This is a genomic window from Mesorhizobium sp. WSM4849 (assembly GCF_055811385.1).
Window position 1 is genome coordinate 1 of record NZ_JBVVPW010000023.1, and the last position, 55,529, is coordinate 55,529.

Sequence of the window (55,529 nt, forward strand, 5' to 3'; positions counted from 1 at the left end):
AAATGCACTTGAAATCAGCACCATACCGGTGCCGGCGAGGAGATGATGGATGGTTTTCATTGTGTTGCTCCCTAAGACTTTCACCTTGGGTTAACGATTGAAACTCAGAGCTTGTTAAATCGGTTCCCTGCCATGTCGTTCTTAGGCGGGCCGTGCCGGAAACTGGCCGTTTGGCAAGCGCCTGGGGTTGATTTTGAAACGCAGGCGAGCCGCTGGACGCGATCTCGCCCTTGACTGGTCTTATGGACCGGGATGCGGCTCCCGCGCGTCCTGACGCGCCGTAGGACTCGCCAATCGCCCATCCTGCGCCAGTCTGGTCAGCCGGGCATCGTCTTCGATCCACTCGGCATGCGTCGGGTAGCACAACACCGCCCATGTTGGCGCGCCGTACCTCCGCTCAAGCTCATCGTCGCTCACGCTAAGATTGCCCCAGTACCTCGCACGCCATACTCGATCCGCCTCGGGCTCGGGCTCCGGATCGACCTGCACCCGCTTCGGTTTCGCGCCCTTGAGCTCCAGCAGCATTGCATCGAGACTGGTTTTCGTCCGCGTAACTGGGATCGCGTCAGCGACAGACGGCGCTGCGGTCGCGTCGATGATCGTTGAAGCGGGAGCCAAGGCCGCCGCAGCGGCAGCGGCGGTTGATCAATGACCTCTATGTTTTTCCCCTCCGTGCCGCCTCTCCATTGTCCGTCGATGAAAAGACCGGTGGGCAGCGAAGCGATACCTAGACTGAGAGGCGAAGAGAGTTTTGTAGCAACGTTCACGTCAGCTAGCCTTTCCTTGATCGTTGATCGGCGAAAGTAGATCCGGGAAGTTCCGCGAGATCCACCAGTCCCGTTGGATCGGCGCCGCCAAGCAGACGCTTTACATTCTGCACGGTCGTTAACGCCGCGCTATCCGCTTGCGTGCTTGTCGCGATATGCGGTGTGATGACGACGCGCTGATGCGCCCAGAGAGGATGCTCTGGCGGCAGCGGCTCCGGATCGGTCACGTCGAGGAATGCTCCGGACAGCCTGCCGCTATCCAAGGACGACAGCAGCGCGTCGGCGTCGAGCTGACGTCCCTTGCCGGCGTGGACGAGGCAGGCGCCGCGCGGAAGGGCGCCGAACAGGTAGTCGTTCAGAATTCCGGTCGTATTCCCGGTTAGCGGCAGTAGGCAGACGAGTATGTCCGTCCGTGCAAGCATCTCCCGCAACCCAGCTTCGCCCTTATGACAAGTCACGCCGTCGATGGATCGCTTTGATCGGCTCCATCCCGAGAGCCGGAAACCGAAGGTCTGTAGCCCGTGAAGTGCGGCCTCACCCAGCACGCCCATGCCCAGCACGGAAACGCTGCGGTCGGCGGCCTGCGGGTGTTGCTCGAATTCCTTCCAGAGCCGACGGCGCTGCTGATCGATGTAGAGATGCAGATTTCGATGAAGCGAAAGGACAGCCATAGCGACATATTCGACGACCATCCTGGTAATACCCTCGTCTACCATGCGAACGAGCTTCACACCTGGAGGAATCGAGGCCCTGGCAAACTGGTCGACTCCCGCGCCGATGCAGAACACAGACTGGAGGTTGGGATACCGCCGAAGGTTTGCTGGCACGTCCCACGTCATGATGAAGCGGATGTCGTCGCGTCCGGGTCCATGCAGAACCGAACGTCCGGCAGGTGCTTCGAGAACACCTCGGCGAACACGGCCCCTCGCGTCGCATCACAGAGGAACAGGAATACCATGCCGCCTCACGCATCCTTGCGACGGCGCAGCGTCTTCCGGTCATGGCGCTCATACATCCAGTACACGAGCGGAATGAACCATGGACGGCCGCGGTAAAACGGCACGGCCTTGGGCGACTGATCGAAATCGAATGCGGACCGCGGCTGCTCCGCGTCTTCGAGGACCTTGAGCGCCGCCTTCTTGCCGAGCCACCGCGCCCAGACGATGCCGGAACCGCAATAGCCAGTCGCGTAAATGGTGTTGCCGCGCGAAAAGATGCGCGGGATCATATCCCGGTGCATGGCGACATTGCCGAACCAGCTATGCGTGATGCCGATATTGTCCAGTTCCGGGAAAAGCCTGGCGAGCTCCGTCCGCAGATTGACGGTCGGCGTGAGCGGATCGCCTGCGGTCGTGCCGTCGCGTCCGCCGAACAAGATACGGGACCCGTCGGGCGACGGGCGGTAGTAGTAGCTCAGCCTGCGCATGTCGCCATGCATCATGTGCGCGGGCATCAGCCGGTCCATAAACTCCTTGCCGACGGGCTCGGTCGCGATAATCCGGCTGCGGACCGGCACGAGCCGACGCCGTAACCAGGGATCGAACCCGTCGGTGTATCCGTCGGTGCATACGAGGAGTTTCTTCGCTAGGACGTCGCCGCGATCGGTAGTAACCCGCACGCCAGCGGTATCGCTGGTGGAACCTAGGACCGCAGTGTTCTCGTGCAGAATGGCGTCGGTCGCGCACGCGACGCGGATCATGCCGGCGAGCAGCTTCGCGGGCTGAAGACCGCCGATATCCATACGGACCATGCCACCGACATAGAGGTCGGTTCCGATATATTTCCGGACGTCCGATCCGTTGACGGGGAAGGCTTCGATGCCAAGGCTGTCGCCAAGAAAGCCAGCATGACGGCGAAGCTCTTCCGTCTCCCCGGCGGTCATCGCGCCCTGGAACGATCCGGTCAGCACGAACTCAGCATCAATATTCTCCGCCTCGAGAAACCGCCAAAGGTCCTGCCGCGCGGCCTGCCCCTCCAGGAGGATGCCGTTCGCCCTGTCCAGACCGAAGCGCCTGATCAACTCCTTGCGGCTGGGCCGGATGCTGCCGCTTGCCATTCCACCGTTGCGGCTGGAGGCCGCCTGACCGAGCGACTGGCGGTCAAAAAGCTGGACGTGCTTGCCCGCACGCGTCAACTCGATCGCCGCCGACAGGCCCGTATAGCCGCCGCCAACGATCGCCACGTCGCAGCTCCGATCGAGCTTGCGGATCGGCAAAGGCGGAAAGGCGCAATCCTCCCACCAGTATGGCGTCGATTTGATCGATGTGGAAAGCGTCTGTGTCATGAACCGATACTGCTGCTGCGTTTCAAGGAAGGCTGGGGCGCCGACTAGTCTCGACTAACCCAGAGCTTGCGCGTGGTTTCGATGACCTTCCAGACGCCGGAGAAGCCCGGATGCATGACAAAGGCGTCGCCGGCCATAATGCGACGCGGCTCCTTGCCGTCCTCGGTCAGCTCGGATACGCCTGATAAGATGACGCAGACCTCGAAAGTCTTGCCTTTTATCGAGCGATAGGCGCCCGGCGTCGCCTCCCATAAGCCGGACTGGACCACTCCGTCGGCGGTCTGTGCGATGTCCCAGCTCAGAAAGCGCGGATCGCCTTCGATGAGCCTGTCCGGCGCAGGCTTGCCTTCGCGGGGCCGGGGCAAATCGTTCTGGTCGATAAAGGTGAGGTTGGACATGTTGTTGGCCTTTCAGGACTGGCTTCAGCCGGGGATCGACAATCGTTTTTCGAGGAGCTTCATCACCATCAGTGCAACGACGCTGATTGTGAGATAGATGGCGGCGGTTATGATGAAGATGTCCATCACCGCGAACGTCTCGCTCATCAGGCGCTTGGCGTAGCCGGTGACCTCCAGAACGGTAATCGTGGAGGCGAGGCTAGACTCCTTGATGATGATGGCGACTTCGCTGCTGTAGGCGGGCAGCGCCTGTCGCACCGCCAGCGGGAACTTGACGCGCGCGAAAATATGCCAAGGCGACATTCCGCAGGCTTGCGCGGCTTCGATCACGCCCTTGGGCAAGGAGAGAAAAGCCGTGCGGAATGTCTCGGCGGTGTAGGCGCCGGAGTTCAGCACCACGGCAAGAATGGCCGCGTTTAGGCCGTCGCCTATCATCCACCACAGGATCGGGTTGTGGCGTATGAAGCTCACTTGAGCCAATCCGAAATAGATTACGAAGATCTGGACCAACATCGGCGTGCCGCGAAATATCGCGCAATAGGCGTCGCAAAAACCGCGAAGCACCCGGTTTCTCGATCCGCGCGCAAGGCCGACGAGGACTCCTAGCGGCAGACCCAGAACAACGCCGAAGACTGCGATGAGAAGCGTGATCTTGACGCCTTCCAGCAGAAACGGGAACGCATACGTCACGATGCCCAAGTCCATATCACATCCCTCCGAAGCCGCGGTTGAGGACCCGTTCGATCCTCGAGAATGCGGTTTGGCTCGCGAGCGTCATGGCGAAGAACAAGGCTGCGGCAATGCAGTAGAAGAGCAGCGGCGACCGGGTGATGCCGGCGGCGATCGCAGCGGTCCGCATCAGTTCCTGGAGGCCAACGACCGAGATCAGCGACGTATCCTTGATCGTCATCTGCCACACATTGTTGATGCCGCCGAGCGCGAGCCGCAAGGCGAGCGGAAAGGTGATGCGAAAGAATGTCACCATTGGCGGGAGCGCCAAGGACCGGGCGGCTTCCAGCATCCCGGGGGGCACGGCTTGGAGAGCGCCGCGGATGACCTCGATTGAGTACGCACAGGAGATCGAGGCAATCGCTATGACGCCGACGATCATCGGATAGGCATTCTCGGCAACCTGCTCATAGCCGAACGTCCCCGCGACCGTTCTCACCCAGTCCAAGGAACCGTAGAACAGCAGGTAGATCACCAGCAGTCCCGGAATGCCGCGGATCAAGATGCTGTAGGCGTCCACCATCTGTGAGACGACCATGACCTTCTGCCAGCGCACGATGGCCAGTGGCGTCGCCACCACGAAACCAAGCAGCATGCCGAGCAGCCCGATCGCAATTGTCACTGCACTTCCGCGCAGGAGAGCCAGCGCCCAGCCATGCTCCACCATCAGAACCGCGAAATCCTGCATAAACTCCATCCCATCCGCATGCCTTGGGCGACGCCAAGGCAGGCCGCTACCATCGAAGGATCACTGCTTGCAGGGAATGGTGTAGTCGTCCTGGAACCATTGCATGGAAGCTTTCTTGACCGTGCCGTCGTTGATCATCTTGCACAGGGCCGCGTCGACCTTTGCCTTGAGATCGGTGTTGCCTTTGCGCATCCCGACGCCCATGCCTCGGCCGAGGACTTCCGGATCGTCCATGGAAATTATCCTGACATCGATTTTCGCGAAGTTCGCGCCGTCCGGCGTTGCCAGGAAGTCGACCCAGGTCGGTGAATCTCCGAAAGCTACGTCGATGCGGCCGCTAGCGAGGTCTGCAGTCAACTGGGTAACAGCATCGTAGGTTTTCAGATCGGCGCCCGTCATCCGCTTCTCGATGAACCTAGCGTAGGTAGTGCCTGTGACGACACCGACGGTCTTGCCGGCGATCGCCTCCTTGATTTCATTAAGGCTTTTCAAGGCGGCCAGCGGCGAATCCTTTGCGACCACGAAGTAAAGAGGCGTCGTTGCATAAGGGATTGAATAATCGATCTTCTTTTCCCGCTCGGCTGTAATGCCAAGACCTGAGATGATGACGTCAAATCGGTCGGTGTCCATTGACGGGACAAGCGAACTGAACGTCTGGACGACGAACTTACATTGGACCTTCAGTTCGGCGCAGATGCCATTGGCGATGTCCGCGTCGAAGCCGGTGACGTTGCCGCTCGGGTCGGCCATGCTGAACTTCGGCGCATCGCCTTCGGTGCCGATTCGCAAAACACCTTCCTCGGCCGAGGCCATAGTCGCCGCCGTGGCGACGAGCAGCCCGGATGCGAATGCGTACCTGATAAACTTGCTGACGTTCATCTCTGTTACCCCTTTGTTTGGTTTCTAAGTTTTGGCTTCTAATTATCTGGTGGCCTGCGATCAGGCATTGGCCGGCATGACGCTCGAAAGAAACCGCTTCACCGCTTCGCTCGCGGGGTTTCGAAACAGCTCTCCCGGCGTATCATCCTGCTCGAGGCGGCCCTTTTGCAGGAATATCATTCGGTTCGACACGTCTCTCGCGAACCTCATTTCGTGCGTCACGAGGAGGATTGTCGCACCATCCTCCGCAAGTTTGCGTATGATCTTCAAGACCTCTCCGACCAGTTCGGGATCGAGCGCGGAGGTCGGCTCGTCGCACAGCATCAATTTCGGGCGCATCGCCAGGACGCGCGCGAAGGCGACGCGCTGCTGCTGGCCGCCCGAAAGCTGCTGCGGGTAGCGGTCGCGGAAGGTTTCCATGCCGACCCTCGACAGCGCCCAGAGCGCGATCTCTTCTGCCTCCTTCCGAGAAAGCTTAAGAACGTAAACGAGTGCCTCCGTCACGTTGCCGAGGACGGTGCGATGCGGCCAGAGATTGAAGTTCTGGAACACCATTCCGATCTGGCGTCGAAATGCTCTGACGGCGGCCGCGTTGACAATCTTCGGCTCTCCGCGCGTGTCGGAGGTCACAGAGATGGCCTCTCCCATGAATTCGATCTGTCCCGAGGTTGGCGTCTCCAAAAAATTGGTGCAGCGAAGCGCGGTGCTTTTCCCGCATCCCGACGATCCGATCATCGAGACGACCTCGCCCTCCTTCATGCTGAAGCTGACGCCGCTCAGCACCTTCGTGGAACCGAATACCTTAACGAGATCTTTGACCTTCAGGACTTCGCCCATGCGTGAGGCCTTACGACAGAGCATAGCTAACTGGCCACCGCGCCTTGCGCGTCCAGATCTTCGAGCACGCCATCTACAGCCGCCTTGGCGATACCGACCATCTCGTCGTCGAACACGACGAACGGTGCGTTCCCGCCGAGTTCCATGGAGCAGCTGACGACTTGGTCGGCCGCCTCCTTGCAAGGCTCGGCGGCAGCAGCGGCAGCATATACCGCGGCGATCGCATCCGCGACGTCGCCGGCTAGTGTTGCAATGACTTGGGCCGTCGAAGGCTCGACCACGTCGAGTGCGTTTTTCGCATTCAGCCACCGCCCGGCGATGAAGAGTTGCGTCCGCGCTTTGCCAGCGACGGCGGCCACGTCATTCTGGGATTCCGCGTAAGTCTTCTGTACTGGATTTGGCTTCACGTAGGACACCATTCGCAACCAAATTGGGTTAAAACATGCGACCAACTTAACATTGGTCTTGATATTGGTGTCAACATGGATCAAATTGGTTGCGAAAAAAAGTTTCAAGGGAGGAGGATGATGAGCGTCGTACTGAAGGATTTCATCGAGGCGGAGGGATTGGAGCCAGGCGACCGCTTGCCACCCGAGCGCGATTTGGCGCTAAAGCTTGGCCTGCCTCGCACCGCGTTGCGGAGGATGCTCGCTTCGCTCGAGAACGAGGGGCGCCTGACAAGGCACGTGGGAAGGGGCACTTTCATCGCAGGCAGCGGAGTCACGTCAACGGCACTACGCCGTCCGCCAGGCAGCGCGGGCGACGCGGTCCGCACCTATCCAGCAGAAGTGTTCGAGACGCGTTTGATCATCGAGCCAAAAGTCGCCGGATTGGCCGCGCTCAGAGCGACGCCGCAGGAGATCGATGAACTACAAAAATCGATCGACAAGGGGAGCGCCGCCGAGACGCTTGTCGAGTTCGAAAAGTGGGATGCCGTCTTTCACCGCATCGTCGTTGAGGCGGCAAGAAACGGTCTTCTTTCGTCACTGTACGAAGTAATCCATGAGGTGCGGGCGGGAAACCTTTGGGGTCGGATGAAAGAGCAATCACTCACACCGGACAGAATGAGGGGATACATCACCAAGCATCGAGAAATTCTAGCGGCCATCAGGGACCGGGACAGCGTAGGGGCGGAGCTAAGTATGTACAACCATATTATGGAAGCGAGGGCGAACATCCTTGGTCCGCATGCATGAAACCATGGACCGAACGTATTTTTAAAGTCGAATACATTCACTGGCTTCGACAAGACAGTCTAGGACGACGAGCGCTGAAAATGCGCCTCTCAAAGGCGCCGATGCAACCTCGGTGCCGACCCCGCTATCGCACGCTCGAAGCCGTGGCAAAGATCAAGACGGTCGTGAAATCAGAAACCCAAGGACAATACGATAGCTTCACTCAGTGAGCGTGGTCGCCAAGTCCCTTATCGAGACTGGAATACCGCGAACCAGGAGGCCGCATGAATCAGAGAGAGGAAAGGTTGGACAAACTCCAACGGGACACATTCGAATATTTCCTGAAAGAGAGCAATCGCGCCAATGGAATGGTTCCTGACAACACGCGCACTGGCTCGCATGCGAGCATCGCCCCGATAGGGTTTGCATTGACGGCCTACACCATCGGCGTCGAGCGCGGCTTTATCACACGAGCCGAAGCTATCGAGCGCACACTCACGACACTTCGATTCTTTAGAAACAGTGAGCAGAGCGAGGAGGCGGATGCGACCGGTTACAAAGGCTTCTATTACCACTTTCTTTACATGGACACTGGCCGTCGCGCCTGGGAGTCGGAGTTGTCGACGATTGATTCGACATTTCTGCTCGCTGGCATGTTGGCCGCCGCTGCGTACTTTGATGGGGACGCGCCCGAAGAGCGCGAAATACGTTCGCTCGCTGAAGAGCTCTACGCCCGGGCCGATTGGCAGTGGGCGCTTAACGCCGGAGAAACCGTATCGATGGGTTGGAAGCCGGAGTGCGGGTTTCTGCCGGATCGGTGGGAGGGCTATAACGAAGCCCTGATCCTTTACGTGTTGGCAATGGCTTCGCCGGCCCATCCAATTCCAGCCGAGAGCTACAAGGCCCAAACCGGGACTTACTGCTGGAAGAATCTCTATGGGGTGGAGTTTCTCTATGCCGGCCCATTATTCATTCATCAGCTCTCCCATATGTGGATCGACTTTCGCGGCATTCAGGACGAATTCATGCGCGAAAAGGGGATCGATTATTTCGAGAACAGCCGCCGTGCAACTTACGCACAACAGCAATACGCGATCCGTAATCCATTGGACTACAAAGGGTACAGCGAGCATTGCTGGGGCATTACCGCGAGTGATGGTCCGGGTCCGACCTGTGTGAAGATCGAGGGCGTTGAGCGTCACTTTTTCGACTACACGGCGCGCGGCATCCCATTTGGTCCGGACGATGGCACCATCGCGCCCTGGGCCGCGATTGCATCGCTACCTTTCGCCCCCGAGATCGTCTTGCCAGCGCTGCGGCACTTTAATGAAGTATACCCCGAAGTGACCAGTGAGTACGGCTTCAAGTGCAGCTTTAATCCAACCTTCGAATCAGGGCATCAAAGCAAGCCGGGTTGGATCTCAAAAGGTTATTACGGACTCGATCAAGGGCCGATCGTGTTGATGATCGAGAACCACCGCACGGGATTTCTTTGGGAGTTGATGAAGAAATGCCCGTTCATTGTCGAGGGTCTGCACAAGGCGGGATTCACCGGGGGTTGGCTGCAATTGTCGTAGCCGTTGGCGGAGCGATTGGGACTAACCGGGTCAAGTGACCGCCAACCTAAGTCCCCTTTGTCGCAACCGTATTCGAAGACGGGCCGACTGCAAACCACCTTCACGTTGCCGCCGTGCAGCAGCAATGACTAGTTCGGGTCATGAGCGCTAGGCTGCTTCTGGACTCTTGTTGTCTTTGGTGTGGGCGGTGGTCAGTCTCCCCGCCCTCCGATTGCGTATGTCCTCGATCCAGCGAGCGCGTTTCTTCTCATCCGCAAAATGAGAGGCCAAAGAAACTTTCGCGAATTGGCTTGATTCCGGCGAAGCTCAAGATGCTACGCTCCGCGAACACCGTAGGCGCCGAAGTACCAGCGATAAAGAAACACCGGCATTCCCATGGTGACGACGAGGCGAGCGGAGCGCCCGGCGAGTAGCCGCTTTGGAAAGCCGCCCTCTTTGTATTCCATAGCAAATCCGGGCCTGAAAATATGTTCGAGAAAGTCTTGAACAAAGCTGGCATGGTTCCGTGCCAAAGCGGAAACAGAAACACCCAATGCTCTGCCCAGCGCAGATCCTCCCGGGATTGCTCCAGGGCGGGCGGCAACGCCCCGGTCTCGAAATCCTCGATCGTACGCAGCAGCGGAAAGTCGAGCTTGGCCACTTCGATGCGGCGTACCTGGTGCCCCGCTGCAGTCGCGCCTTCGGCATAAGCGCCGGACATAGCGTGAAGCAGGTGTTGGCCAGCCGGGTCTGGATGGCCCTGGACAATAGCGATGCGCCTGGTCATCTGATGTGTTCCTCCATAGTCCGGGAAGGTCGCGACCGTTTCAAAGCGGGGGCTATGGCCGGGCTGACGCGGCCAACGGCCTCGCGGCGAAGTATGTTTTGCGTGCTCATTGTTAGCTCCTGAGACTTTGTTAGGTCTGATTGCACAGGTTAAAACGTTTTTTCGCGGAAACCGGGTCCCGAGAAAGTTAAGCGAAGCCCTGAATAAAAAAAGGGTGCCTGGCAGGTTCCTGCCAAGCACCATAAGAAAAATAGAAATTTGCGGAAGTATTGATCGCCTTATGTCGTTATCTCCTGCGCTCTCGGCATATCCGTTCGCTTTTCGAGCAATCAGAAAGCAAAAAAATATTCTTGGGTGCAAGGAATAGTTGTCGCTACATGCCGCCAGGCTCCTTGAGCAAGGCGTCCACAGCGGAATGCTTTCTTATATCAGGCCTGCGCCCTGATGGGCGTCACGTTGTCCGCCGCCGTCGGCTTCACCGCGGCGCAGAATTCAGCCCAGTCGGCCATCAGACGGCGTCTCTTTTCGAACATATCCCCACGCCGATAGGCGGCTTCCGTCTTATCGCTGACCGTGTGTGCCAGCGCCATTTCAAGCATTTCGTTCGGGTATGCCGTCTGCTCTGTCGCCCAATCGCGGAACGTACTGCGGAAGCCGTGGACCACGGGCTGGTGCCCCGGCGTGTCAGATGGCAGGTCGAAGCCCTTTAGCAGTTCCGCCATTGCGGCGGTGCTCAGTCCCTTGCCGGGCTTGCCGCCAGTGAACAGGTGCGGGTTGTCCTTCTCGCGTGGCGTCGTGCGCAATATCTCAATCGCCCGGTCGCAGAGCGGAACGCGATGCTCGCGATTGTCGTCATTGAGCTTCGTTCCTTGGCGTGAGCCGGGAACGGTCCAGAGCTTTGCCTCAAAGTCGACCTCCTCCAGCGTCGCGCCAGTGATGGCTTGAGTGCGAGCGGCGGTCAGGATCGTGAACTCCAAAGCCCTGGCCGATATGCTGCTCATGCCGAGAAGCTTCTCCATGAAGCCGGGAAGCGCGGTGTAGGGCAACGCGGGCTGGGGCCTGACCTTCTTCACCTTTGACGGCTTCGGCAGCAGCTTGTCTAGATGGCCCTTCCACCGCGCGGGATTGTCGCTGTGCTTCGGGCGGAAGCCCTTCACGCGCGCCCAATCAAGAATGCTTTCGATCCTACCCCGGAGACGGCTGGCGGTCTCGTTTTTCGTGGCCCAGATAGGGTCAAGTATCTGGCTTATGTGGCCGTCCTCAACTTCCGCAACATGCAGAGCGCCGACGACAGGCCACGCGTAGGTTTCGAGTGTGCTCTTCCACTGGTCGCCGTGCTTGGCATTCTTCCAGCCGGCGGCATGGGCTTTGATGTAGCGCTCCGACGCTTCCTTGAAGGTCAGGACGGTTGCGGATGCCGCCAGCTTCTCCAGCCGTTCGGCCTTGCGTTTCTCTATCGGGTCGTCGGCATCGAGGAGCTTGAGGCGTTGCTCCCCAGCGCGTTCCCGTGCCAGCTTCAGCGGCACCGTATGCACCGAGCCCAAGCCCATCTTGCGGGGCTTGCCGGCCAGCATGTAGCGGAAAATCCAGGACTTCGAACCGCCCTTGGCGACCTGTAGATAAAGGCCGAGCCCATCGGCATAGAGGCCGGGCTTGTTCTGTGCGTTGACGCCGGCGACGGTGAGGCGGTTGATTTGCATTCGAACTCTCCCTGCGAACAAGTTTACGTACAACTTACTCCTGGACTTGGCAAGACCCCCTTGGACGCTATCGGAACTCAACTCCTTGTGGCACAAGGATTTCAGGGGGTAAGTTAGACGCCCTTGGACCCCCTTGGATTAGGCGGAGACGGACATCCTCTCCGCCATCCTGCTTCGCGCTTCGCAGGACTGTGGTGAATGTCCGCGTCCCTCGCAAAAAATTCACTTTGCGGCGAAGCGTTGCTCGGCCATATCAAGAAAGTTGGCGATGGCGCCGGGCAGGCCGCCGGTCTCGAGGAAAGGCGCATGGCCCTGGCCCTCGACCATGATCGTCTCGACACAAGGGTGACGCTTTCGCATCTGTTCGAGCGTCTCAGTGGATAGCAGCTTCGAATTGGCGCCGCGTATGGCGAGCAACGGTACCGCCGCCAGCGCCTCGAACTGCTGCCACAGATCAGGCAGTGGCTGGGTGAGATCGAGACCCGCCAGCGTGCCGATCAGCTTCGGGTCGAAATCCGGCACCAGACCCTCATCCGTCTCTCGGTAGAGGGCCGATACCATCCGCTCCCAATCCGCCTCGGTCAGAGCAGGAAAGTCGCTGCCATGCGCGCCGCGCTGGGCGCCGACCGCCTCGGCATGGGTTTTCGGCTTCGGCGTGCGCTCGAGATAGGAGCGGATATGGGCGAAGCCGCCGGCCTCGACCACCGGGCCGATATCGTTGAGTACGACAGCCCTCAGGACGGCCGGGCGCATCGCGCCGAGCACATGGATGATCAGCCCGCCGCGTGACGTGCCGATGAAGCCCGCCCCCTCGATGCCCAGCGCCGCCAACCCGGCGAGGATGTCACCGGCTTCGACGCCGACATTGTAGTGGCCGATGTCGGGGTCGTAGGCGGATTGCCCGCGCCCGCGATAGTCGAAAGCGACGATTTTTCGTGGACTTGCCGCCCGTCGGGACAGGTGCAGCGCCAGCTCATGAAAATCGCGGCTATTGCGGGTCAGGCCGGGCAGGCAGACGACCGGCCAGTGTCCGGAGTTCGCTTCGCCGTAGATGCGGGCGTGGAGTTCAAGCCCGTCCGGCGAGGCGTAGAAAAAATCGGAAAAACCGCTCGACATTTGGACTCGATTCCTCGCCGTTGCCGGATCGTCGAGACTGCTACAGGCGAGGGCGGGTACGGTCAAATCGGAAGGCAGAGCGGTCCAACGGAATGGGCAAGGGCATTACTAAGTCCAAGCGCTGCGGGCACCGAGATTTTCTCGACACGTCGGCGGGACAGCGCCCCCCTCTGCCCTGCCGGGCATCTCCCCCTCAAGGGGGGAGATTGGCAGTTTCACTGGCCGCGCCTTCTTTACAGCGTTGGAGATTGGCGAAAGCAAACCGGACGGCCGATCTCCCCCCTTGAGGGGGAGATGCCCGGCAGGGCAGAGGGGGGCGCTTCGCCAAGCCAGCGTTCGCCCGAACGCCGACGGATCAACTCCGCCCATTCACCAAATCCCCCACAATGTCGTACTTACCGGAAATGCGCATCTTGTAGACTTCGTAATTCTCCATCACGCGCTGGACGTAACTTCTTGTTTCCGTGTAGGGAATCCGCTCGATCCAGTCGACGACGGCGTCGATGTCCTTGCCGCGCGGGTCGCCATATCTGGCCACCCATTGGGCGGCGCGGCTGGGGCCGGCATTATAGCCGGCGAAGGTCAGCACATAGGAGCCGTCGAAGCGGCCGAGCTGCTCACCGAGGAAGGCGGCGCCCAAGGTCGCGTTGTAGCCGGCGTCGGTGGTCAGCCGCGCCTGCGAGAAGGTCATTCCGGCCTTCTTCGCCAATTGCCTGGCTGTCCCCGGCATCAGCTGCAGCAGCCCGCGTGCGCCGGCGCTGGAGACGGCGCCGATGTTGAACTCGCTTTCCTGGCGGGCGATCGCATAGGCCAGCGCCTTGCCCGAGCCGGAAATATCGGCGGTCTCGGGAATGACGCCGAGCGGATGCGACAGCGCCCCGACATCGATGCCGCGCGCGCCGGCGATCTTGCCGACTTTCAGCGCCAGGAAGTGATTGCCCTGCTTTTCCGCCATCGCGGCCAGCAGTGCCAGCTCTCCGGGGCTGGTCAACTGTCCGGCGAGGTCGCGATAAAGCGTGTCGGCATAACGCTCATAGCCCGCCTCCTGCAGCCGCCTGATGGCGCTGACCGCCTCGCGGTTGGCGAAATTCCGGTGATCGGCGGCGCTCGGCTGCGGATCGGCGATGTTGAGGACCTGCCGGCCGACGCGCTCGCCGGCGAGCTGGCCGTAGAAGGTCGTACCATAGGCGGCGGCACGGGTGAAATGATCCTTTGCATTGCCGGGACCGCCGGCTTCGGCCGCACGGCCGAGCCAGTAATAGGCGCGCGACAGCGATATCGGCCCCTGGGTGAGACCGGCGATCCGCGTAAAATGCCTGGCAGCGGTGTTGGGGGCGTTGAGACCGCGCAGCGCGTACCAGCCGGCATGGAACTCGGCATCCGCCGCGTTGGCAGCACTTTCGGCGGCGTGCACGGCGACTATTCTGTAGGCGGTCTTCATATCGCCCTGGTCGACCAGTTCGCGCGACAGCACCCGGCGCTCGGCCCACCAGGCATCCGGGTCGACAAGCGCGATGCGATCGCTCGGCGCCTTCATCACCATAGCGGCGGCGTCGGAAAACTTCTCCTGCTTGCGCAGATATTGAGCTTGCGCGAAGAGATAGCCGGCCGAACGCTGCGCGGCGGGCACCGCCTTCAGCAGTTTGGCCGCATTCTTGTCGCCCCTGTCCGCTGCCGCCCAGGCGTCGGCCAGTTGCTGGGCGCCGGCAAGGCCGGCAACGCGCAGCGCGGAATTGATCCGATCGGCATAGAACATGCGCTCCATGCGGAAACGATGGTCGGCTGCGGGGATCAGCTTGCCGAATTCCCGGATGATCGCCGCTTCGTCCCTGGCTTCCAGTTTCTCGGTGCGCCAGAATGGCGACAGCACCGAGCGCGCCGCCTCGACGTGGCCCTGCGAGACATAGGAGCGGGCGAGGATGACCACGCCCTCGACTGTCTGCGGCTGGCTGCCGCCAAAAGCCTGCACCACGATCTCCGGCGCGGGGTTTTCGCGGTAGAGCGCGCGCTCGCTGTTCTTGCGCAAGGCGATCATGCCCGGCCAGTTCGGCAGCATCTTCGCAGCATCGGCGATCTCGCCGCTTGGCACCTTGTCGCCGCCATAGAGCGCGATTGACCAGGCAAGGATATGCTGGTCGAGCGAATTGACCGGCAGGGCATCGCGCACTCGACGCGCGCCGGCAATGTCGTTTGCCGCCAGCGCATCGAGGCCGCTCTTCAGCCTGGCGACACTGGCGGGAGGGGATTCCGGACCCTGCGGGCCTGTATCCTGCAGGTTTGGCATCGGAATGGCCGAAGTGACCTGCACATCGACTTTGCCGGCGGCCACAAGGCTCGGCGTCAACAGGAGAATTGCGCCAAGCAGCGCGAAAAAATGAGGCTGCCTGGTCGGCATGGCTTTCATCATTCCTGCCTTGCACATTACCAACAGGCACAGATCAACTGAAGCCTAGTTGGCTGTGATGAAGAGCCCGTAAACAAAGGCTGTCGAGGTCTTTCAAATTGCGCTTGCTGGCACTACCGCCACGCTTGCCGCGCAACAGTGTCGAGACTATGGTGCGCCGCTTCGCTTTCGGCTAGAAGGCGCGCACGACAAAACACCTACATTGCCGCGCGTCTTCTCAGACGCGCAAAGGACGCTGTAGCACTTTAAATTTGGCGCATGATCTTTCCGTAAATCGACACCGATTTTCGGGTCATGCGCTAGTCCCAAGGAGTTGGACGACATGCTGAGAGGCTCGCTTACCGCGCTCGTGACACCGTTCGAAAAGAGCGGCCGTTTCGACGAGAAAGCCTTTCGCGCCTTCATCGCCTGGCAGATCGCTGAAGGCACGACGGGCGTGGTTCCAGTCGGCACCACCGGCGAGTCGCCGACGCTGTCGCATGACGAGCACCGCCAAGTCGTCAAGGTCTGTATCGAGGTAGCCAAGGGCCGCGTTCCGGTCGTCGCCGGCGCCGGCTCCAACAACACCGAAGAGGCGGTCGGCCTGGTGCAGTATGCCGAGAAGGCAGGCGCCGACGCGGCACTCGTCGTCACGCCTTACTACAACAGGCCGACGCAGCGCGGCCTCTACGCGCATTTCGCCGCGGTCGCCAAGGCGACCAGCCTGCCGATCATCATCTACAATATTCCGCCGCGCTCGGTGATCGACATGATGCCCGAGACGATGGGCCAGCTGGTGCACGACTTCAAGAACATCATCGGCGTCAAGGACGCCACCGGCAAGGTCGAGCGGGTTTCCGAGCAGCGTGCCACCTGCGGCAAGGATTTCATCCAGCTTTCCGGCGAGGATGCCTCGGCGCTCGGTTTCAACGCCCATGGCGGCGTCGGCTGCATCTCGGTGACGGCGAATGTCGCGCCGCGGCTGTGCGCCGAATTCCAGGAGGCGACGCTTTCCGGCGAGAACGCCAAGGCGCTGGACTTGCAGGACCGCCTGCTGCCGCTGCACAAGGCGATTTTCCTGGAACCCGGCGTGTCCGGCGCGAAATATGCGCTGTCGAAGCTGGGCAAGGTCGAGAACGTGCTGCGTTCGCCACTGGTCACCGTCGAGCAGTCGACCGCCGAGAAGATCGATGCGGCGATGAAGCACGCCGGCTTGATTAATTAGGGATGAGGCGCCACCTCTCCGCATCATGAATCAAGTCAGAAAAGCCGATCCCAACAACAAGACCGTTGCGGAAAACCGCAAGGCGCGGTTTTCCTATGAGGTGCTCGACACGATCGAGGCCGGCTTGGTGCTGACCGGCACCGAGGTGAAGTCGCTGCGCCAGGGCCAAGCCAACATCCAGGACAGTTACGCCTCGGTCGAGGGCGGCGAAATCTGGCTGATCAACTCCTATCTGCCGGAATATCTGCAAGCCAATCGCTTCAACCATGAGCCGCGCCGGCGCCGCAAACTCCTGCTCAACAAGCGCGAGATGGCCAGGCTGGCGCAGAGCGTCGATCGCGAAGGCATGACGCTGGTGCCGCTAAAGATCTATTTCAACGACCAGGGCCGGGCGAAGCTTTTACTCGCCGTCGGCCGGGGCAAGAAATTGCACGACAAGCGCGAAACCGAAAAGCAGCGCGACTGGTCGCGCGAGAAGGGCCGGCTGCTGAAGGAGCGTGGGTAGACTGGGAGCCGCTCTTTTGAAGAACCGGATCGTCTTTTGGGGTGCGGCCAGCCTGATCCTGGCGTGCCTCGTCGCGGTCGGCGGCTATTTCTATTTCCATCCGTTTTCTCCGGACCGCGGCAAATATCCGGTCAGGGGCATCGACGTTTCCCATCATCAGCGGCAGATCGACTGGCGGCGTGTTGCCGCCGATGACGTCGCCTTCGCCGTCATCAAGGCAACCGAAGGCGGCGACCATGTCGATGATGCATTCGCCGCCAATCTGCGTGAGGCCCGTGCGGCCGGTCTGGCGGTCGGTGCCTATCATTTCTTCACCTTCTGCAGGCCTGGCGCCGATCAGGCGAAGAATTTCATCTCCGTCGTACCGCGCGGTCAACCGCTGCTGCCGCCGGTGGTGGATATTGAATTCGTCGGCAATTGTCCGCGGCGGCCATCGCCCGAAGAATTGAATGTCGAACTCTCGGCTTTCCTCGGCCCTGTCGAGGCAGCCTTCGGCAAGACGGCGATCCTCTATGTGACCGACGACGCGGCGCGGGCCTACGCCGGGCAGATCGTCGGCCGCCCACACTGGGTCCGTTCGCTGGCGCTGCAGCCAGGTCATGACGAGTGGATCTATTGGCAGTACCACGACAAGGGTCGCGTCGACGGCATCAGCGGCGATGTCGATTTGAATGTCCTTCAGGGCAGGCAGGAGAAATTGGCCGAGCTGGTTGCGCCACCGCCCGAATCTATCTCTCGAGAAACGCCGCTATCTCCCTGAACACGTTGACGAACATCGCTTCCGTCAGCACGCCGGTGTTGGTGTTATAGCGCGAGCAGTGATAGCTGGAAAACAGCGTCACGCCATTGGTTTGCTGCTGTCCGCCGTGGCGGAAGGGATAAGCCGCAACACGCTGGCCGAGCGCCCGCACCGTCGACTGGTGCGCGATCGAGCCCAGCGCCAGCACGGCGCGCAGGTTTTTAAACCGCGCGATTGTCGGCACCAGGAATCTCCGGCAGGTGGCAATCTCGGCGCCGACCGGCTTGTTGTCCGGTGGCGCGCAGCGCACCGCATTGGTGATCGCCGTGCCGACAAGCTCCAGCCCGTCATCGGGCCGTGCCTTGAATTGGCCGCGCGCAAAGCCGTGTGCGATCAGTGTGTTGTAGAGCAGGTCGCCGGCATAGTCGCCGGTGAAGGGACGACCCGTCCGGTTCGCCCCACGCAGGCCCGGCGCCAGCCCGACGATCAGCAGCCGCACCGCATCCTCGCCCTCGGGCGGCAGGAAGGTCGGCACCGGCGCATTGAACCAGGACGGCTCGCGCTGCCGCCATTGCGCGATAAAATCATGCAGCCGCGGGCAGAGCGGGCAGTCGCGATCGGGCTCTGGGGACGCGACCGAAGGAGCGGTCAAGACCGCCGCCGTCAATAATCGTCCTCGTCGACTTCGGCCGGCTCGGGCCGGCGCACCGGCCGCTCGGATGGATCGCGGCCGACCTCGCTCTTCAGCGTCATCAGATCGATGAAATGGTCTGCCTGGCGGCGCAGATCGTCGGAAATCATCGGCGGCTGCGAAGCCATGGTGGAGACGATCGAAACCTTGCGCCCGCGCCGCTGCAACGCCTCGACCAGCGTGCGGAAATCGCCATCGCCGGAAAAGATGACATAATGGTCGACGACATCGGCGAGTTCCAGCGCATCGACGGTCAACTCGATGTCCATATTGCCCTTGATCTTGCGGCGGCCGGTCGAGTCGGTGAACTCCTTGGCCGGCTTGGTCACCACCTTGAAGCCGTTATAGTCGAGCCAGTCGATCAGCGGCCGGATCGAGGAGTATTCCTGATCCTCGACGAGCGCGGTGTAGTAGTAAGCACGCAGCAGATAGCCGCGCTTCTGGAAGCTCGACAAAAGCCTGCGATAGTCGATATCGAAGCCGAGCGCGCGCGACGTGGCGTAAAGATTGGCACCGTCGATGAAAAGGGCGATTTTTTCGCGAGGGTCGAACATGGAAAATATTCCTTTTCGAAAAATAAGCGGTCGTCTAAATGCGCGTGACTATCGGTCGGCTTGAAATAACCGGCTGACCTTCGTCATTCGAGATAGCGCCGGTTTTACGGCAATCCAAGGGTATGATGCTGCAAGCAAGCAATTGTGATCGGTGCCGTATCGTCGCAGGCGGCGCGCGCCCAGACGACCTTGGCCCCGGCCCCGGACCTGGCCCCGATCTTGGCATTGCCAAAAAGCTTGTATTTTGGCGGCGTTCGGGTTATGGACCGCGCCTGTTTTCCATCAAATCCAGGCATGAAAGGGGCAGCTCATGGCCCGCGTAACCGTTGAAGATTGCATCGACAAGGTCGACAACCGCTTCGAGCTCGTGCTTCTGGCCGGCCACCGCGCCCGTCAGATCAGCCAAGGCGCGCAGATCACGGTTCCTCGTGACAACGACAAGAATCCGGTCATCGCGCTGCGCGAGATCGCCGAGGAGACATTGTCGCCCGACGACCTCAAGGAAGATCTGATCCACTCGCTGCAGAAGCATGTCGAGGTCGACGAGCCGGAAGCCGATGGCGAGGCGATCGCCGACCAGACCGGCACCGCCGCTGCGGCAACCGATGCCGACGACACCGAGGACAACATCACCTTCGACCGCATGACCGAGGAAGACCTGCTGGCCGGCATCGAAGGTCTGGTACCGCCGGAAAAAAGCGACGATTATTAATCTTCGCAGCGGCCGCCGACACTTTCGCGTCGGCAGTTTCGTGGTTATCTATGACATGCGCCGTACGCCAGTGCGGCGCATGATTCATTTCAGCACTGCGAGATCCCGCCCATGATGCGTCAGTATGAGCTTGTCGAGCGCGTCCAGCGCTACAAGCCTGACGTCAACGAGGCGCTGCTCAACAAGGCCTATGTCTACGCCATGCAGAAGCATGGTCACCAGAAGCGCGCCTCCGGCGATCCCTATTTCTCGCATCCGCTCGAAGTCGCCGCCATCCTCACCGAAATGCACATGGACGAGGCGACCATCGCGGTTGCCCTGCTGCATGACACGATCGAGGACACCACGGCGACCAGGGCCGAGATCGACGAGCTGTTCGGTCCGGAAATGGGCAAGCTGGTCGAAGGCCTGACCAAGCTGAAGAAACTCGACCTCGTCTCCAAGAAGGCCGAGCAGGCTGAAAACCTGCGCAAGCTCTTGCTGGCGATCTCGGAAGATGTTCGCGTGCTGCTGGTCAAACTTGCAGACCGCCTGCACAACATGCGCACGCTCGACCATGTGCCCGAAGCCAAGCGCCTGCGCATCGCCGAGGAGACGATGGATATCTATGCACCGCTGGCCGGGCGCATGGGCATGCAAGGCATGCGCGAGGAGCTTGAGGAGATCGCCTTCCGCTTCATCAATCCGGAAGCCTACCGCGCTGTCACCGCGCGGCTCGCCGAAATTTTCGAGCGCAACAAGGGCGTGCTGTCCGAGATCGAGACGGCGCTGTCCACGCTGTTCGACAAATATGCGATCAAGGCCGAGGTCAAGAGCCGCCAGAAGAAGCCGTGGTCGGTGTTCCGCAAGATGGAGGCCAAGGCGCTGTCCTTCGAGCAGCTGTCCGACATTTTCGGCTTTCGTGTCGTCGTCGATACCGTCGAGGACTGCTACCGGGCGCTCGGCGCCATCCATACGACATGGTCGATGGTGCCGGGCCGCTTCAAGGACTACATCTCGACGCCGAAGCAGAACGACTACCGTTCGATCCACACCACCATCGTCGGACCGTCGCGCCAGCGCGTCGAGCTGCAGATCCGCACCTATCAGATGAACAAGATCGCCGAATATGGCGTTGCCGCGCATTCGATCTACAAGGACAGCGGCGGCAAGGTGAACGGCACTGCCCACGCGATCTCGAAGGAGACCAACGCCTATGCCTGGCTGCGGCGCACCATCGAGCAGCTTGCCGAAGGCGACAATCCCGAGGACTTCCTCGAAAACACCAAGCTGGAGTTGTTCCAGGACCAGGTATTCTGCTTCACGCCCAAGGGCATGCTGATCGCGCTGCCGCGCGGCGCCACGCCGATCGACTTCGCCTACGCCGTGCACACCGATGTCGGCGACACCTGCGTCGGCGCCAAGGTCAACGGTCGCATCATGCCGCTGATGACCGAGCTGAAGAATGGCGACGAGGTCGAGATCATCCGCTCCAAGGCGCAGGTGCCGCCGGCGGCGTGGGAATCGGTCGTCGTCACCGGCAAGGCGCGTTCGGCAATCCGTCGCGCCACCAAGGCCGCCATCCGCAAGCAGTATTCGGGTCTCGGCGTTCGTATTCTGGAGCGTGCGTTCGAGCGGTCCGGCAAGACCTTCACCAAGGAAAGCCTGAAGTCGGTACTGCACCGGCTGGCGCGCAAGGACATCGAGGATGTGCTGGCTTCGGTCGGACGCGGCGAACTTGCCTCCACCGACGTGATGAAGGCGGTGTTTCCCGACTACAAGGATGAACGCGTCACGCTGGTTGCGCCCAAGCAGCGCGAAGAGGGCTGGTCGAAGATCCGCAACGCCGCCGGCATGCTGTTCCAGATTCCGGGCCGGGCGGCGCGCAAGGACAAGGACCAGCCAAAGGACGGCGCCGTGCCGATCCGCGGCGTCCGCGGCGACCTGCCGGTGCGCTTCGCGCCGGAAGGTGCTGTGCCCGGCGACCGAATCGTCGGCATCGTGCAGCCGGGGACCGGCATCACCATCTATCCGATCCAGTCGCCGGCGCTGCAGGCCTTCGATGACCAGCCAGAACGCTGGATCGACGTGCGCTGGGACATAGACGAGCGCACCAAGGAGCGGTTTCCGGCGCGAGTCTCGGTTACCGCCATCAACGCGCCGGGCTCGCTGGCCGACATCGCGCAGGTCGTTGCATCCAACGACGCCAACATCCATACATTGTCGATGGTGCGCACCGCGCCCGATTTCACCGAAATGCTGATCGATCTCGAAGTCTGGGACCTGAAGCACCTGAACCGGCTGCTGTCGCAGCTCAAGGACAATTCGAGCGTCAGCGATGCGCGGCGGGTGAATGGGTGAATAGTGAATAGTGAAAGAAGGGTGCTCTCACTACTCACTACTCACTACTCACCACTCACCACCATTCACCATTCGCCATGGACATGGAGCGAACAATGAACACCGATGAAGTGCTGGGCATTTTCCGTGAAGCCGGGGCCGTTCTCGAAGGGCATTTCATCCTGACATCGGGCTTGCGAAGCCCGGTCTTCCTGCAGAAGGCGCGGGTCTTCATGCATGCCGACAAGACCGAGCGCCTGTGCAAGGCGCTGGCCGAAAAGATCCGTGCCGCTGTGTCCGGCAGGATCGACTATGTCGTCGGCCCGGCGATCGGCGGGCTGATCCCGGCCTACGAGACCTCGCGCCATCTTGGCGCGCCGGCGATCTGGGTCGAGCGGGAAGGGGGCGAATTCAGGCTCCGCCGCTTCGAGATCGCCAAGGGTTCGCGCGTCGTCATCGTCGAGGACATCGTCACCACCGGCCTGTCGATCCGCGAGACCGTCGACTGCCTGCGCGCGCTTGGCGCCGACGTCCTTGCCGCTGCCTGCATCATCGACCGCTCGGCCGGCAAGACCGATGTCGGCGTGCCGCTGATCGCGCTCGCCGAGTATGAGGTTCCAGCCTACCCGGCCGACAGGCTGCCGCCAGAGCTCGCCGCCATACCGGCCATCAAGCCGGGCAGCCGCAACTTCTAATGCATGTCGCCCAAAAGAGCGCAGCGGTTTTGGGACAACGACATGCATAAAACAACGTTAACTGAGGCGCTGCCGTGATTGCAGGCATCGATCATTTCGTGCTGACGGTTCGCTCCGTCGATGACACCTGCGCCTTCTATCAGCGCGTGCTTGGCTTCAAGCGCGTCGACGCACCGAACCTGCCGACGGCCCTGCTTTTCGGAACACAGAAGATCAACGTGCATGAGTCGGGCCACACCTTCGAGCCGAAGGCCAAGGTGCCGACGCCGGGCTCCGCGGATTTCTGCCTGGTCGCCGCCCGTCCGCTCTCGGAGATATGCGCCAGCCTGGCGGCCAACGGCGTTGCCGTCGAAGTCGGGCCGGTCGAGCGGATCGGCGCCCGTGGCCCGATGATGTCGGTCTATTTCCGCGACCCGGACGGCAATCTCGTCGAGGTCAGCGAGTATGGGCCGTAGATAGCTGGAGTTGCTGCCGATCTCTGCGCCGAACTCGCTTCCTCAAATCCGCCGCGATTGTACTATGTCCCAGTAGCCAGACGCCGGGCCTGCAAGGCGACTGCAAGCGGACGGCATTCAGCTCCGGTTGTTGTGCGGCCCGCGTATCGCTATATCAAGGTCGTTGCTGCCTTTCGACGGCCGCAAAGCGCAAGATGTTGGCTGTCGCGCCCGGCCCGGGATGGTCGGAGCGGCAGCGTTGGATATCAGGACAGGAACAGAGTGCTTTTTCGACGCCGCAAGCCTGAAGGTTTTCTCGAGCGGGTGCGTACCTATCTGTGGCCACGCCGCTCTTTCTCGCGCTCGCTGCGGTATTTTTCCAAGCGCATCCTGCGGCTGAAGGCGACACCGCACGCGGTGGCCGCCGGTGTCGCGGCGGGCGTGTTCGCCTCGTTCTTTCCGCTCGGCTCGCATTTCATCATCGCCTTTGTCATCTGCTGGCTTATTGCCGGCAATCTGGTTGCGGCGGCGCTCGGCACCGCGGTGGGCAACCCGCTCACTTTTCCGCTGCTGTGGGGAGCGTCCTGGGAGACCGGCAAGCTGATCCTGCACGAACGCCTGCCTCCTAATGGGCCGCCCGCCCATCTCGGTGACATGCTGCACAACCTTTCCTTTGCGCAATTGTGGGGACCGATACTGGAGCCGATGGTGATCGGGGCCGTGCCGCTTGGTCTGATCTTCGGCGTTTTGTTCTACGGCATCACCCGCTGGGGCATGACCGTATTCCGCGAGCAGCGGCGCAAGCGTCTGGCCGAAAAGGCCGGGCGGGCCGGACGGGAAGTTCCCGCCGAATGATCATCGGTATCGGCAGCGACCTGATCGATATCAGACGCATCGAAAAATCGCTGGAGCGCCATGGCCAGCGCTTCATCCAGCGCATCTACACCGAGGTCGAACAGGCCCGCTCCGAAAACCGCGGCGCCCGCGTCGCTTCCTATGCGACGCGCTTCGCTGCCAAGGAGGCCTGCGCCAAGGCGCTGGGCACCGGTATGGCGCAAGGGGTGTTCTGGCGCGACATGGGCGTCGTCAACCTGGCCAGCGGCCAGCCGACCATGGCGTTGACCGGCGGAGCGGCGGCGCAGCTGGACAAAATCCTGCCTGACGGGCACAGGGCGGCGATCCACCTCACCATCACCGACGATTTTCCGCTTGCTCAAGCCTTTGTGATCATCGAGGCGTTGCCCGTCGAAGAAGCGCCATATTGATTGCATCTGACCACCGGCATGACGTTGCCCAGCGCACGCCGAGACTCTATACCAACCAACGCATAATCGAGGACGACATGAGCGTGGCTGAAAAATCCCAGAAGAAATCCGGCGGGCTTGGCGAAACCGTCAGCGTCATCGTCCAGGCGCTGTTGCTCGCTCTGGTCATCCGCACGCTGCTTTTTCAGCCATTCTCTATCCCGTCCGGGTCGATGCGGCCGACCTTGCTCGAAGGCGACTATCTCTTCGTCACCAAATGGTCGTATGGCTTCTCCCGCTATTCCCTGCCGTTCGGGCCGGACCTCTTTTCGGGCCGCATCTGGGGCGCCGAGCCGAAGCGCGGCGACGTGGCGGTGTTCAAGTTCCCGCCGGACCCCTCCGTCGACTACATCAAGCGCGTCGTCGGCCTGCCGGGCGACAAGATCCAGGTCAAGGACGGCCAGCTCTTCATCAACGGCGTCGGCGTGCCACGCCAGAAGGTCGGGCAGATCGACAATCGCGACATCACCGAGGAGAGCGGGCCGGTCGACGTCTATCGCGAGACATTGCCGAATGGCGTCAGCTATGACACGCTCGACCTGATACCCAACTCGATCGGTGACAACACCAAGGAATTCGACGTGCCGCCCGGGCACTATTTCATGATGGGCGATAACAGAGACAATTCCTCGGACAGCCGCTTCACCGTCGGTTTCGTGCCCGACGACAACCTGGTTGGCCGCGCCAATCTCATCTTCTTCTCGATCGGTGGCAGCGCCAGCCCGCTCGAAATCTGGAAATGGCCGTCGCTGATGCGCGCGTCGCGCCTGCTCCATTTCGTCAATTAGGGTCATGGCGGCAACAAAACGGCTGACCGTCGACGCGCTCGCCGAAGCGCTCATGGAGCGCACCGGCCACGCCTTTGCCGACCGCCAGCGCTTGCAGCGCGCGCTGACCCATGCCAGCGCCCGCAGCAGCCATGCCGGCATCGACTATGAGCGTTTCGAATTCCTGGGCGACCGCGTCCTCGGCCTGGTCGTCGCCGACATGCTGCTGGCGGCGTATCCTGACGCTGCCGAAGGTGAGCTGTCGCTCCGGCTCAACGCGCTGGTCAATGCCGAGGTGCTGGCGGACATCGCCGAGGAGATCGGCCTGCCGGAGTTGATCCGTGCCGGCTCGGACGTACGCGGCCTGGACGGGCGCAAACGCGTCAATCTGCGGGCTGATGCGCTGGAATCGCTGATCGCCGTGCTCTATCTCGACGGCGGGCTGGAGGCGGCCCGCGCGTTCATCCACAAATACTGGCGGCCGCGCTCGCAGGCCATCGGTGCCGCCCGCCGCGATGCCAAGACCGAACTGCAGGAATGGGCGCATCAGGCGGCAGGCGCCGTCCCGGTCTACATAATTGACAGCCGCGAGGGACCGGACCACGATCCGCTATTCACCGTCAGCGTCAAGGTCGGCGCCTATCCGCCGGCGACCGGCAGCGGGCGCTCCAAGCGCGAGGCCGAGCAAGCCGCCGCTACTGCACTGCTGTTGCGCGAAGGCGTCTGGCTAAATAAGGGGAGCGCGGCATGACCGCCACCGAAGACGTCCCGCCGGCAACAGAAGCCGCCACCACGCATTCTGGCTTCGTTGCGCTGATCGGCGCGCCCAATGCGGGGAAATCGACGCTGGTAAACCAACTGGTCGGCGCCAAGGTGTCGATCGTCACCCACAAGGTGCAGACGACGCGCGCCATCGTGCGCGGCATCGCCATCCACAATAACGCACAGATCGTCTTCGTCGACACGCCGGGCATCTTCAAGCCGAAGCGGCGGTTGGACACGGCGATGGTGACGACTGCCTGGGGCGGCGCCAAGGATGCCGACATCGTGCTGTTGCTGATCGACGCCGAGCGCGGCATCAGGGGCGACGCTGACGCGATCCTCGAACGGCTGAAGGATGTCCGCCAGCCGATGGTGCTGATCCTCAACAAGGTCGACCGGGTCAAGCCCGAGGCGCTGCTGGCGCTGTCCGCGGCAGCGAATGAAAGGGTGCCCTTCAAGCGCACCTTCATGGTCTCGGCGCTAACCGGGTCGGGTTGCAAGGACCTGCTCGACTATCTGGCCGAAACCCTGCCTGCCGGCCCCTGGTATTACCCGGAGGACCAGATCTCCGACCTGCCGATGCGTCAGCTGGCGGCGGAGATCACTCGCGAAAAGCTCTATCTCAGGCTGCATCAGGAACTGCCCTATTCCTCCCATATCGAGACGGAGAAATGGGAAGAGAAGAAGGACGGCTCGGTGCGCATCGACCAGACCATCTATGTCCAGCGCGACAGCCAGAAGAAGATCGTGCTCGGCCACAAGGGCGAGACGATCCGTGCCATAGGCCAGGCGGCACGCATGGAGATATCAGGTATCCTCGAACAGAAAGTGCATCTTTTCCTGTTCGTCAAGGTGCGCGAGAACTGGGGCGACGACCCCGAGCGCTATCGCGAGATGGGGCTGGAGTTTCCGCATTAGAGCATGTTCCCGAAAAGTGGGAGCCGGTTTTCGGCAAAGATCATGCTCAAACACGAAGTTACTATCGACACAGCCCTCGTGAGCCGGTTGGTCGCCACGCAATTTCCCCGATGGAAGGATCTTGCTGTCCGGCCGGTTTCATCAGGCGGATGGGACAACAGGACCTTTCATCTCGGAGACCATATGCTGGTGAGGCTGCCGAGTGCGGCGGCCTATGCCTTGCAAGTGGAAAAGGAACATCGCTGGCTGCCAAGGCTTGCGCCTCTGCTGCCGCTGCCTGTCCCGGTCCCGCTGGCGATGGGAGCCCCGGCCGACGGCTATCCCTGGCATTGGTCCGTCTACCGCTGGATCGAAGGCGAGACGGCGACGCTGGAGCGTATTGCCAGCCTGCCGCAATTCGCGGCCGGCCTGGCCCAATTCCTGGTCGCCTTGCAACGGATCGATCCCGCCGGTGGACCGGCGCCAGGGCAGCACAATTTTTTTCGCGGCGGACCACTGAGCGTCTATGACGGCGAGACCCGGCAGGCAATTGCGGCCCTCGACGGCAAGATCGACACTGGCGCCGCGAGCGCGGTGTGGGAAGCAGCGCTTGCCGCGACATGGCATGGTGCGCCCGTCTGGTTCCACGGTGACGTCAGTTGGGGAAACCTGTTGGTCAGGCAAGGCGCTTTGAGCGCCGTGATCGACTTCGGGACTTCCGGCGTGGGCGATCCCTCGTGCGACTTGGCGATTGCGTGGACGCTCCTCGAAGGGAAAAGCCGAGAGGTGTTTCGCGCGGTTCTTCATGCCGATGAGGCAACTGGGCACGGGGCCGTGGTTGGACGCTATGGAAAGCGCTGATCACGATCGCCGGCCATATAGACATCAATCCAGTCGAAGTTGAAAAGTCGCGACGCGTGATCAATGAAGTGCTTGCCGATCACCTCCGCGCGGACCGCCGCGGAGGGCGCCCACAGAGCGCCTGAAAAACTTGATTTCGCCACCGAAGCGGTGACAAGCTCCGTTCATGGAATGGCGCGACGAGGGAATTATTCTCGGCACCCGCAAGCATGGCGAAACCAGCGCCATTCTTGAGGTCATGACGCGTGCGCATGGCCGCCACCTCGGCCTTGTGCGCGGCGGCCGCTCGCGCAAGCAGCAGCCGGTTCTGCAGCCCGGCAACCGCGTCGACTTGCTGTGGCGGGCGCGGCTCGACGAACATCTTGGCACCTTTCAGGCCGAGGCGATCGAGATGAACGCCGCCCGGCTCATGGACAGCGCCGTCGCCATCTATGGGCTGCAGACCATGGCTGCGCATCTGCGCCTGCTGCCCGAGCGCGACGCCCATGACGGCCTCTACGAGACGCTGGCCGTGATGATCGCCCATCTAGACGATGCGGACGCCGCCGGCGAGCTGGTGGCGCGCTTCGAATTGCTGATTCTCGACGAACTCGGCTTCGGCCTCGATCTCAGCCAGTGTGCTGCGACCGGCGCCAGGCAAGACCTTGCCTATGTCTCGCCGAAGTCCGGGCGCGCCGTGTCGCGCCAGGCCGGCGCGCCATGGCGCGACAAGATGCTGGTGCTCCCCGCTTTCCTGCAGCGCGGCTCCAGCCTGCGCGCCGATCCGGCGGCGATCGAGGACGCCTTCCGGCTGACCGGCTTCTTTTTTACCCGCCATGTCTACGAGCCGCGCGGCATTGAGGCGCCCGGTGCCCGAGCCGGCTTCCTCGCCGCCTTGCGCAAGCACCACGCGGCGGGCAAAGAGATTGGCGCCGAGACCGCCGCCGGAGAAATCACCAGATGAGCGAAGTGGAACTCTATCCCGGCCGGGTCTCGCCGCTCGGCCTCGGCACCATTCCGCACGGCGACATCCATAGATATACCGGCCTGGAATTGCTCCAGCGCATCATCGACAACAAATATCCGGCGCCGCCGATTTCCTTCCAGCTCAGCTTCGACCTTACCGAAGTGTCCGAAGGTCGTGCGGTGTTTCGCGGCCTGCCGAACGAGCGCTATCTCAATCCGCTGGGTGGGGTGCATGGCGGCTGGGCCGCGACGCTGCTGGATTCGGCTCTTGCCTGCGCGGTGCAAACGCTGCTCGACAAGGGCGAGGCCTATACGACGGCGGAGTTCAAGGTGAACCTGACACGGCCGATCACGCCGAAGACCGGCGAGGTGGTGTGCGAGGGCAGGGTGGTGCACAAGGGCCGCACATTGGCGGTTTCGGAAGCGACGCTGAAGGATGCCAACGGCAAGCTGCTGGCTTTCGGCACCGAAACGTGCTCGATCTTTCCGGCCGCCAATCTGGCGGCGCGCTGACTCGGCTGGCCGTCTGGCCGCCGTATTTGTCAGTAACTACTGGCTTGGTTTGGGGGAACCGCCATGTTCGAAAGCCTGATCGGCCTAGTCGCGATCATCGCGCTGTTCGTCATTATCTCGCGCCAGCAGAGCCGCATCGGCCTGATCGAGCGCGAACTTGGTGCGCTGCGCAGCCTCGTGCTTTCGGGCGCGCATGTGGCCCCGCCGCAGGCCAAGCCGGCAGAACAGGCCGCAAACGACAGCATGTCAACAGACGCGGCAGTTGCGGCCGTGACCGAAATTGTCCCGTCATCGGCGGGCGAGGCTGAGGAAAAGCCGTCCACAGAGGTTGAAGCCGGGGAGATTGCATCCGGACCGTGGGCTGCGGGCGAAGCGGCGCCGGCTGGATCTGCACCTGCGCAACCGGCCGCCGCGACGGCGAAAGCGACGCAAAAGCCTGACATTGAAACGGCGCTCGGTACCCGATGGGCGGTCTGGGTCGGCGGCATCGCGCTGGCGCTGGGCGGCCTGTTCCTGATCCGTTACACCATCGAGGCCGGCATTTTCGGTCCCGGCGTGCGGCTGAGCATGGCAGCAATGCTCGGGCTGGTGCTGGTCGCCGTCGGCGAGTTCATCCGCCGCACCGGCTTCAGGGTGCCGGTGCAGGGCGTCGCCGGCGCCTATATTCCGGCGATCCTGACGGCGGCCGGTGCTTTCATCCTGTTCGGCACGGTTTATGCCGCGCATGGCGTTTACGGCTTCATCGGGCCGGCGCTCGCCTTCACGCTGCTCGGCGCCATCGGTGTGGCGACCATCGCGGCCGCCCTCGTCCACGGCCAGGCGCTGGCCGGCATCGGCCTGCTCGGCGCGGTGGTGACGCCGATGCTGGTCGCCTCGCAGGCACCGAATCCTTGGGCGCTGTTCGGCTATTTGGCGATCGTGCTCGCCGCCACCGGCGTCATCGCCCGCCTGCGCGACTGGAAATTGCTGATGGCGGCAGCGTTTGTGGGCACCGGCCTCTGGACCATTCTTTACATGACTGATGCGCCGGGCACCGACCTGCCTGTCATCCTCTTCATCAATGCGGTGACCCTGGCCGTGCTTGCCTTCGTCTGGCTCGGCCGTCGCGGTGGCGAAGCAGAGCCCGCCAGGGGTTTCGACTGGCCGTCGATCGCACCTGGCTTCTTCGTCGGCCTTTCGGCGATGGCGCTGTTCGTCGACCCGGCATACGCTGCCGGCGATGCTCTGCCGGGAGCAGCCCTTATCGCAGCCCTGGTCGCGGTAGCGCTCTACCGGCCGCTGGCACTGGCGCTTCTGCATGCCGCAGGGCTGGCGACGGTGCTGGTCTATCTCGGCATTATTCCGCCAACCTCCGTCGCTGCAGAGTTTTCAGGTGGCGTTCTCGACGTCGAAGGTCTGCCGGCGGGAGTTGCCGATACGCTGATGCTCAGGATCGGTATCTTTCTTGGACTTATGTTCATCGGCGCCGGATTCTGGGCTGCGCGCAAATTTGCCGCGTCGGCACAAATCCGCGCCGCCTCATGGGCGGCATGGGGCGCTGTCGCGCCGCTGGTCATTCTGTTGGCGCTCTGGTTCACCTTCGGCAATCTCGACCGTGATCTTGTCTACGCGGCGGTTGCAGCCCTTCTGGTCGTGGTCTTCGCCGCCGGCGGCGAGTGGATCGCGCGCGGTGAAGAGCCGCCGCTACAGGGCGGTGCTGCCGTCTCCTTCGCGCTTGGCGGGACAGCAGTCGCCGCCTTGCTGATGATCTACATGGCTTTCGGGTCCGGCTGGACCACCATCCTCCTGGGTGCCGCGGCCATCGTGCCGGCGCTGGTCACCCGCTGGCGCGCCTATCCGGTGCTCGGCTGGATTTCGGTCGGTACGGTCATCGCGGTGCTCGGCCGCGTCGCCTTCGATCCGACAATCGTCGGCGCCGAATTCCTGTCGACGACGCCGGTATTCAACTGGCTGCTGCCGGGCTACGGCGTGCCGGCGCTTGCCTTCGGCTTTGCCGCCTGGCAGCTTGCCCGCACCACAAATGGCCGGCCACGCCTCGCCATGGAAGCTGGCGCAGCACTCTTTGCGCTGCTCACGGTTGCGATATTGGTGCGCCACGCCATGCATGGCGGCGTCATCGACACGGGTGCCATCACGCTCGCCGAGCAGGCAATCTATACGCTGATCGCCATCGGCGCCGGCGCCATCCTGGTCGCCATCGACATGCGCTCGCCAAGCTCGGTGCTGCGCTATGGTTCGCTTGCCGCGGGCGTGGTCTCGGTCGCCTTCATCGTCATCCAGCATTTTGTGGCGCTGAACCCGCTGTTTACTGACGAATCGACCGGGCGAATCCTGGTGTTCAACCTGCTGTTCCTCGCCTATCTCTTGCCGGCCGTCGCTGCCGGCGGGCTCGCGCTCTATACCAGAGACAAGCGGCCGAAATGGCACGCCGCGATGCTGGCGCTGGCGGCGGCACTGCTTGCCTTCGCCTATGCGACGCTGTCGGTGAGGCGGCTGTTCAAGGGCGAGTTCATTGGCCTCTGGAGCGGCCTCGGCCAGCTCGAGACCTACACCTATTCCGCGCTGTGGCTGATCATCGGCGTGGCGCTGCTCACCGCCGGCGTCTGGCTGAAGTCGCAGGCGCTGCGCATCGCGTCGGCCGCGCTGATCTCGGTCGCCGTGTTGAAGGTCTTCCTCTTCGACATGTCGGAACTGGAAGGCGTGCTGAGGGCGCTGTCCTTCATCGGCCTCGGCGCGGTGCTGATCGGCATCGGCCTGTTCTATCAGCGTCTGCTGACAAGAACGGTCAAATCCGATGCCGGATAGTATTCAGACCAGATCGGTCTGCAAGAAATCATTGCCCTTGTAGAGCAGGGGTACCCGGTAGGCCTTGGCGCATGCATAGCTGAAGCAGTCGCCGAAATTCAGCTTGGCGGGATGGCCGACGTATCGACCGTAGTCGCGCGCGGCTTTGACTGCGAGTTCGCGAATGGCAGCATCCAGTGGAACTTCCACGGCCATGAGTTCGGCCAAGAAGCCGATGACGATCGTTTGGCATTGATCGATCAGAGCAGGCGGTGTCGGAGCTTGATCGCCGCTTTTAGCCACAGATTTCCTGCGGGCGATTCCGAGGATAGCTTCAAAAGCGGAACTCGGCGAGAAATAGAGCGTCTCGGCAGCTTCAATCCTTCTCAGCAGACGAGCCGCATCTGCCTCTCTCAAAATCAGCGCAATAATGGCGGACGCATCAAGAAACATCGGGTTCCCCCCAGGCCTCGTCCATGAATTTCTTCATATCGAAGGTGGGGTCATCGGGACCAAGTGCGCTCGCGGCATCCTGATACTTTTTGATACGCTCGCTCAGCGGAAGGACAGAGTTCGCTCGTTCAAGCTCGCGCTTGAGAGCGATTCGCACTGCTTCAGTCTTCGTGGGCGCCTTGATGGCGGACTGCAACTGACGAGCCAGCGCGTCGACCTCGTTATCGCGGATGTACAGAGACATATCGATTTCTCCAAACGTATATTCCAAGTCGAATATACAAAATATATGACTTCGAATATACGCCTTCAGGGCGCGCTTTCAACCTCACACCTCTCATTCATGGCGTGCGGGCCTTGACAGGTGGCCCTCCAGCGCCGGCCGGGAATAAAACGCCCGCCGGCCGCGTTATCTTGTTGCTTGGGTGGCCGGGGCGGCGGACCGCTTCGCGCTGGCCGCTTGCGCCGCGCCGTGAAGGCGCGTTCAATCGGATGAACAAGGGCGACCTCAGAACCAGCGGTCATGGACGAAAAGAAGGCAGCAATCCTGGGCGAAATACCACGCCTGCGCCGTTATGCGCGCTCGCTGCTGCGCGACCGCGATGCCGCCGACGATCTCGTTCAGGACTGTCTCGAACGGGCGCTTGTGCGGCTCGACAATTGGCAGACTGGAGAAAGCCCCAGGAGGTGGCTGTTTACGATCATGCATCATTTGTTCATCGATCAGATGCGCAAGGTGAACCGGCGCGGCGAAGCCGCGATGCTGCCGCTGGAAGCGAGCGAGGCGCAGGCAGCACCAGCCGAGCAGGTGGAGAGCATCGCCTCGCGCGAAATTATCGACGCGTTGCAGGCGATAAGCCCCGATCGGCGCGCAGCACTGGTCATGGTCGCCATCGAAGGCTTTTCCTATGCCGAAGCCGCCAACATCCTCGGCGTGCCGGCCGGCACGCTGATGTCGCGCATCGCGCGCGGGCGTGATGAGTTGCGCGGGCTGCTGGATGACGCCGCGCGTCGCCGGGCGATAAGGATCGTTGAGAAATGACCCGGCGCGATTTTTCCGAACGCGACATCCACATGGCCCTCGATGGCGAGTTGCCGATTGACGAGCGCGTGGCTTATGACGCCTGGCTCGACGCCAATCCTGAAATGAAGGCGAGGAGCGCCCGCTATGTCGCCGACCGCGCAGCGCTTCGTGCCGCCTTTGCCGGCGTGCTCGACGAGCCGGTGCCGGCGCGGTTGCAGAAGATCGTGTTCGGCGAGGCGCCGGTCAAGACGGTGCCATTGGGCTCGCGCTGGTGGCTCCCGGCTGCCGCAGCGGCGATGCTGGCCATTGGCGGTGTTGGCGGTTATTTCGCCGGCATCGACCATCTCGGCCTGGAAGACCCCGCCGAGGACCAACTCGCCGAGCAGGCGATCGCAGCCCATGTCATCTATGCCGCCGAGCAGCGACATGCGGTGGAAGTGCCCGCCAGCGACAAGGATCATCTGCAGACCTGGCTGTCCAATCGGGTCGGCCTGAAGCTGGTCGCACCGGATCTGGCGGCGCAAGGATTCCAGCTCGTCGGCGGCCGGCTGCTGCCCGCTGGCGAGAGCAAGGCCGCGATGCTGCTTTATGAGGACGACAAAGGCGAGCGCATCTCGCTGTTCGTCACGGCCGAATCGGCCGAGAAGGCCAAGGGCACCTATGGGTCGGAAGAGAACGGCCCCGAGGCCGTCTACTGGCTGGATAAGGGCTATGGCTGCGCCGTCGTCGGCTCGCTGCCGCGCGCGCAGCTGACTGCGGTGGCGAAGAGCGCCTACAGCCAGCTTCTTGCCGGGCTGGCCAGCTGAGCTGCGCCTGTTTTTCAAAGGTTGCGTCTACAGCGCCGCGCGTCCTTTGGACGCGCAAAGGACGCTGTAGCACTTTAATTTTTGCGCATGATCCTTTCCGAAAATCGATTTCGATTTTCGGGCCGTGCACCCGGCGAAACTGTCACAATTGAGCCCGAATCGAGGTGCGATAGCGCTTGACGGATGCTGGCGCTTCGGCTGTGTTGTCGACACTTCTGACCAGGGCCTTTTCCACAACGCAATCGAGGTTTTCCGAGCCCGCATGCCTGCCGAGATTCGCACGGCCCGCGCGTCCGACGTCGATGACCTCGCCGTCATCGAGAAGGCTGTTTTCTCGAGCGATCGCATTTCCCGCCGCTCCTTTCGCCAGTTGATCGAACGCGAAAGTGCCGAGCTGCTGGTTGCCGAAAGCGACGGCCGCGTCGCCGGCTATGCGGTCGTGCTGTTTCGCAAAGGCAGCGGCGTCGCGCGGCTCTATTCCATCGCCATCGGTCCCTTTTTCGGCGGGCTCGGCATTGGCCGCATGCTGCTGGCATCGGCGGAGGAGACCGCCTTCGAACACAACCGCATGATGCTGCGCCTCGAGGTGCGCGAGGACAACAGCCGAGCCATTCGCATCTACGAGCAGAGCGGCTACCGCAAGATCGGCCGCGAACCGGGCTATTACGAGGACGGCGCCTCGGCGCTGCGCTACGAAAAGACCTTGCGGGGCGACATTCCGGTCGCCACCAGGGTGCCGTTCTACCAGCAGACCTGCGAATTCACCTGCGGCCCGTGCTGCCTGATGATGGCAATGGCCAATTTCGAGCCCGGCTTCGTGCCCGACCCGGTCATGGAAATCCGTTTGTGGCGCGAGGCGACCACCGTTTTCATGATGTCGGGGCCTGGCGGCTGCGAGCCGTTCGGCCTCGCCGTTGCCGGCCATGAAAGCGGGCTCTCTGCCGAGATATATGTCTCCTTCCATGGCGCGCTGTTCCTGCAGTCGGTGCGCAGCCAAGACAAGCGCCGGGTGATGGAACTGGCGCAGGTCGACTTTCGCCGGCGCGCGGAACTTTACGGCATCCCGGTGAATTACCGTCCATTCGCCATCGACGATATCCGCACCGCGATCGCCGAGGGGAAACTGGTATTGGTCCTGATCAGCGGCTTCCTGATGTTCGGCAAGAAGGTCCCGCACTGGGTGCTGGCCATCGGCGACGACGGCGACCATATCCTGATCCACGATCCCTGGGTCGAAGACGAGAGACAGGAGACCATTCTTGATGCCGCCAACATTCCCGTGCCTTACGGCATCTTCATGAACATGGCGCAGTTCGGCCGCGACGGATTGCGTGCCGCCATTACCCTCGGAAAGCGCGACAGACAATGACCTGGGTCATCCTTACCGGCCGGCAGAACGATCTCGATCAGGTGGCGACACCGCACAAGATCATCACCAATCGCGACTACCTTGCCCATCCGGCGCTGTTTCGCGGCCAGCGGCCGAAGGTCATCAACCTGTCGAACAATTACGGCTACCAAAGCCGCGGCTACTATGCCTCGCTGCTGGCCGGTTCGCGCGGCCACAAGGTCATCCCGACGGTCGAGACGATGATCGACCTGTCTGAGCGCAAGCTCTACGATCACGCGCTGCCGGAGCTGGAACTCGCGCTCAACAAATGCCGCAAGGATCTGGGCGGCGCCTTTCCGCAAAAAGTCTGCATCTTCTTCGGCATCGGCCCGTCGAGGATATGGGATCGCTTCGCCAAGCTTTTGTTCGACTGGTTTCGAGCGCCGACGCTGGAAGTCCGCATCACCGACGGCGCCGAATGGGCGTCGATCCGCAAGATCGGCTTCCATCCGCTGGCCAGGATGACCGAGGAGGAAGAAAAGCGCTTCCTTCAGTGCCTCGAGACCTATACCAACCGCGAATGGCGTGACACCAAGGGCCGCACGCCGGCGCGCTACACCTTCGCCACATTGGTCGATCCGCATGAGGAGTTGCCGCCGTCGGAGATTTCGTCGCTGCGCTACTGGGCCAAGATCGCCGAAAAGATGGGCGTCGAAATCGAGCCGATCACCAAAAAGGATCTGGCCAAGCTCGCCAATTACGACGCGCTGTTCATCCGCGAGACCACTTCGATCTCCAACCACACTTACCGCTTCGCGCGCCGCGCCCAGCAGGAAGGCATGCCGGTCATCGATGATCCGCTGTCGATGATCCGCTGCACCAACAAGGTCTATCTCAACGAGCTGATGACCTACAACAAGGTGCCGGTGCCACCGACGGTGATGATCGCCGGCACCTCGGATCTCGAAGTTGCGGCGCGGGCGCTGGGCTTTCCGCTGGTGCTGAAGATCCCGGACTCGTCGTTTTCGCGCGGCGTCAAGAAATGCGCCACCTTCGAGGAGCTGAAGACGCTTGCCACCGAATGGCTGGAGGATTCCGATCTCTTGATCGCGCAGAAATTCATTCCGACCGAATATGACTGGCGCGTCGGCGTGCTCGGCGGTCAACCTCTGTTTGCCGTGCACTATCTGATGGCCAAGAAGCACTGGCAGATCGTCAACCACAAGGCCAACGGCAAGCCGGACCAGGGCGGCATCAAGACCTTTACCTTGAAGGAGGCGCCGGCCCATGTCGTCGAGACGGCGGTGAGGGCGGCGCGCTGCATCGGCGATGGCCTCTACGGCGTCGACCTCAAGGAGACCAAGGACGGTGTCTTCGTCATCGAGGTCAACGACAATCCCAATCTCGACCATGGCTGGGAGGACTCCGGCGAAAAAGACGAGGTCTGGGTGCGGCTGACGCAGTGGTTCCTGGAACGGCTCGACCGACAGGGGCGGTAGACCTACCGCTTGCGCCTTTCACGGGAGCAAATGAGGGGGACGGTTTGTTCAGATATATCTACCTGATAGTTTGGTCGACTATCCTGTTGCTATATGTAAGGGTAGTGATTTCAGATGTTATTTTTTTATTCGCGCACAGGTTGGGATTTCGCCCGGGATAACCCGCTTAAGGAAAGTAACGAATTTTATTGGGGAGAAGGAAAAGATCCCCTTAACAGAATTAGAAATAAAACCAGGGTTTTGGTATTTCACCCGTTAATAATTGCGTTCCTTTCGACTTTGCTCTACGCTATAATTTTTCTATTTTAGATTACGATTTATGTCTGGCCTGTCGCATTCAGCCTGATTGCCTGATCGCCGCGCGCGACTCCAGCAAGCGAGCAATATCCGCCGCATTCGACGGCATGCCGATCAGGTAACCTTGGGCCTCGACACAGCCTTCCCTGCGCAGGAATTCAAGTTGCGCTCCGGTTTCGACGCCTTCGGCTGTGACGGTCGTTCCAAGCTGCGCACCGAGCCCGATAACCGTGCGCACGATCGCGGCCGTGTCGCGGTTGTCGATGTCGCGGATGAAGGAGCGGTCGATCTTGATCTTGTCGACCGGGAAGCGGCGGAGATAGCCGAGCGACGAGTAACCGATGCCGAAATCGTCCAGCGCGATACGGACGCCGAGGTCGCGCAACTGCCTGAGCGTCTTGAGCACGGTATCGCTCTCGTCCATTAGCACTGTTTCGGTGATTTCCAGTTCAAGCCGATCGGCCGGCACGCCGGAAAATGCCAGCGCGGAGATCACGCTGCGGGCAAAGGTGCCACTTTTGATCTGCACGGCCGAGACATTGACCGCGATACGCAACCCATGCGGCCAGCCCGCCGCAACCGTGCAGGCTTTCCTCAGCGCCCACTCGCCGAGCGGCACGATCAGCCCGGTTTCTTCGGCGACCGGGATGAAGTCGTCTGGCGGCACCAAGCCGCGTGCCGGCGAGTGCCACCGCATCAGCGCTTCGGCGCCGACGATTTCGCTCGAGGCGATGTTCATGATGGGTTGGAAATCGAGCTCGAATTCCCGCCGCCGCAGCGCTGCCTGCAGGTCGGTTTCGAGTGCGCGTCGTGCCCGTACCATCGCATCCATGCCTGGCTCGAAGAAGCGATAGACGTTGCGTCCTTCGCTTTTCGCCCTGTAGAGGGCCATGTCGGCGTTTTTCAGCAGCGTGTCGGCATCCCTGCCGTCATTGGGGAAAAGGGCGATGCCAAGGCTGATGCCGACATGCATGTCGCGGCTTTTGTCGCGAAATGGCTTTCCGATGATGTCGACAATGCGTTTTGCCAGTTTTTCCGCATCGCCGGCACCTTTTGGGCCGGCACCTTTTGTATTGAACTGGATGATGACGAACTCATCGCCGCCGAAACGAGCGACCACGTCCGTTTCGTTGCGAAGGCAATTTTGCAGCCGCTCGGCCACGCATTTCAGCAGCCAGTCGCCCGCCGGGTGCCCCCAGGTGTCGTTGACGGACTTGAAGCGGTCGAGGTCGAGCGAGAATATCGCCAGGTCCGTGGCCTCGCCCAAGGCCTGGTCGAGCCGTTCGCGGAACATCGAGCGATTGGGCAGATTGGTCAGCGTGTCGTGATGTGCAAGGTGGGTCATGCGCTCTTCGACGCGCCTGCGCTCGGTGACGTCGTCGAAAGTTGCGACCCAGCCACCTCCACTCATCGGCCGCCGCACGACCAAAAGCGTTCTGCCATCGGCAAGATGGCGATAGGTTGACCGCATTTCCCCGGCTTGAAGGCAGGCTGCGGTTTTCGAGATCTCGCTGTCGATGTCGATCTCTGCATAGATACCCAGGCGCACGAGCTGCTCAAGCGCGTCGCCGTGGCTCATGCCAAGCGGAAAATCGGCCGGCGTCACGTGGTAGAGTTCCAAGAAACGTTCGTTGCGCACGATCAGCCTGCTGTCTGCGTCATACATCAAAAGGCCTTGCGACATGTTGGCGAGTGCCGCGTCGAAGCGTCGATGCTGCTCCTTCAGCTCCTGCTCGGCGCGCCGTTGTTCGGTGATATCCTCGTAGATCGACACCCAGCCGCCTGAAGCCAGCGGCCGGTGCGAGATGTTGATGATGCGGCCATCCGACAGCGTTTCCTCGTAGGTCGAGGGTTTCGCCCGGTCGATATACGGCTTGCGGATGGCGTAGAGTTCTTCGGCGCTGTGCGAGGCGACACCGATGTCGACGCTGTGCTGGAGGATGTCGAAAAACCGGATGCCGGGCTGCACGATCTCGGGGTCGAGGCAAAAGATGCTGGTATAATTGCCGTTGCAGATGATCATACGCTCGTCGGCATCGAACATGGCCAAGCCATGCGACATGTTCTCGACGGCGGCCGAAAAACGATCATCCTGTTTTCGCAGTTCGTCCTCTATCCGTCGCGGCAGGCCTATACCTTCGGCCCTCCGTCCGCGGACGGGCGAACCAGCCTTGGCATGAGTGACGGACATGAGGCGTGCCTGCAGACCGTGATCGAACACGGCACTGTTGTCCTTTTCGGTTAATTTACCGTTTTTCAGTCGGCTGGCTGCAGCGTTTGACGCCGCGATTTCTCGATTGCCGCATACCGTTTGAGGAACGCGTTTTGCGCCCAGGTCACCGAACGCGGGGTGAAATCGAAGCGTTCGGCATTGAAGCCGCGCGGCCGGCCGAAGAATTCGGTCGCCTCGGCGGTCGAAAAGCCGGCAAGCAGCGTCGCCTCGAAATAGGCGGCGATCTGGTCGGCGCGCTTGATTTCCTTGCGCAGGCCCGCACTAGGTTCGACCGGTAGCGAAAAGCGCAGATGGATGGCGCGCTGCAGCCTCAGCTCGCACTCCTTGTAGCTGCCGCCCATCACCGATTTGAACGGTGAGATCATGTCACCGATGACATATTCCGGCGCGTCGTGCAGCAAAGCCGCCAGCCGCGCGTCGGCCGGGGCGTCCGGCGCCAGCTCGCCGAAAAGCGCCTCGACCAGCAGCGAATGCTGGGCGACGGAAAAGGCGTGATCGCCGCTGGTCTGGCCGTTCCAGCGGGCGACGCGGGCAAGCCCGTGGGCGATGTCCGAAATCTCGATATCAAACGGCGAAGGGTCAAGCAGATCCAGCCTCCGGCCCGACAGCATGCGCTGCCAGGCGCGCGGCGGCGCGCCGGCACGGTCGGCCGCCATCAGGCCTCCTCCGCGCCGACGGATTCCTGCGGGCCAACGGTTTCCAGCGGAAAAGTGAACTTCGCCCAGGCAGGGATGGTGAGCGACACAGTGACGTCATCCGCCATGATCGGCTGGCCGACGTCGAGCGCTGCCTTGACTCGGTCGATACGGGCTATGGCGAGGCCTGCCGTGCCGGCGGCAGTACCAAGCGTGCCGACCGGTCGCCCGGCAACTGTCAGTTCGGCACCAGGAGCCGGCAGGGGCCGCTCGGCCGAAACGATCAGTACCCGCCGTCTGGCGGTGCCGCGATGCTGCATGCGCGAGACCACCTCCTGGCCGACATAGCAGCCCTTCCTGAAGCCGACACCGCCGGTTTCGTCGAGCAGCACATCATGCGGGAAGGCGTCGCCGAGCTGATAGTCGCTACCGCTTTCGGCAATCCCATGAGCGATGCGCAGCGCTTGCCATGCGGCCGGATCGCCGCCGGCGGCCGTGCCGCCATAAAAGCGCGTTACGGACGCGTCGCGGAACCGTGCATCTGCAACCGGCGTTGAATCAAACTGCGAAGCGGTTGAGTCATCCCCCCACGCAACAGCGACAAGTCCCTGATCTGCCTTGGCGATCTCGACCTTGGCGCGCAATTTGTAGAGCATCAGCCGCCGGATGAAATCATCTGATACATCGGCTCGGCATTCGAGGCGGAAGGAATTCTCGCCAGCGCGGGAGATCAGGAAGTCGAACAGGATCTTGCCTTGCGGCGTCAGCAAGGCGCCAGGCTTTGCTTCGCCGGCAGCCAGTGCGTCGAGGTCGGTGGTCAGGATGTTCTGCAAAAAGTTCTCGGCATCCGGGCCTGACACGGAAACGAGTGCGCGATCTTTCAGTAGGGCAAAGGGCATGGGCGGAAAAAGAACCTGATCTTGCAAAACAGTCGGCCATTACGTAAGCCGCTCACACTCCCCCCGCAAGAGACCGGATCAGCATGGCCACGACCTACGACCTCATCCTGACAGGCGGCACGGTGGTCAACCACGATGGCGAGGGCCGGCGCGACGTCGGCATCAACGGCGGGCGCATCGCCGCCATCGGCGATCTCGGCCAGGCTTCAGCCGGCGAGACGGTCGACTGTCGTGGCCTGCACGTCCTGCCCGGCGTCGTCGACAGCCAGGTGCATTTCCGCGAGCCGGGGCTGGAGCACAAGGAAGATTTGGAGACCGGCTCGCGGGCAGCTGTGCTGGGCGGCGTCACCACCGTCTTCGAGATGCCCAACACCAACCCGCTGACCACCAGCGAGGCAGCCCTTGCCGACAAGGTGCGGCGCGCCTCCGGCCGCATGCATTGCGACTTTGCCTTCTGGGTCGGCGGCACCCGCGACAATGCCGGGGATGCCGGCGAACTGGAGCGGCTACCCGGTGCTGCCGGCATAAAAGTATTCATGGGCTCGTCCACCGGTGACCTTTTGGTCGAGGACGATGAGGGCGTCGCCTCGATCCTGAGGAATACCCGCCGCCGTGCGGCCTTCCATTCCGAGGACGAATTCCGGCTGCGCGAGCGGCTCGGCGAACGCATCGAGGGCGACCCGGCCTCGCATCCGGTTTGGCGCGACGAGATCGCCGCCTTCCGCTGCACCGAGCGCCTTGTGCGCATTGCTCGCAAAGCCCGCGCGCGTATCCATGTGCTGCACATCTCGACCGCCGAGGAGATCGCCCTCCTCGAACGGCACAAGGACGTCGCGACCTGCGAGGCGACACCGCATCATCTGACGCTGAGCGCTGACGACTATGCACGCCTCGGCACGCTGATCCAGATGAACCCGCCTGTGCGTGCAGCACGCCACCGCGACGGCATCTGGCACGGCATTGCGCAAGGCATCGTCGATGTGCTGGGTTCCGACCACGCCCCGCACACGCTGGCCGAAAAGGCAAAGCCCTATCCGGCCTCGCCGTCGGGCATGACCGGCGTGCAGACGCTGGTGCCGATCATGCTCGACCACGTCAATGCCGGCCGGCTGACGTTGCAACGTTTCGTCGACCTGTCCAGCCACGGCCCGCAGCGTATCTTCGGCATGGCCAGCAAAGGCCGCATCGCCGCCGGCTACGACGCGGATTTCACGATCGTCGATTTGAAACGTCGCGAGACCATCACCAATGCGCAGGCAGGCTCGAAGGCTGGCTGGACGCCCTATGACGGCAGAGAAGTGACCGGGTGGCCGGTCGGAACAGTCGTGCGCGGCCGCCGCGTGATGTGGGAAGGCGAGATCGTCACGCCAGGGCAGGGCCGGGCGGTGGAGTTTTCCGAGGCGCTGGCGGTCTAGAGCGTCGGACTTTCAAGCCGCTCAATCCCCGGCGACGAAGAACGTCCACTGTCCGTCCGGCGTGATGCCGACGCGGTAGAAGATGTAGGCGCCGAACTGCTTCATGCTGTCATAGTCGCCGGCGGTGACGATCTTGAATAGCTCGACCCGCTGCCTGGCGTCGAGCTTGTCCAGCGGCAGCGCGAAGAAATATGGCCAGACATAGAGCTCCTGCGGCGTGCCGACATCGACATGGACATAGCCGGCACTGAGTACCTCTTCCAGGATGGCGAGGATTTCCTGGCCTTCCGTGTCGCCCGAAAGACCTTTCAGGAAGGTGATCGGGTCGCCTTCGATCTCGCTCAGCGACAATTGGGTCATCGTATCGCCCTGGCCGATCAGCGGCCGGAGCTTTTCGATGTCGCCGCTCTTGCAGGCCCCGATAATCAGATCGTGCATGCGCCTGACCGGCTCCGGCAGCTTGCTGAGATCGTAGACGACCTCGGGCAAGGGTTCATCCGGGTCGACTTGCGGATTGGCTATGCCACCATCGTCTGTTGGCCTCTCCGGTTCGATCTGTTCCCGCTCGTCGGGGGGCGTTGGCTGGCTGGCCGCAGGCGGCGTCGTGGCGAGCGGGTCGGGCATCGGCACCGCAGTTCCCGGCGGCGGCATGTCGTCGTCGGCGGGCGGCGCGACCGGCGAAGGAAGGTCCTCGCGCTTGATTTCACTCAGCGCATATCCGGGGCTGCTTGCGAGGCAAAGCGCGAGCGGAACCGCGGCGCAAAAAGCGGCGAGCCGGATGCTGAGGGCCAAGCCACGCGGCTGGCCTGACGTCGAAAAGTTCACCGCCTGCCTCTCCATGATTCCGTCCAGATGCCCAGGCCCTTACAGATGCCCAGGCCCTTACAGGTGCCCAGGCCCGCCCAGGTGCCCAGGGCATGACCGCCCAAGCGGCACGCCGTGGTCAAAGAGCCTGATGCCGGTTCAGTGCCGCAGCCGTCCTGGTTCGAAGGCCCCGGCTATCACCTTTTCACGCATGCGGTCGAGCAGGGCAAGGGCCGAGGTCTCGCCATTGGCGCGCAGCATTTCGCCGAACGCGGTTTCAAGGGCCGCCTCGGCGATGATTTCCGGCTCGATTCCGGCCGAAAGCCCTTCCGCCCAGGCCTCGCTGTGGCTTTCCACGGCAGTCAGGCGCTTTTCTTCCCTGACCAGCGCGTCGATGTCGTTGACGCCATGTTCCATTGCGATGTCCACCCTTTTCAAGCGGCGATCCGGCAGATGCGGATCAGGCTTGGGCTGTCCCTTTTACACGCAGGTTAAGTAAGTACTTGTAAATACGACATTTCTAGGGTCGTTTCGACAAGGGCTCGTCACGTTTTGCAAACCTGCGTTCGATCCGATTCAAACTTAGCCGATTAGGCCGGCGAGCGGGATGAAAACCTTCAGTTTGAGTTAATTCCACATCCGCGCGGTAACGTTTCGTTAATGCCGTTGCAGAAGTGCAACACAAGGATTGCACTAAGACGCCACCGGACACAAGCAGGGGGTGCCAAGGTCAGTTGCCGTAGCGCGAGGCGATGTCGCGCGACAGCGTCTCGCCTTCCTTCATGTAGCGGCTGATGGCTTCGGTCGCCGAGGCGGTACACTGCGTGTAGGTGCCGCCGAAGGAGCGGTAGCCGCGATTGAAGCTGGCGATGAAGCGGGCGCGCCGCTCCGGGTCCGGATTTTCCGAAGCGATCAGCTTCTCCATCTCGACCCGCCAGCGGTCTCCCTTCTCGCCGCACAGATTACGCAGGAAATGCAGCGACCCAAGCACCTCCGCCAGCCGCATCAGCCCCGGCTCGAACGGCGACTCGGCGGCCAGCGCCGGCCGCGCGCTGATTGCCGTACTGGCGGCGAGGCAAGCTGCAAGGAAAAGCGATGCGCGGATCATAAGTCTATGTGGCCAAACAATTTGTCGGCTGCAAGGCGATTTTGGAGGTTACGCCCCTGCATTCCTGAGCAATTCTTCGGCAACGGCAAACACCGAAGCGGCAAGCGGCAGCGCCGTCATTTCGCCGAGCGTATAGAAGGCGGCGGTCTCGGCGTCGTCGCTGGCTACGGGCTCGCCGCCGACATAGGTGGCGCCGAACACCGTCAGCAGATAGTCGACCGGGTGCCCGTCGCTGCCGCCGTCGATGTGGATTTCCCGAAGTGGGCGGTAGTTGTGAGCCTGCAACCCGGTTTCTTCCAGCAATTCGCGCTGCGCGGCTTGTTGCAGCGTCTCGCCGGCCTCGACCTTGCCGCCTGGAAACGCGTAGAATCCTTGCGAAGGCTGCCGCGCCCGCTTGACCAGCAGCACCGTGTTGCCGCGGACAATGGCGACCGAGACAGCCGGGAGTATCTCGCGCATCTCGTCCATGGATCTCCGATCGTCATTTGCTGCAGCCCGTTGTGGACCGGTCGGCTTGAAGAAGCATTAGCGATTGCGCAACGCCGGTTCCATTGCCACCTTCGCATCCGACCAATTCAACGAGTTTTTAGCTTATGTGCGGACGCTTCGCCTTGACCGCCACGCCGGACCAGACTGCCGCCTTTCTCGGTCTGACGGAGCTGGAGGATTTTCCGGCCCGCTACAACATCGCGCCGACGCAGCCGGTCCTGATGGCGATTGCAGGCTTGCCGCAGGCGTCAGGCTCGAATCTGCCTGACCGGCAGCCGATGCTGGTGCGCTGGGGACTGATTCCAGCCTGGGTGAAGGACACGCGTGAGTTTCCGCTGCTGTTCAACGCCCGCTCGGAGGGAGCAACGGAAAAGGTCTCGTTTCGCACCGCCATGCGCCATCGCCGCGCTTTGGTCCCGGCTTCCGGCTTCTACGAATGGCGTCAATCGGGCGGCAAGAGGGGGCAGCCCTATTGGGTGCGGCCTAAGCATGGCGGGCTTGTCGCCTTCGCCGGGCTGATCGAGACCTATGCCGAGCCGGGCGGTTCGGAGATGGACACCGGCGCCATCCTGACCGTTAACGCCAATGCCGACATCGCCCATATCCATGACCGGATGCCGGTGGTGATGGATCCGCAGGATTTCGCCCGCTGGCTGGATTGCCGCACGCTGGAGCCGCGCGACGTGGCCGACCTGCTCAGACCGGCACTGCTCGATTTCTTCGAGGCTGTTCCGGTTTCCGACCTCGTCAACAAGGTCGCCAACACCGGGCCGGAGATTCAGGGGGGCGTCGTGGGGCCGGAGCCCGGGAAGGCCAGGCGCCAGAAGCCCGGCGCGGACGACAATCAGATGACCTTGTTTTAGCAGTAGCTGCTATTTCCTGGGGCGCTTCAGCGCCTTCATTGCCGGCACCCCATTTACTGGCGACCGGCCGGCCGCACGTCACATCAGGCAGCGCGCGGCGATATGATCTTCTGCACCGGCTTCTTCTTCTTCGCTGTGTGGAGAAGGGCGGCGACGATCGCGGCCGGGCCGATCGCCCGGTATTGGCTGGCGAGCGCCGGTTGCTTGGCACTGCTGGAGTCCTGCTTGGTTCGGGGCATTTTTCTCTTCCCTGGTAACGTCTTCGTGTCCGCGTTTGCTGGTCGAATCCGACCAAATCGTGACATCTGGTGATCTAGCCGGTGAATGTTTCATGACTGTGCCGAGATGTTTAATAAAATGTTTCACCGCGTCATTACCTGTGATCCAGCGACTCTTTTGCCGAAAGTTGCGACTTGACGGCAACACTGGGTGAGGCGATAAAGCCGCTCATGAGAACGTCTTTCGCCATTTGTGGCATTTGCATTATTGGCTAGCTTCGCGCTGGTCCGGACGTTTTCGCCTATCTTCCTTCTAGAGTGGACAAACGCCCCGGCCAGCAGGCTGGTGCCTGATTTGCGTCTCGGCGCAAGTGGGCCCGGCCAAAAAGTAACGCACCGGGAAGGCACGAATGTCTGACGCATCGCAGGGCCTGCGCCTTTACAACACGCTGACGCGGACCAAGGGGGATTTCTTCCCGATCGATCCGCGCAATGTGCGCATGTATGTCTGCGGCCCGACGGTCTACGACTTTGCCCATATCGGCAACGCGCGGCCGGTGATCGTCTTCGACGTGCTGTTCCGTCTGCTGCGCCATCTCTACGGGCAAGCGCACGTCACCTATGTACGCAACATCACGGATGTCGACGACAAGATCAATGACCGCGCACTGCGCGATTTCGGCGGCGAGATTGCCTCGGGAAAGCTGTCGCTGAACGAGGCGATCCGGCGGGTCACCGAAAAAACCGCCGACCAGTTCCACAAGGATGTGGCATCGCTCGGCTGCCTGGAACCGACGGTCGAGCCGCGCGCCACCGAATTCGTCGAGCCGCGCGCCGATGGCAAAGTCGACATGATCTCCTTGATTCAACGGTTGATCGAACGCGGCCATGCCTATGTTGCGGCAGGCGAAGTTCTGTTCGACACGGCCTCGATGCCGGACTACGGCCAATTGTCGAAGCGCAATCTCGACGAACAGCAGGCCGGCGCTCGCGTCGCCGTCGATCCACACAAGAAGAACCCTGGCGATTTCGTGCTGTGGAAGCTGTCCTCGCCGGAAGAGCCGGGCTGGGACAGCCCGTGGGGCAGGGGCCGGCCGGGCTGGCACATCGAGTGCTCGGCGATGTCGGCCGCCTATCTCGGCGAGGTCTTCGACATCCATGGCGGCGGGCTCGACCTGATCTTCCCGCACCACGAGAACGAGATCGCCCAGTCGCGCTGCGCCCACGGCACCGATGTGATGGCAAAAGTGTGGATGCACAACGGCTTCCTGCAGGTCGAGGGGCAGAAGATGTCCAAGAGCTTGGGCAACTTCTACTCGATCAACGAGTTGCTGGAGACCGAGACCTTTGGTGGCCGCAAATGGCCGGGCGAGGTGCTGCGGCTGGCGATGCTGATGACGCATTATCGCGAGCCGATCGACTTTTCCGTGCGCAAGCTGGAAGAGGCGGAAAATACGCTGCGTAAATGGAAGCGGGCGGCGGATATCGCACCGGCGGCGGCAATGCAATTGCCGGTGGAAGTGGTGGAAGCCCTGTCGGACGATCTCGCAACCTATTCTGCGTTCCAGGTGCTGACGCAGTTGGCCGGCGAGGCTGTGGATTTCAATGCTGCCGGTGGCGGTAACGCTGCCGCAGCGGGCAACGATGCTGCCGCTTCGCTGAAGGCGGCGTTGCTGTTCCTTGGCTTCGACGTTACGCCGGCCAAAGTCGATGAAGACGCCATCGCCAGGGCGATCGCCAAACGCCTGACCCTCATCTCTGCTGGAAATTGGGCCGAGGCCGACCGCATCCGCGCCGAATTGCTGGCGCAAGGTATCCAGTTGAAGGACGGCAAGGACCCCGTCACCAGCGCCCGCATCACCACCTGGGAGGTAAAAAGATGATCGATCATCTTGGCATCACCGTTTCCGATTTCGACGCGTCGAAGGCGTTCTATGATAAGGCGATGGCGCCGCTCGGTGCCTCGCTGCTCTACATGGTGCCGCAGGAATATACCGGCGGTGCGAAGGTCGGCGGCTATGGCCGTGACCGGCCGGTGTTCTGGCTGCATCAAGGCAAGGACAAGCCGAAGGACCGCCAGCACGTCGCCTTCACCGCGCGCAGCCGCGCCGAGGTCGATGCCTTCCACGCCGCCGCCATCGCTGCCGGCGGCAAGGACAATGGCGGGCCGGGCCTGCGTCCGCACTATCATGCGAACTACTATGGCGCCTTTGTCTTCGACCCCGACGGCAACAATGTCGAAGCCGTCTGCCATACCCCGGAGTGAAGCAATGAGCCTAGACAACAGACCAGTCTACACAGGCGGTTGCCAGTGCGGCGCCGTGCGCTTCCGTGTCGAAGGCGCGCTGGGTGACGCCTCCGTCTGCCATTGCCGCATGTGCCAGAAGGCAAGCGGCAATTTCTACCTGCCGCTGGTGTCCGTGCGTGGCGCAAAACTCGACTGGACGCGCGGCGAGCCCAAACGCTTCCGCTCCTCCAACGCCGCATGGCGCGGTTTTTGCGCCGATTGCGGCACGCCGCTGACCTTCGAGGCGCCCGACGGCATCGCACTCGCCATCGCCGCCTTCGACGATCCGGAGGAGATCGCGCCGACCATCCAGTGGGGCATCGAAGCAAAACTCCCCTATGTCGATCACATCCACGAATTGCCCGGCGAGGACACGATGGCCGATTTTTCGTCGTCCTCGTATCTCGCCGACCTCGTCTCTTACCAGCACCCCGACCACGACACCGAACAATGGCCGCCGGAGGAAAGATCATGACCGAAACCGTTCGAACCGGCGGCTGCCAGTGCGGCGCCGTGCGTTTCCGCATTCGTGGGGCGCTTGGACGCCCGTCCATCTGCCATTGCCGCATGTGCCAGAAACAGTTCGGTTCCTTCTTCGGCGCGCTGGTGACGGTGCCGAAGGACGGCGTCGAATGGGTGCGCGAGGAGCCGAGCTATTTCCAGTCGTCGGTCAACATCGATCGCGGCTTCTGCGCCCGCTGCGGCACGCCGTTGGCCTACAGGCAGCCCGGCGGGCTTGAGATCGCCATCGGCGCTTTTGACGATCGCTCCGACCTCGCACCGCAGATCCAGGTCAACTACGCCGCCCGGCTGCCCTGGGTGGAGAAGATCTTCGACGCGCCGGTCCATGACGATCCCGACTACTACACCCGGCAGGAATCGATCATCTCCTTCCAGCATCCGGATCACGAGACGGCCAACTGGCCGCAGCAGGGCCTGAAATTATGAGCAGTGAACTGCGCACCCTCTATCCGGAGATAGAGGCTTACGAGTCCGGCATGCTGGATGTCAGCGACGGCCATCAGGTCTACTGGGAGCGTTCCGGCACCAGGGGTGCCAAGCCGGCCGTATTCCTGCATGGCGGACCGGGCGGCACCATTTCCCCGAAGCACCGGCGGCTGTTCGATCCGAAGCTTTACGATGTCATCCTGTTCGACCAGCGCGGCTGCGGGAAGTCGACGCCAAACGCCTCGCTCGAGGCCAACACCACCTGGCATCTGGTCGCCGATATCGAGCGCCTGCGCGACATGTGCGGCTTCGACAAATGGCTGGTGTTCGGCGGCTCGTGGGGCTCGACACTGGCGCTGGCCTATGCCGAGACGCACCCCGAGCAGGTCAGCGAACTGGTCGTGCGCGGCATCTACACGCTGACGCGCGCGGAGCTCGAATGGTATTACCAGTTCGGCGTCTCGGAAATGTTCCCCGACAAATGGGAGCGCTTCCTGGCGCCGATCCCCGAGGCCGAGCGCGGCGACATGATGGCCGCCTATCGCAAGCGGCTGGTCGGCAGCGACCGCAAGGCGCAGGTCGAGGCCGCCCGCGCCTGGAGCCTGTGGGAGGGCGAGACGATCACGCTGTTGCCCGATCCGGAAACCAGCAGCCGGTTTGGCGAAGACGACTACGCCGTCGCCTTCGCCCGAATCGAGAACCATTATTTCGTCCATGCCGGCTGGCTGGAGGAAGGGCAATTGCTGCGTGATGCCTTCAAGTTGAAGGATATCCCCGGCACCATCATTCATGGCCGCTACGACATGCCGTGCCCGGCGCGCTATGTCTGGGCGCTGCACAAGGCGTGGCCGAAGGCGGATTTCCACCTGATCGAGGGTGCCGGCCATGCCTATTCGGAGCCGGGCATCCTCGACCGGCTGATCCGGGCGACGGATCGGTTTGCGGGGAAATGAGCATGGGCCGCGAGCGCCTCTATCTCTTCGACACGACACTGCGTGATGGCCAGCAGACGCCGGGCATCGACTTTTCGGTCGAGGACAAGATTGCCATCGCCGGGCTGCTCGACGGGTTCGGCGTCGACTATGTCGAGGGCGGCTATCCTGGCGCCAATCCGACCGACACCGCTTTCTTCGCCGAGCACCGCACGGCCAGTGCCAAATTCGTCGCCTTCGGCATGACCAAGCGGGCAGGCGTGTCGATCTCGAACGATCCAGGCCTTGCCGCACTGGTCCAGTCGAAGTCGGACGCCATCTGCTTTGTCGCCAAGAGCTGGGACTACCATGTCCGCGTCGCGCTGGGCTGCACCAACGAAGAAAACCTCGAGGCGATCAAGGCCTCGGTCGAGGCGGCGGTTGCTGCCGGGAAGGAAGCACTGGTCGACTGCGAGCATTTCTTCGACGGCTTCAAGGCCAATCCCGATTATGCGCTCGCTTGCGCCAGGACCGCCTACGACGCCGGCGCGCGCTGGGTGGTGCTGTGCGACACCAATGGCGGCACGCAGCCGTCGGAAGTGCGTGCCATCGTCGAGAAGGTCATCGTCTCAGGCATTCCCGGAGACCATCTCGGCATCCATGCCCATGACGACACCGGCCAGGCGGTGGCGAATTCGCTGGCCGCCGTCGAGGCCGGCGTGCGCCAGATCCAGGGCACGCTGAACGGCATCGGCGAGCGCTGCGGCAACGCCAATCTGATCTCGATCGTGCCGACGCTGGCGCTGAAGCCGGCCTTTTCCAACCGTTTTATGACAGGCATCTCGGCCGAAGCATTGGCCGGCATATCGCGCCTTTCCCGCGCCTTCGACGAATTGTTGAACCGTGCGCCGGAAGCGCAGGCGCCCTATGTCGGTGCTTCCGCCTTCGCCACCAAGGCCGGCATCCATGCCTCGGCGCTGGCCAAGGAGCCGGCCACCTACGAGCATGTGCCGCCGGAAGCGGTCGGCAACCGCCGCCGCGTCATGGTCTCGGACCAGGGCGGCAAGGCCAATTTCCTCGCCGAGTTGAAACGGCGCGGCATCGAAATGCCGAAGGACGACCACCGGCTCGATGCGCTAATATCAGTGGTCAAGGAGCGCGAGGCCGAGGGCTATGCCTATGAAGGCGCCGACGCCAGCTTCGAGCTGCTGGCGCGCAAGATGCTGCACGGCCTGCCGGAATTCTTTAGCGTCACCTCGTTCCGCTGCATGGTCGAGCGCCGCTTCGACGCCAACGGCCAGCTGAAGACGGTCTCCGAGGCGATCGTCAAAGTGCTGGTCGACGGCGAGGAGAAGATGTCGGTGGCGGAGGGGCACGGTCCGGTCAACGCGCTCGACATCGCGCTGCGCAAGGATCTCGGAAAATTCCAGAACGAGATCGCCGACCTCGAGCTTGCCGACTTCAAGGTGCGTATCCTCAATGGCGGCACCGAGGCGATCACCCGCGTGCTGATTGAATCGCATGACAGCACCGGCGCCCGCTGGTGGACGGTCGGCGTCTCAGAAAACATCATCGACGCTTCGTTTCAGGCGCTGATGGATTCGATCGTCTACAAGCTGATGAAGAACCGCGAGTTGGCTGGGCTGGTCGCGGCAGAGTGAAGAGATGGGCTTTTCAATAAGTTGGGTTGCATTTCACGATCTCCCGCTTGCAAAGGCGGCATTGGTCTTTGGTCTGGCCCAGACCGGAGAGACGGACGAGGTTTTTGATTTTGCCTATAATGGCGCCGTGGTCGGCAAAAATTGGTCAGTCGTCATTTTTGACGATGTGAACATGGATCTGGTGGACGGGAAGCCTATGGCCAGCCTTTCGACTGGCAGGGATGTGGTCGTCGTTCACAGTATCGATACGGTCATGCTGCAATGGGCCGAGCAGTGGCGTGATGGGCACGAAGTCTGGAGTATACGACACACCAGCGCGGATGGCGCACGCAATCTTGAAGTGACGGGGAACCTTCCGTCCTGTTTCGACGAGATCCGACGCGCGCGTTTCGCCGACCAGGATCGTGAGGACGCAGGTGCTGCCGAGATAGACTTTATCGCAGACATTCCGCTCCAGGTGGCAGAATGCGTGACAGGCTTTCGTCACGACACCACTGAAGCGGAATTCATGGAGCTGGTGCCAGCACCCGACGAAGCCAAGTGACGCGCGAGCTTCGCGTTTTCAAATGAATATGGTGGAAAGGCTGGGCCAGCCACTTGAACCCATCAGCGAAAGTCCATTGATCCATCAGAACTTTGCGATGGTCTTGGCACGGCGGCTGGCGCATAGCGTTGGGCCATGACCACGCAAGCAATTCAGCTCGAAGCAGACTCAAAGGCCAGGCGTGGCTTTCTGCTGGCACTGGGCGCCTATCTCCTGTGGGGGTTGCTGCCCTTCTACATTAAGGCGGTCGCCCATCTGCCGCTGGCCGAAGTCATCGCGCACCGCATCGTCTGGTCGGTGCCGATCGCGGCGGCCGTTCTGGTCTGGGCCGGCCGCACGGCGGATTTCAAAGCGGCGTTGCGTTCGCCGCGCATCATTTCGATGGCGGCGCTGACGGCGGCGCTGATTTCGGTCAACTGGGGCATCTATGTCTGGGCCATCGCGGTCGACCGTACCATCGAGACCGCGCTTGGCTACTACATCAACCCGCTTGTCAGCGTCGTTGTCGGCGCGCTGCTGCTCGGCGAACGGCTCGACAGGCTGCAGATCGCGGCGGTGGTGATGGCGGCCATCGCGGTCGCGGTGCTGACGATCGACGCCGGCAAGCTGCCCTGGGTGTCGCTGGTGCTGGCGTTTTCCTTTGCCGCCTACGCCTTCTTCCGCAAGACGCTGCCGATCGGTCCGAGCCAGGGTTTTCTGCTTGAAGTGCTTTTGCTGTCGGTGCCGGCGCTCGGCTACATCATCTTCCTCATCGTCACCGGGCAGGACCATTTCGTCTCCAGTTCCCTGAACGATACCGCGCTGCTGATCGGCTGCGGCCCGGTCACCGCCGTACCGCTGCTGCTGTTTGGCTTCGGGGCCAAGCTGTTGCGCCTCTCCACCATCGGCATCATGCAGTATATCGCGCCGACCATTGTGTTCCTGATCGCCGTGCTGATCTTCGGCGAACCCTTCGGCAGCACCCAGGCCGTCGCCTTCGGCCTGATCTGGACGGCGCTGGCGATCTACTCCTGGTCGATGTTCCGCGGCCGCGAGATCCGGCCGGCAGTGCGTTAGGACGAGGGATTTTCGATGTACGTGCTACACATAGCAAACAAGAATTATTCCTCGTGGTCGCTGCGGCCCTGGGTGCTGATGCGGACATTGGACGTCCCATTCGAGGAGCGGCTGACACCGTTTCCGACCGGATCGAGCTGGAGCCTCTACCGGCCGTTCTCGCCCAGCGGCCGCGTACCTTGCCTGATTGACGACGGCTGGGCGGTTTGGGATTCGCTCGCCATTGCCGAATATCTGGCCGAGCGCCACGCCGGCGTCTGGCCTGCCGACGCGAAGGCGCGAGCGTGGGCGCGGTCGGCTGCGGCCGAAATGCATTCGAGCTTCACCGCTTTGCGCGGCTCCTGTCCGATGAATTGCGGTGTCCGCGTCGCGCCGGTGCCGATGTCCGATGCGCTGAAGCACGACCTCTTCCGTCTCGGCGATCTCTGGGGCGATGGGCTGCTCCGCTTCGGCGGACCGTTCCTGGCTGGCGATCGCTTCACCGCCGTTGACGCCTTCTTTGCCCCGGTGGCGTTTAGGGTTCAGTCCTACGGACTGTCTTTCGAGGGCGCAGCTGCCACCTATCCGGCGCGATTGCTGGCTCTGCCGGCGATGCGCGAATGGTACGCGGCAGCCCTTGCCGAAACGTGGCGCGAGCCGGACCACGAAGCGGAGGTGCGCGCCGCCGGCACTGTCATCGAGGATCTTCGCGCAACCTTGTAACGGTTGCCGCTACATCCCGCGCCCCAGCCGCCTGACGAACAGATAGACGACCGCGGCGACAACCAGCGATATCGCCGACGCCACCCGGAAGCCAATGGCGACGGCATTGCGGATGTGCGCAGGACGTTCGCAGAAGGCCTCAATTCACCCTTCGGTATGACGCTGTCCAAAGGCAGGCTCTATGTAGCGAATGCCGACGCGCTCGTCGCTTTCCCCTACTCCAATGGCCAGACCCGAGCCACAACGCCGCCGGAAAAGATCGTCGACTTACCGGCCGGAGATCTCAACCATCATTGGACCAAGGATGTGATCGCAAGTCCGGATGGACGCAAGCTCTATGTCACCGTCGGCTCCAACAGTAACGTTGGAGAAAACGGCATGGCCGCGGAGAAGAACCGCGCCGCCGTCCTTGAAGTGGACCGGTCGAGCCGCCGTACCCGGGTCTTCGCGTCAGGGCTGCGCAACCCTAACGGGCTCTCCTGGAACCCTGAAACTGGCGAGCTTTGGGTCGCCGTGAACGAGCGTGACGAGATCGGCGACGATCTCGTGCCGGACTATATGACCTCGATTCGTGACGGCGCTTTTTATGGCTGGCCCTACAGCTACTTCGGACAGAACGTCGACGAACGCGTCAAGCCGCAGCGCCCCGATCTCGTGGCGAGGGCGGTCAAGACCGATTATGCGCTGGGTTCCCATACCGCCTCGCTGGGACTGAACTTTTCCAAAGGCGCGTCGCTCGGTCCGGCCTACGGCAACGGCGCCTTCGTCGGAATAGGGGAATAGGGGAGTTCATGAGCGGCATTCACTACCTACTCCCTACTCCCCTATTGCCTTAAAGCTTGTCGATTACCGACTGCACACCTTCGGTCGGTGCGTCGACCGATGATCCGGCGACCATGATGGCGGCGACGATCGCTTCCGGATCGTCGACCACCAGCGGCCTGACCCGCTGCGCGGTATGGATGAAGCCTTCGGCCATCATATGGTCGAGCAGCGCCAGCATCGGATCCCAGAATCCCCCAACGTTGCCGAAGACGATCGGCTTGCGATGATGGCCGAGCTGGCCCCAAGTCATGATCTCGATGATTTCCTCGACCGTGCCGATGCCGCCCGGCAGCGCCACAAAGGCGTCGGATTTCTCGAACATCGTATGCTTGCGCTCGTGCATGTTGTCGGTGATCACGAGCTCGTCGAGCCGGTTAAGCGCGGTTTCGGTGGCCTCCCTGTTGATCAGGAAGCGCGGAATGATGCCCGTCACCTTGCCGCCAGCCCGCAACGCGCCTTCGGCAACGGCTCCCATGATGCCCCTGGTGCCGCCGCCATAGATCAGACGCAGGCCGG

General features: G+C 62.1%; 56 protein-coding genes and 4 pseudogenes (1 of these 60 running past the window's edge). 34 read left to right on the forward strand and 26 right to left on the reverse strand.

What is annotated here, in order from left to right; all coding sequences use genetic code 11:
• Positions 1-240 precede the first annotated feature (240 nt).
• The 9 genes and pseudogenes from AC0L3L_RS23925 to AC0L3L_RS23965 form a co-directional block, all read right to left on the reverse strand.
• Positions 241-618, reverse strand: coding sequence for a hypothetical protein (locus AC0L3L_RS23925; RefSeq protein WP_473639315.1), 378 nt, complete (start codon positions 616-618; stop codon positions 241-243).
• A 154-nt stretch (positions 619-772) separates the two neighbouring features.
• A pseudogene (locus tag AC0L3L_RS23930) lies at positions 773-1,725 on the reverse strand (2-hydroxyacid dehydrogenase).
• 6 nt (positions 1,726-1,731) lie between these two features.
• Positions 1,732-3,051: an NAD(P)/FAD-dependent oxidoreductase gene (locus tag AC0L3L_RS23935; protein ID WP_473639317.1), complete on the reverse strand. Its 1,320-nt coding sequence runs from the start codon at positions 3,049-3,051 to the stop codon at positions 1,732-1,734.
• A 44-nt stretch (positions 3,052-3,095) separates the two neighbouring features.
• Entirely contained in the window at positions 3,096-3,449 is a 354-nt protein-coding gene (locus AC0L3L_RS23940; RefSeq protein WP_473639319.1) for a cupin domain-containing protein, read from the reverse strand.
• Positions 3,450-3,473: 24 nt separating this feature from the next.
• Positions 3,474-4,154 carry an ABC transporter permease gene (locus AC0L3L_RS23945; protein ID WP_473639321.1) on the reverse strand — a complete coding sequence of 227 codons (681 nt, stop codon included), beginning with the start codon at positions 4,152-4,154 and terminating at the stop codon, positions 3,474-3,476.
• A 1-nt stretch (position 4,155) separates the two neighbouring features.
• On the reverse strand, positions 4,156-4,866 hold the full coding sequence (locus tag AC0L3L_RS23950) for an ABC transporter permease (RefSeq protein ID WP_473639323.1): 711 nt from the start codon (positions 4,864-4,866) through the stop codon (positions 4,156-4,158).
• 60 nt (positions 4,867-4,926) lie between these two features.
• Positions 4,927-5,745 carry a transporter substrate-binding domain-containing protein gene (locus AC0L3L_RS23955; RefSeq protein WP_473639324.1) on the reverse strand — a complete coding sequence of 273 codons (819 nt, stop codon included), beginning with the start codon at positions 5,743-5,745 and terminating at the stop codon, positions 4,927-4,929.
• A 60-nt stretch (positions 5,746-5,805) separates the two neighbouring features.
• On the reverse strand, positions 5,806-6,582 hold the full coding sequence (locus AC0L3L_RS23960; RefSeq protein ID WP_473639326.1) for an amino acid ABC transporter ATP-binding protein: 777 nt from the start codon (positions 6,580-6,582) through the stop codon (positions 5,806-5,808).
• Between the two features lie 26 nt (positions 6,583-6,608).
• Positions 6,609-7,097 (reverse strand): hypothetical protein, encoded by a 489-nt coding sequence (locus tag AC0L3L_RS23965; protein ID WP_473639420.1) that lies wholly within the window; start codon positions 7,095-7,097, stop codon positions 6,609-6,611.
• Between the two features lie 12 nt (positions 7,098-7,109).
• On the opposite strand from AC0L3L_RS23965, the gene AC0L3L_RS23970 reads away from it, so the two are divergent.
• Both AC0L3L_RS23970 and AC0L3L_RS23975 read left to right on the forward strand, forming a co-directional pair.
• Entirely contained in the window at positions 7,110-7,778 is a 669-nt protein-coding gene (locus AC0L3L_RS23970; RefSeq protein ID WP_125007003.1) for a FadR/GntR family transcriptional regulator, read from the forward strand.
• A 263-nt stretch (positions 7,779-8,041) separates the two neighbouring features.
• Positions 8,042-9,334, forward strand: a complete 1,293-nt coding sequence (locus AC0L3L_RS23975) for a glucoamylase family protein (RefSeq protein ID WP_473639328.1) — start codon at positions 8,042-8,044, stop codon at positions 9,332-9,334.
• A gap of 147 nt (positions 9,335-9,481) precedes the next feature.
• Here the strand turns inward: AC0L3L_RS23975 and AC0L3L_RS23980 are convergent.
• The 4 genes and pseudogenes from AC0L3L_RS23980 to AC0L3L_RS23995 form a co-directional block, all read right to left on the reverse strand.
• Positions 9,482-10,100: pseudogene (locus AC0L3L_RS23980) on the reverse strand (NAD(P)H-dependent oxidoreductase).
• A 428-nt stretch (positions 10,101-10,528) separates the two neighbouring features.
• Positions 10,529-11,800, reverse strand: a complete 1,272-nt coding sequence (locus tag AC0L3L_RS23985; protein ID WP_473639330.1) for a tyrosine-type recombinase/integrase — start codon at positions 11,798-11,800, stop codon at positions 10,529-10,531.
• Positions 11,801-12,022: 222 nt separating this feature from the next.
• Complete coding sequence (locus tag AC0L3L_RS23990; protein ID WP_473639332.1) at positions 12,023-12,916, reverse strand: alpha/beta fold hydrolase; 894 nt, start codon at positions 12,914-12,916, stop codon at positions 12,023-12,025.
• Positions 12,917-13,271: 355 nt separating this feature from the next.
• Positions 13,272-15,311 carry a lytic transglycosylase domain-containing protein gene (locus AC0L3L_RS23995; protein WP_473639334.1) on the reverse strand — a complete coding sequence of 680 codons (2,040 nt, stop codon included), beginning with the start codon at positions 15,309-15,311 and terminating at the stop codon, positions 13,272-13,274.
• A gap of 331 nt (positions 15,312-15,642) precedes the next feature.
• Here AC0L3L_RS23995 and dapA point away from each other — a divergent pair, with 331 nt between their 5' ends.
• From dapA to AC0L3L_RS24010, 3 genes are read left to right on the forward strand one after another with little or no spacing between them, the layout of a single operon-like run.
• On the forward strand, positions 15,643-16,524 hold the full coding sequence (gene dapA / locus AC0L3L_RS24000) for a 4-hydroxy-tetrahydrodipicolinate synthase (protein WP_473639336.1): 882 nt from the start codon (positions 15,643-15,645) through the stop codon (positions 16,522-16,524).
• A gap of 25 nt (positions 16,525-16,549) precedes the next feature.
• Positions 16,550-17,029, forward strand: coding sequence for an SsrA-binding protein SmpB (smpB, locus tag AC0L3L_RS24005; protein WP_473486640.1), 480 nt, complete (start codon positions 16,550-16,552; stop codon positions 17,027-17,029).
• A gap of 16 nt (positions 17,030-17,045) precedes the next feature.
• Positions 17,046-17,789: a glycoside hydrolase family 25 protein gene (locus AC0L3L_RS24010; RefSeq protein ID WP_473639338.1), complete on the forward strand. Its 744-nt coding sequence runs from the start codon at positions 17,046-17,048 to the stop codon at positions 17,787-17,789.
• Here AC0L3L_RS24010 and AC0L3L_RS24015 read toward each other — a convergent pair.
• Both AC0L3L_RS24015 and AC0L3L_RS24020 read right to left on the reverse strand, forming a co-directional pair.
• Entirely contained in the window at positions 17,758-18,435 is a 678-nt protein-coding gene (locus AC0L3L_RS24015; protein WP_473639339.1) for a uracil-DNA glycosylase, read from the reverse strand. The genes AC0L3L_RS24010 and AC0L3L_RS24015 overlap by 32 nt on opposite strands.
• Positions 18,432-19,013, reverse strand: a complete 582-nt coding sequence (locus tag AC0L3L_RS24020; protein ID WP_123149816.1) for a LabA-like NYN domain-containing protein — start codon at positions 19,011-19,013, stop codon at positions 18,432-18,434. The genes AC0L3L_RS24015 and AC0L3L_RS24020 overlap by 4 nt, the downstream gene beginning before the upstream one ends.
• Positions 19,014-19,323: 310 nt before the next feature.
• On the opposite strand from AC0L3L_RS24020, the gene rpoZ reads away from it, so the two are divergent.
• The 13 genes and pseudogenes from rpoZ (at position 19,324) to AC0L3L_RS24085 (ending at position 32,027) form a co-directional block, all read left to right on the forward strand.
• Positions 19,324-19,725, forward strand: a complete 402-nt coding sequence (gene rpoZ, locus AC0L3L_RS24025; protein ID WP_029354482.1) for a DNA-directed RNA polymerase subunit omega — start codon at positions 19,324-19,326, stop codon at positions 19,723-19,725.
• Positions 19,726-19,836: 111 nt separating this feature from the next.
• The gene (locus tag AC0L3L_RS24030) at positions 19,837-22,065 is read left to right on the forward strand and encodes a RelA/SpoT family protein (RefSeq protein WP_095496691.1); all 2,229 of its coding nucleotides are present in this window, start codon (positions 19,837-19,839) and stop codon (positions 22,063-22,065) included.
• A gap of 95 nt (positions 22,066-22,160) precedes the next feature.
• Positions 22,161-22,739 (forward strand): orotate phosphoribosyltransferase, encoded by a 579-nt coding sequence (pyrE, locus tag AC0L3L_RS24035; RefSeq protein ID WP_473639341.1) that lies wholly within the window; start codon positions 22,161-22,163, stop codon positions 22,737-22,739.
• 74 nt (positions 22,740-22,813) lie between these two features.
• The gene (locus AC0L3L_RS24040) at positions 22,814-23,194 is read left to right on the forward strand and encodes a VOC family protein (RefSeq protein WP_473639343.1); all 381 of its coding nucleotides are present in this window, start codon (positions 22,814-22,816) and stop codon (positions 23,192-23,194) included.
• A 261-nt stretch (positions 23,195-23,455) separates the two neighbouring features.
• Positions 23,456-24,028 (forward strand): DUF2062 domain-containing protein, encoded by a 573-nt coding sequence (locus AC0L3L_RS24045; protein WP_473639345.1) that lies wholly within the window; start codon positions 23,456-23,458, stop codon positions 24,026-24,028.
• Entirely contained in the window at positions 24,025-24,438 is a 414-nt protein-coding gene (acpS, locus tag AC0L3L_RS24050; protein ID WP_473639347.1) for a holo-ACP synthase, read from the forward strand. The genes AC0L3L_RS24045 and acpS overlap by 4 nt, the downstream gene beginning before the upstream one ends.
• A 77-nt stretch (positions 24,439-24,515) precedes the next feature.
• Complete coding sequence (gene lepB / locus AC0L3L_RS24055) at positions 24,516-25,265, forward strand: signal peptidase I (RefSeq protein ID WP_123149901.1); 750 nt, start codon at positions 24,516-24,518, stop codon at positions 25,263-25,265.
• Positions 25,266-25,269: 4 nt separating this feature from the next.
• The gene (gene rnc / locus AC0L3L_RS24060) at positions 25,270-25,995 is read left to right on the forward strand and encodes a ribonuclease III (protein WP_095496687.1); all 726 of its coding nucleotides are present in this window, start codon (positions 25,270-25,272) and stop codon (positions 25,993-25,995) included.
• Positions 25,992-26,924, forward strand: coding sequence for a GTPase Era (gene era, locus AC0L3L_RS24065; RefSeq protein WP_473546022.1), 933 nt, complete (start codon positions 25,992-25,994; stop codon positions 26,922-26,924). The genes rnc and era overlap by 4 nt, the downstream gene beginning before the upstream one ends.
• Before the next feature lie 42 nt (positions 26,925-26,966).
• Positions 26,967-27,889 (forward strand): annotated as a pseudogene (locus AC0L3L_RS24070) (aminoglycoside phosphotransferase family protein).
• 41 nt (positions 27,890-27,930) lie between these two features.
• Positions 27,931-28,707 (forward strand): DNA repair protein RecO, encoded by a 777-nt coding sequence (gene recO / locus AC0L3L_RS24075; RefSeq protein WP_473486648.1) that lies wholly within the window; start codon positions 27,931-27,933, stop codon positions 28,705-28,707.
• Positions 28,704-29,222: a PaaI family thioesterase gene (locus AC0L3L_RS24080; RefSeq protein WP_473639349.1), complete on the forward strand. Its 519-nt coding sequence runs from the start codon at positions 28,704-28,706 to the stop codon at positions 29,220-29,222. Before recO ends, AC0L3L_RS24080 begins: the two co-directional genes overlap by 4 nt.
• 63 nt (positions 29,223-29,285) lie before the next feature.
• On the forward strand, positions 29,286-32,027 hold the full coding sequence (locus tag AC0L3L_RS24085; protein ID WP_473639351.1) for a DUF2339 domain-containing protein: 2,742 nt from the start codon (positions 29,286-29,288) through the stop codon (positions 32,025-32,027).
• Between the two features lie 3 nt (positions 32,028-32,030).
• Here AC0L3L_RS24085 and AC0L3L_RS24090 read toward each other — a convergent pair whose 3' ends face one another.
• Together AC0L3L_RS24090 and AC0L3L_RS24095 are read right to left on the reverse strand one after the other, a co-directional pair.
• Positions 32,031-32,459 carry a type II toxin-antitoxin system VapC family toxin gene (locus AC0L3L_RS24090; protein ID WP_473639353.1) on the reverse strand — a complete coding sequence of 143 codons (429 nt, stop codon included), beginning with the start codon at positions 32,457-32,459 and terminating at the stop codon, positions 32,031-32,033.
• Positions 32,449-32,703: a type II toxin-antitoxin system VapB family antitoxin gene (locus tag AC0L3L_RS24095; protein WP_292216872.1), complete on the reverse strand. Its 255-nt coding sequence runs from the start codon at positions 32,701-32,703 to the stop codon at positions 32,449-32,451. Before AC0L3L_RS24095 ends, AC0L3L_RS24090 begins: the two co-directional genes overlap by 11 nt.
• 279 nt (positions 32,704-32,982) lie before the next feature.
• On the opposite strand from AC0L3L_RS24095, the gene AC0L3L_RS24100 reads away from it, so the two are divergent.
• The 4 genes from AC0L3L_RS24100 to AC0L3L_RS24115 all read left to right on the forward strand — a co-directional run bounded on the left by AC0L3L_RS24100 (position 32,983) and on the right by AC0L3L_RS24115 (position 37,118).
• A complete protein-coding gene (locus AC0L3L_RS24100; RefSeq protein ID WP_473639355.1) occupies positions 32,983-33,501 on the forward strand; it encodes a sigma-70 family RNA polymerase sigma factor in 519 nt (172 codons plus the stop codon).
• The gene (locus AC0L3L_RS24105; RefSeq protein WP_473486652.1) at positions 33,498-34,289 is read left to right on the forward strand and encodes an anti-sigma factor family protein; all 792 of its coding nucleotides are present in this window, start codon (positions 33,498-33,500) and stop codon (positions 34,287-34,289) included. The genes AC0L3L_RS24100 and AC0L3L_RS24105 overlap by 4 nt, the downstream gene beginning before the upstream one ends.
• 169 nt (positions 34,290-34,458) lie before the next feature.
• Positions 34,459-35,658 carry a peptidase C39 family protein gene (locus AC0L3L_RS24110; protein ID WP_123149899.1) on the forward strand — a complete coding sequence of 400 codons (1,200 nt, stop codon included), beginning with the start codon at positions 34,459-34,461 and terminating at the stop codon, positions 35,656-35,658.
• A complete protein-coding gene (locus AC0L3L_RS24115; protein WP_473639357.1) occupies positions 35,655-37,118 on the forward strand; it encodes a RimK family protein in 1,464 nt (487 codons plus the stop codon). Before AC0L3L_RS24110 ends, AC0L3L_RS24115 begins: the two co-directional genes overlap by 4 nt.
• A 337-nt stretch (positions 37,119-37,455) precedes the next feature.
• On the opposite strand, the gene AC0L3L_RS24120 is transcribed toward AC0L3L_RS24115, so the two are convergent.
• The 3 genes from AC0L3L_RS24120 to ygfZ all read right to left on the reverse strand — a co-directional run bounded on the left by AC0L3L_RS24120 (position 37,456) and on the right by ygfZ (position 41,182).
• Positions 37,456-39,606: a putative bifunctional diguanylate cyclase/phosphodiesterase gene (locus tag AC0L3L_RS24120; RefSeq protein ID WP_473639359.1), complete on the reverse strand. Its 2,151-nt coding sequence runs from the start codon at positions 39,604-39,606 to the stop codon at positions 37,456-37,458.
• Between the two features lie 65 nt (positions 39,607-39,671).
• Positions 39,672-40,304 (reverse strand): HD domain-containing protein, encoded by a 633-nt coding sequence (locus tag AC0L3L_RS24125; RefSeq protein WP_473486655.1) that lies wholly within the window; start codon positions 40,302-40,304, stop codon positions 39,672-39,674.
• The gene (ygfZ, locus tag AC0L3L_RS24130) at positions 40,304-41,182 is read right to left on the reverse strand and encodes a CAF17-like 4Fe-4S cluster assembly/insertion protein YgfZ (protein WP_473639361.1); all 879 of its coding nucleotides are present in this window, start codon (positions 41,180-41,182) and stop codon (positions 40,304-40,306) included. The genes AC0L3L_RS24125 and ygfZ overlap by 1 nt, the downstream gene beginning before the upstream one ends.
• 83 nt (positions 41,183-41,265) lie before the next feature.
• Between ygfZ and AC0L3L_RS24135 the strand changes: the two genes are divergently transcribed.
• Positions 41,266-42,597: a dihydroorotase gene (locus tag AC0L3L_RS24135; protein ID WP_473639363.1), complete on the forward strand. Its 1,332-nt coding sequence runs from the start codon at positions 41,266-41,268 to the stop codon at positions 42,595-42,597.
• Between the two features lie 21 nt (positions 42,598-42,618).
• Here AC0L3L_RS24135 and AC0L3L_RS24140 read toward each other — a convergent pair whose 3' ends face one another.
• From AC0L3L_RS24140 to AC0L3L_RS24155, 4 genes are all read right to left on the reverse strand, one after another.
• On the reverse strand, positions 42,619-43,422 hold the full coding sequence (locus AC0L3L_RS24140; protein WP_473486658.1) for a hypothetical protein: 804 nt from the start codon (positions 43,420-43,422) through the stop codon (positions 42,619-42,621).
• Positions 43,423-43,560: 138 nt separating this feature from the next.
• Positions 43,561-43,818 (reverse strand): hypothetical protein, encoded by a 258-nt coding sequence (locus AC0L3L_RS24145; protein WP_077381793.1) that lies wholly within the window; start codon positions 43,816-43,818, stop codon positions 43,561-43,563.
• A gap of 313 nt (positions 43,819-44,131) precedes the next feature.
• Positions 44,132-44,509, reverse strand: a complete 378-nt coding sequence (locus AC0L3L_RS24150) for a TIGR02301 family protein (protein ID WP_473639365.1) — start codon at positions 44,507-44,509, stop codon at positions 44,132-44,134.
• Positions 44,510-44,557: 48 nt separating this feature from the next.
• Positions 44,558-44,977, reverse strand: coding sequence for an NUDIX hydrolase (locus AC0L3L_RS24155; RefSeq protein WP_473528055.1), 420 nt, complete (start codon positions 44,975-44,977; stop codon positions 44,558-44,560).
• Positions 44,978-45,102: 125 nt separating this feature from the next.
• Between AC0L3L_RS24155 and AC0L3L_RS24160 the strand changes: the two genes are divergently transcribed.
• On the forward strand, positions 45,103-45,861 hold the full coding sequence (locus tag AC0L3L_RS24160) for an SOS response-associated peptidase (RefSeq protein WP_473528054.1): 759 nt from the start codon (positions 45,103-45,105) through the stop codon (positions 45,859-45,861).
• 83 nt (positions 45,862-45,944) lie between these two features.
• On the opposite strand, the gene AC0L3L_RS24165 is transcribed toward AC0L3L_RS24160, so the two are convergent.
• Positions 45,945-46,100: a hypothetical protein gene (locus tag AC0L3L_RS24165; protein ID WP_095496669.1), complete on the reverse strand. Its 156-nt coding sequence runs from the start codon at positions 46,098-46,100 to the stop codon at positions 45,945-45,947.
• Positions 46,101-46,489: 389 nt separating this feature from the next.
• Between AC0L3L_RS24165 and cysS the strand changes: the two genes are divergently transcribed.
• The 10 genes and pseudogenes from cysS to AC0L3L_RS24215 all read left to right on the forward strand — a co-directional run.
• Complete coding sequence (cysS, locus tag AC0L3L_RS24170; protein WP_473639367.1) at positions 46,490-47,962, forward strand: cysteine--tRNA ligase; 1,473 nt, start codon at positions 46,490-46,492, stop codon at positions 47,960-47,962.
• Positions 47,959-48,345 carry a VOC family protein gene (locus AC0L3L_RS24175; RefSeq protein ID WP_473486662.1) on the forward strand — a complete coding sequence of 129 codons (387 nt, stop codon included), beginning with the start codon at positions 47,959-47,961 and terminating at the stop codon, positions 48,343-48,345. The genes cysS and AC0L3L_RS24175 overlap by 4 nt, the downstream gene beginning before the upstream one ends.
• A gap of 4 nt (positions 48,346-48,349) precedes the next feature.
• The gene (locus tag AC0L3L_RS24180; RefSeq protein WP_473486663.1) at positions 48,350-48,841 is read left to right on the forward strand and encodes a GFA family protein; all 492 of its coding nucleotides are present in this window, start codon (positions 48,350-48,352) and stop codon (positions 48,839-48,841) included.
• Entirely contained in the window at positions 48,838-49,314 is a 477-nt protein-coding gene (locus AC0L3L_RS24185; protein WP_473486664.1) for a GFA family protein, read from the forward strand. The genes AC0L3L_RS24180 and AC0L3L_RS24185 overlap by 4 nt, the downstream gene beginning before the upstream one ends.
• A complete protein-coding gene (gene pip / locus AC0L3L_RS24190; protein WP_473639369.1) occupies positions 49,311-50,267 on the forward strand; it encodes a prolyl aminopeptidase in 957 nt (318 codons plus the stop codon). Before AC0L3L_RS24185 ends, pip begins: the two co-directional genes overlap by 4 nt.
• 2 nt (positions 50,268-50,269) lie before the next feature.
• The gene (gene cimA / locus AC0L3L_RS24195; protein ID WP_473486666.1) at positions 50,270-51,886 is read left to right on the forward strand and encodes a citramalate synthase; all 1,617 of its coding nucleotides are present in this window, start codon (positions 50,270-50,272) and stop codon (positions 51,884-51,886) included.
• 4 nt (positions 51,887-51,890) lie between these two features.
• On the forward strand, positions 51,891-52,430 hold the full coding sequence (locus tag AC0L3L_RS24200) for a hypothetical protein (RefSeq protein ID WP_473639371.1): 540 nt from the start codon (positions 51,891-51,893) through the stop codon (positions 52,428-52,430).
• Between the two features lie 135 nt (positions 52,431-52,565).
• The gene (gene rarD, locus AC0L3L_RS24205) at positions 52,566-53,486 is read left to right on the forward strand and encodes an EamA family transporter RarD (protein ID WP_473639373.1); all 921 of its coding nucleotides are present in this window, start codon (positions 52,566-52,568) and stop codon (positions 53,484-53,486) included.
• Between the two features lie 15 nt (positions 53,487-53,501).
• Entirely contained in the window at positions 53,502-54,188 is a 687-nt protein-coding gene (locus tag AC0L3L_RS24210) for a glutathione S-transferase family protein (protein ID WP_473639375.1), read from the forward strand.
• 87 nt (positions 54,189-54,275) lie between these two features.
• Positions 54,276-54,959: pseudogene (locus AC0L3L_RS24215) on the forward strand (PQQ-dependent sugar dehydrogenase); the annotation flags it as partial.
• Between the two features lie 61 nt (positions 54,960-55,020).
• On the opposite strand, the gene AC0L3L_RS24220 reads toward AC0L3L_RS24215, so the two are convergent.
• Positions 55,021-55,529 carry the 3' portion of an LOG family protein gene (locus tag AC0L3L_RS24220; protein ID WP_123149788.1) on the reverse strand. 103 nt of this gene lie beyond the right edge of the window, so only the last 509 of its 612 coding nucleotides appear in the window; its start codon lies off the right edge, out of view — the gene reads right to left on this strand; it ends in the stop codon at positions 55,021-55,023.

Bases quoted from the DNA above. Each gene is read 5' to 3' on its own strand.
- AC0L3L_RS24125 (WP_473486655.1), bottom strand. From the start codon at position 40,304: ATGGCGGCCGACCGTGCCGGCGCGCCGCCGCGCGCCTGGCAGCGCATG.
- AC0L3L_RS24180 (WP_473486663.1), top strand. From the start codon at position 48,350: ATGAGCCTAGACAACAGACCAGTCTACACAGGCGGTTGCCAGTGCGGC.
- AC0L3L_RS23940 (WP_473639319.1), bottom strand. From the start codon at position 3,449: ATGTCCAACCTCACCTTTATCGACCAGAACGATTTGCCCCGGCCCCGC.
- AC0L3L_RS24185 (WP_473486664.1), top strand. From the start codon at position 48,838: ATGACCGAAACCGTTCGAACCGGCGGCTGCCAGTGCGGCGCCGTGCGT.
- AC0L3L_RS23955 (WP_473639324.1), bottom strand. From the start codon at position 5,745: ATGAACGTCAGCAAGTTTATCAGGTACGCATTCGCATCCGGGCTGCTC.
- cysS (WP_473639367.1), top strand. From the start codon at position 46,490: ATGTCTGACGCATCGCAGGGCCTGCGCCTTTACAACACGCTGACGCGG.
- cimA (WP_473486666.1), top strand. From the start codon at position 50,270: ATGGGCCGCGAGCGCCTCTATCTCTTCGACACGACACTGCGTGATGGC.
- AC0L3L_RS24115 (WP_473639357.1), top strand. From the start codon at position 35,655: ATGACCTGGGTCATCCTTACCGGCCGGCAGAACGATCTCGATCAGGTG.
- AC0L3L_RS24210 (WP_473639375.1), top strand. From the start codon at position 53,502: ATGTACGTGCTACACATAGCAAACAAGAATTATTCCTCGTGGTCGCTG.
- pip (WP_473639369.1), top strand. From the start codon at position 49,311: ATGAGCAGTGAACTGCGCACCCTCTATCCGGAGATAGAGGCTTACGAG.
- AC0L3L_RS24020 (WP_123149816.1), bottom strand. From the start codon at position 19,013: ATGTTCGACCCTCGCGAAAAAATCGCCCTTTTCATCGACGGTGCCAAT.
- rpoZ (WP_029354482.1), top strand. From the start codon at position 19,324: ATGGCCCGCGTAACCGTTGAAGATTGCATCGACAAGGTCGACAACCGC.
- pyrE (WP_473639341.1), top strand. From the start codon at position 22,161: ATGAACACCGATGAAGTGCTGGGCATTTTCCGTGAAGCCGGGGCCGTT.
- ygfZ (WP_473639361.1), bottom strand. From the start codon at position 41,182: ATGCCCTTTGCCCTACTGAAAGATCGCGCACTCGTTTCCGTGTCAGGC.
- AC0L3L_RS24085 (WP_473639351.1), top strand. From the start codon at position 29,286: ATGTTCGAAAGCCTGATCGGCCTAGTCGCGATCATCGCGCTGTTCGTC.
- AC0L3L_RS23935 (WP_473639317.1), bottom strand. From the start codon at position 3,051: ATGACACAGACGCTTTCCACATCGATCAAATCGACGCCATACTGGTGG.
- AC0L3L_RS23990 (WP_473639332.1), bottom strand. From the start codon at position 12,916: ATGTCGAGCGGTTTTTCCGATTTTTTCTACGCCTCGCCGGACGGGCTT.
- era (WP_473546022.1), top strand. From the start codon at position 25,992: ATGACCGCCACCGAAGACGTCCCGCCGGCAACAGAAGCCGCCACCACG.
- AC0L3L_RS24135 (WP_473639363.1), top strand. From the start codon at position 41,266: ATGGCCACGACCTACGACCTCATCCTGACAGGCGGCACGGTGGTCAAC.
- recO (WP_473486648.1), top strand. From the start codon at position 27,931: ATGGAATGGCGCGACGAGGGAATTATTCTCGGCACCCGCAAGCATGGC.
- AC0L3L_RS24105 (WP_473486652.1), top strand. From the start codon at position 33,498: ATGACCCGGCGCGATTTTTCCGAACGCGACATCCACATGGCCCTCGAT.
- rarD (WP_473639373.1), top strand. From the start codon at position 52,566: ATGACCACGCAAGCAATTCAGCTCGAAGCAGACTCAAAGGCCAGGCGT.
- AC0L3L_RS24120 (WP_473639359.1), bottom strand. From the start codon at position 39,606: ATGTCCGTCACTCATGCCAAGGCTGGTTCGCCCGTCCGCGGACGGAGG.
- AC0L3L_RS23950 (WP_473639323.1), bottom strand. From the start codon at position 4,866: ATGCAGGATTTCGCGGTTCTGATGGTGGAGCATGGCTGGGCGCTGGCT.
- AC0L3L_RS24160 (WP_473528054.1), top strand. From the start codon at position 45,103: ATGTGCGGACGCTTCGCCTTGACCGCCACGCCGGACCAGACTGCCGCC.
- AC0L3L_RS24155 (WP_473528055.1), bottom strand. From the start codon at position 44,977: ATGGACGAGATGCGCGAGATACTCCCGGCTGTCTCGGTCGCCATTGTC.
- AC0L3L_RS24030 (WP_095496691.1), top strand. From the start codon at position 19,837: ATGATGCGTCAGTATGAGCTTGTCGAGCGCGTCCAGCGCTACAAGCCT.
- AC0L3L_RS23985 (WP_473639330.1), bottom strand. From the start codon at position 11,800: ATGCAAATCAACCGCCTCACCGTCGCCGGCGTCAACGCACAGAACAAG.
- AC0L3L_RS23970 (WP_125007003.1), top strand. From the start codon at position 7,110: ATGAGCGTCGTACTGAAGGATTTCATCGAGGCGGAGGGATTGGAGCCA.
- smpB (WP_473486640.1), top strand. From the start codon at position 16,550: ATGAATCAAGTCAGAAAAGCCGATCCCAACAACAAGACCGTTGCGGAA.
- AC0L3L_RS24165 (WP_095496669.1), bottom strand. From the start codon at position 46,100: ATGCCCCGAACCAAGCAGGACTCCAGCAGTGCCAAGCAACCGGCGCTC.
- AC0L3L_RS23960 (WP_473639326.1), bottom strand. From the start codon at position 6,582: ATGGGCGAAGTCCTGAAGGTCAAAGATCTCGTTAAGGTATTCGGTTCC.
- AC0L3L_RS23975 (WP_473639328.1), top strand. From the start codon at position 8,042: ATGAATCAGAGAGAGGAAAGGTTGGACAAACTCCAACGGGACACATTC.
- AC0L3L_RS24175 (WP_473486662.1), top strand. From the start codon at position 47,959: ATGATCGATCATCTTGGCATCACCGTTTCCGATTTCGACGCGTCGAAG.
- rnc (WP_095496687.1), top strand. From the start codon at position 25,270: ATGGCGGCAACAAAACGGCTGACCGTCGACGCGCTCGCCGAAGCGCTC.
- AC0L3L_RS23945 (WP_473639321.1), bottom strand. From the start codon at position 4,154: ATGGACTTGGGCATCGTGACGTATGCGTTCCCGTTTCTGCTGGAAGGC.
- AC0L3L_RS24080 (WP_473639349.1), top strand. From the start codon at position 28,704: ATGAGCGAAGTGGAACTCTATCCCGGCCGGGTCTCGCCGCTCGGCCTC.
- AC0L3L_RS24150 (WP_473639365.1), bottom strand. From the start codon at position 44,509: ATGATCCGCGCATCGCTTTTCCTTGCAGCTTGCCTCGCCGCCAGTACG.
- acpS (WP_473639347.1), top strand. From the start codon at position 24,025: ATGATCATCGGTATCGGCAGCGACCTGATCGATATCAGACGCATCGAA.
- lepB (WP_123149901.1), top strand. From the start codon at position 24,516: ATGAGCGTGGCTGAAAAATCCCAGAAGAAATCCGGCGGGCTTGGCGAA.
- AC0L3L_RS23995 (WP_473639334.1), bottom strand. From the start codon at position 15,311: ATGCCGACCAGGCAGCCTCATTTTTTCGCGCTGCTTGGCGCAATTCTC.
- AC0L3L_RS24090 (WP_473639353.1), bottom strand. From the start codon at position 32,459: ATGTTTCTTGATGCGTCCGCCATTATTGCGCTGATTTTGAGAGAGGCA.
- AC0L3L_RS24100 (WP_473639355.1), top strand. From the start codon at position 32,983: ATGGACGAAAAGAAGGCAGCAATCCTGGGCGAAATACCACGCCTGCGC.
- AC0L3L_RS24200 (WP_473639371.1), top strand. From the start codon at position 51,891: ATGGGCTTTTCAATAAGTTGGGTTGCATTTCACGATCTCCCGCTTGCA.
- dapA (WP_473639336.1), top strand. From the start codon at position 15,643: ATGCTGAGAGGCTCGCTTACCGCGCTCGTGACACCGTTCGAAAAGAGC.
- AC0L3L_RS24145 (WP_077381793.1), bottom strand. From the start codon at position 43,818: ATGGAACATGGCGTCAACGACATCGACGCGCTGGTCAGGGAAGAAAAG.
- AC0L3L_RS24095 (WP_292216872.1), bottom strand. From the start codon at position 32,703: ATGTCTCTGTACATCCGCGATAACGAGGTCGACGCGCTGGCTCGTCAG.